The sequence below is a fragment of the Peribacillus huizhouensis genome (assembly GCF_014138605.1).
Taxonomy (GTDB): Bacteria; Bacillota; Bacilli; order Bacillales; family DSM-1321; genus Peribacillus; species Peribacillus huizhouensis.
Genome location: NZ_JACJHX010000011.1, coordinates 1 through 57,671 on the forward strand (window position 1 = coordinate 1; position 57,671 = coordinate 57,671).

The window sequence follows — 57,671 nt, forward strand, 5'->3', positions numbered from 1 at the left end:
TCCCAATCATTCGCTCGACTTGCATGTATTAGGCACGCCGCCAGCGTTCGTCCTGAGCCAGGATCAAACTCTCCAAAAAGTGTTTGACTTGCTCATTGTTTTTATAGTGTGTACTCACTTAAATTAAAACGTTGACGTTTCTGCTTTGTTTAGTTTTCAAAGAACTATTATTTAAGACAGAATAAAATCTTACCATCTTAACATTCATTTTGTCAATCACTTTTTTAAAAATAATTCACTACAATCTCACGTTGTCTTCTGTGGTATTGTCGCTCAAAATGAAGTTGTCTAATTTACTAGAAGCTAGAAGCTCTTAGCAACAAAATCTATAGTACTATTTCTGCTTATTGAAGTCAACAACTATTTTTAAAAAATATTAAGTTATTAATAACGCAAAAAATGTAGTTACTAAACTTCGGAATGATACCTCTTTATCAGGCACTTACTTTTAACACAAAGTGAAAACAAAGTGTCAATCCCTTATTAGACACATGCGTCGACTCCCCTTTGATTCTATATTCTGTTTGGGCACTGTTTGATGGTAGCAACTTCATTTAAGCGTTGGCAAATAGCTTGCCATCTGGCGAGTTACCATGAAATATGTTCATCTAATCAAGATAGTAATATAGATATTATTAACATTACACACAATCACATATGTATAACCCAATAAGACGAATTATATAAAAAAGAACTTCACAAAAAGGTTACCCCTATAGAAGTAGTCATCAAATCAGACAACTTTAGGGATAACCTCAATCATTTATTTATCAAACTTTAACTTAGCTAATGCATCTGCAAGCGCTGTGTTAATAGGTTCCTCTTTTTTATTCTGTTGTTTAAGGTACTTCGAAACGTCATGTTTCGTAGCTTTATGGTTGTTATTTTTCCCTTTTCTTTTTGTAAATGAAGACAGTTTTTCATGATATCCGCATTTGCAGACGAAAGTTTGCGCTTCTCCTTGACCACGCATTTCCATTTTCTTATGACATTGAGGACATCTAGCGTTCGTTGCACGTGATACACCTTTTCGGTGGCCACATTCGCGATCTTGACAGACAAGCATTTTTCCTTTTTTTCCATTCACTTCTAATAAAAGCTTGCCACAATCCGGGCATTTACTACCTGTGATATTATCATGCTTAAATTTCTTATCGCTGCTTTTGATTTCTTGGACAATTTTTTTGGCATAATCTCTCATATCACCAATAAAAGCCTGCTTTGACAGTTTCCCTTTGGCAATGGCTGTCAACTTTTGTTCCCATTGTGCTGTTAACGCCGGGGAACGTAGCTCTTGTGGTGCTAAATTCAGTAGTTGCTTGCCTTTGGATGTAACATAGAGACCTTTTCCTTTTTTCTCAATTAAAAAAGAATTAAACAGTTTTTCAATAATATCCGCTCTTGTAGCAACGGTTCCGATTCCGCCTGTCTCCCCGATTGTCTTGATCAAATCTTTGCTTTCTCCTGACATAAAACGTGCAGGGTTCTCCATTGCTGAAAGAAGTGTCGCTTCATTGAATGGTTCCGGCGGTTTTGTTTCTCCCTGCGTTTGTTTAATAGAAGAAATAGAGAGAGTTTCCCCCTTCTTAATGGATGGCAGCAATTGTTCAGCAAGACCATCGCCCGCTTCCTCATCTTCAAAGTGAGAATCGTATACATCTTTCCACCCGGATTTTAAGACTACTTTTCCTTTAGCCACAAAGTTTTCTCCGCCAATATTCACTTTGATCGTTGTTTGCTCATATTCAAACGGTGGCATTAGGACCGCTAGAAACCTTTTGACAACTAAATCATAGATTTTTGATTCCTTATCGCTTAATTTACCCGGAAGCGGTGTTTGCTCGGTAGGAATGATGGCATGGTGATCAGAAACTTTACTATCATCCACAAAGGATTTATTAGCTTTAATCGGGCTACGCATGATTTTAGCCGCAATTGGGGCGTAAGGTTTGATGCTAACTGCTTGAAGCCGTTCCTTTAACGTATCCACTAAATCTGATGATAAAAAACGCGAATCCGTTCTTGGGTAGGTCAAGACTTTATGACTTTCGTATAATCTTTGCATGATCGACAGTGTCTCTTTTGCTGAGTAACCAAACTTTTTATTCGCATCTCTTTGCAGTTCTGTTAAATCATATAGCTGTGGAGCAAATGATTTTTTATGTGTTTTGTTTACTTCCACCACTTCTGCACTTTTATTTTTCACCACAGCAAGTACATGATCTGCCTTCGCTTTATCAAAGGTGCGAATATCATGGGTCTTACTGTCCTGCCAAACGAGGCGGAGCTTTGGTTCAGCCGTTACAGCCACTCCATAAAATGGCTTTGGCTGAAACTTTTTAATTTCCTCTTCGCGAGCACTAATCATCGCCACGGTCGGCGTCTGCACACGTCCACATGATAATTGGGCATTATGCTTTGTCGTTAATGCCCGGGTCGCATTCATGCCGACAATCCAGTCCGCTTCAGCACGGGCAACAGCCGATGCATATAGATTTTCATACTCCTTCCCATCGCGCAGCTTGTTAAATCCATCTTTAATCGCTTTATCTGTTACAGATGAGATCCAAAGACGCTTAACAGGCTTTTTTACATTAGCTTTTTCTAGAATCCAGCGAGCAACGAGTTCACCCTCACGACCAGCATCAGTTGCAATAACAACATTCTTAACGTCAGGACGGTTCAGTTGAGTTTTGACAATTTGAAATTGTTTACCAGTTTGTTTAATAACAACCAACTTTAAAGTAGACGGGAGCATAGGTAAATCTTCAAGCTTCCACGCTTTGTATTTTTCATCATAGGCTTCAGGATCAGCATGAGTCACTAAATGACCGAGCGCCCATGTCACAATATATTGATCACCTTCAAAGAATCCATTCCCTTTTTTGTGCGCATTTAAGACCTTCGCTATATCTCTTCCGACTGATGGCTTTTCGGCCAACACGACAGTTTTACTCATAAATAACATCCTTTCAAAATTCCATAATAAGAAACGTCCTTGAGGGTCTGCTCCCGACCCGACGATGAAAAGGTTCAGGTTCTCAAACTGTGTCACCTTATGAAGATGGTGGTGCGGAGCTGATTTTGCGGAGCCCCGCCCCTTTTCCACAGAAAAAGCGCAAATTCCCTTAGAAACCCCATACGCTTTCTTATTTTCCATTAAAGCTCATTACGTCTATTATCGCATAAAATAGCTTGAAGGGCGAAACATCGATTTCCTGGGAAATTTGTCGATAACGCATTGTCCTCGAATTCCCATTCAATTCTTCTTGGTGAAGCATAGCAATCTATTAAGGATTTTAGTATGATAAAAAATAGAGTTTTTACTTTTCATTGGAGGTTCCAAAAGAAATGAGTTTACTTTCTATAGATAAATTAGGCCATTCATTCGGTGATCGCACGCTATTCAAGGACGTATCATTTCGATTAATGGCTGGTGAACATATTGGGTTAGTAGGTGCAAACGGCGTCGGAAAATCGACTATGATGAACATCATCACTGGACAGTTGATCCATGACACTGGACGTGTGGAGTGGACACCTGGTACAGAATACGGCTATTTAGATCAACATACCGTTCTTACAAAAGGCAGAACTATGCGCGATGTGTTGCGCGATGCGTATCTTCCTTTATTCGAACAGGAAAAACTATTAAATGAAGTAACAGAAAAAATGGGAACGGCTACGCCCGAGGAATTGGAAGACCTACTCGAACAAATGGGCAAAATTCAAGATAAGCTCGAAGCTGGCGGTTTTTATAATCTAGATATCAAGATTGAAGATGCCGCTCGCGGACTTGGCTTAGATGCAATTGGTCTCGATCGTGACGTTGCTTCCTTAAGCGGAGGTCAACGAACAAAAGTTTTATTAGCTAAACTTTTACTTGAACAACCTGAGGTCCTTTTACTTGATGAGCCAACCAACTACCTTGATGTAGAGCATATTCGCTGGTTAAGCAATTACTTAAAAGAATATCCGCATGCTTTCCTTTTAATTTCCCATGACACCGAATTCATGAACGGTGTAGTGGACGTAATTTTCCATCTAGAATTTTCTAAGTTAACTCGTTATACAGCTACTTATGAAAAATTCCTTGAACTTGCTGAAATTAATAAGAATCAGCATATCAATGCCTATGAAAAACAACAAGATTTTATTAAAAAGCAAGAAGACTTCATCGCAAAAAATAAAGCTCGTTACTCGACATCTGGCCGTGCGAAAAGCCGGCAAAAACAGCTTGAACGAATTGAACGAATTGACCGTCCTGAAACAGCTATGAAACCAACTTTTGATTTCAAGGAATCACGCGGTAGCAGTCGCTTCGTCTTCGAAGGGGAGAATCTCGAAATCGGCTATGACCATCCATTACTTCCAAAACTAACAATGACGGTTGAGCGCGGCGAAAAAATTGCAGTTGTCGGCATGAATGGTGTTGGTAAATCAACTTTATTAAAAACGATTCTCGGCAAAATTGAACCACTTAGCGGAAAACGTATTCTCGGGGACTTCCTATTCCCTTCTTATTTCGAACAAGAAGTGAAAGCCGGAAACACAACGCCAATTGATGAAATTTGGAATGCCTTCCCAGGCTTAGAGCAAGCACAAGTGCGCGGCATTCTAGCACGTGTCGGTTTGAAAAATGAACATATCACCCGTCCTATGAATCAACTAAGTGGTGGAGAACAATCAAAAGTACGCATTTGCAAATTAATGATGAACGAAAGTAATTGGTTAATTTTTGATGAGCCGACAAACCACCTTGATGTTGTAGCTAAGGAAGAATTAAAACGAGCTATGATGGCATATAAAGGTACCATCGTTCTCGTCTGCCACGAACCTGATTTTTATGAAGACTGGGTAACAAAAGTTTGGAACGTTGAAGACTGGATCGATAAAAACGAAGCGCAAGCTTAATGTTTATGCAAAAGACGCTATCCTATAAGTAAGGGTCAGACCCAGCAACTACGACACACAGTTTATAGTGTAAGTAACACTTTAAACTGTGCGGTGAGTGCTAGGTCTGACCCTTTTAATCTAACCTGTGGAATTGGATACAAACAACGAGGCTCTCCTGTAATTTTAAATAGAGTGAGTCCTCATTACGATTATCTAACGGTCTCTGTTGTTTTCAATTGAGCCCCTAAAAACTTCGCCAATTCAAGCATGCCATACTTTCCAGCTGCTTTCTCAGCATCTGAATTGTAATTAGTGTTCGTATTCACATCATATGTAAATATCTCACCTTTTTCATTACGGATAAATTCGATACCAGCAACAGTAATTTGATTCGCCTTCAAAAATTGTTCATATTGTTCAATGATCGGCTCATCAAAACCTTCTACAATTTGGAATTTAGGTTTTTCCTCAACCACTTCACCTACCGGACAGAATAGGTCGCCAATTGCACAAGCATCCGCTGGACAAAGTTCAAATCCTTCAGAAGTGTCTACTCGAACCGCATAGACAAATTTGCCGCCAACAAACTCACAACGTGTAATATATGCTTCTGGAGATTTAATATATTCTTGAATCAAGGTAATGCCATCTACTGGTTCTTCAAATGTCGGGCCATCTAAATATTGCTTTAACCCTTCTATAGAATGGAATAATTGAACACCAAGCCCTTTTCCTGCACGATTATGCTTAGTAATAAATGAAGCACTACCTAGCTTTTCAGCTGCCTTTAGAATGTTATCACTACCAATTGCCGCAATCGTTTTTGGAACAGTTATCCCTTGTTTTCTTAAAGCAGTATACTGATTAATTTTACTTAACTCTAAACGTAATGCACGCGTGCCATTAAATACTGTTCGATCATGTTCTTCTAACCATGATAAGACACCTTCCGTTAATTCCGGAGCATACCGGTGGCCTCTTGTATGAGATGATGCGCTCATCCGGCTATAAAACACTCCTTCCGGCGGAGCTTCTGTCAAGTCCACGAGTCCTTGATCGAGATGCCACTCCTCATATGGCAATTGGAGTTCCTCCAGTCGATTTGTTAAATGGGCGGTCCACTCGCTGTTTTCATGAATAACGTAAATTTTACTCATTTTATCTCCTCCTAAATTCATCTATATCCTTATACTTGAACTTTAGTTCGTTTTTCTTCTACGAGCGGCATTACTTGTTTAGCAAATCGCTCCATTTCTTCAAGCTGAGGAGAGAATTGCAACAATAACAAATCAACGCCCACTGCTTCAAACGCAAGAATTTGATCAGCAATTTGATCAGGTGTCCCAATTAGATTCGGACGCAACCCACGATTCGAAACAGAGTAGTCAAATAACTTAACCTGTTGTTCCAATTGCGACTTACTTACAAAGTCGTTGTATCCAGCATATGAACTTGATTCTTTTACATCCGTAATTCGGGCTAGCTCTTCCTGAGCTTGTTCTTCTGTATCTCGACACACAACGTAAGCAGCCATTCCAAAGGTAGAAAATGGTGATTTTCCTGCTGCTTCTCGTTGCTGCTTCATTCCTTGAATCTTGACAGCAACTTCCTCAACTGTTCCACCGTGCATGACATAAGCATCACATTGATTGACAATAGTCTCTTTGCCACGTACGCTTTCTCCACCTGCATAAAGAATTGGATTCGGGCGCTGTACAGGTTTCGGATGCAAATGGGCATTAGCAATCGAATAATATTTCCCGTCATACGAAAACGTATCTTCTGTCCACAATCCTTTAAGCACTTCAATAAATTCCTCTGTACGCTCATAGCGTTCATCATGGGCTGTAAAAACTCCCCCATACTGACGAGCCTCTTCCTCCCACCACGCAGAAACAACATTCAATGTAAAACGTCCATTTGAGATTTGATCAATATTCGCCGCCATTTTTGCCGTTACTGCCGGATTATGAAAACCAGGACGAACAGCTGTCATAATTTCAATTTTTTCTGTCACAGCGGCAAGGGCAGCTGCCGTTGACCAAGCTTCAAGCGAATCACTTTCCGGGCCTTTAATATCATTTAAGTTAAGTTCAGCGACAAGGGTAGTATCATAGCCCCACTTTTCTGCAGCTTGCGTTACTTTTTTTGCATACTCAAAAGTTGGAGGCATCTTCTCATCTTCTACATTTCGTAGCCATCCGCCGAATATCGGCAACCAATAACCATATTTCATTTCACTATCTCCTCTATGATTAAATTATGGCCCTTCTTCGATAAGACAAAAAAACTTCTCCGATAAGAAGAAGTTTGCGTTTGCATTCCACCTTATCTGCCAGAGCCATTACTCCGCTGGAATTAGCACCGTACTGACAATTGTCAACGGTTGCCGGGCTTCAAAGGGCCAGTCCCTCCACCTCTCTTGATAAGAACATATTAAATTGTAATAATAGTTGGAATAATCTTATATTAAAACTCCAGCGTTAGTCAAGACAAATGTTTTCAAATTTTGACAAACAAAAGAGCACCTATATGAACAGGTGCTCTTTTCGCTAACATTTTTTTCAAAACATATCTAAAAAAGATGCAAAAGTTTTACCAATACACTATTACGCTCTACTGATCTATCCACCATACAAAAGATCAGCTCACCCTAGACTTTAAATGTTTTAATGTTTTTCCACGACAAGAGTATATGTTTTCGGCAACCCGATATCATGCATCTTATGATTTGGCTCTTCTTCAAGTACCTTTATAATGAGCCCAGATTTACCAACTGCAGTGACAAGTTCTCCTATTGTCCATTTTCGCTGTGCGACTTGTAATAGTTTTTCTTGTATCCCATCCGGCATATGTTTGGAAAATGCGACATTATTCAATTCAATCTGAGGATCGAAATAATTGCCCGTTATTTTATGCTTCTTTCCAGATGAAGTAATTAGTTTGGTAGATATCGGGTGAAATTCATGCAAAATAAAGCGACCACCTGGCTTTAAGAGCGTTTGAACAAGCTCCATTAACGGTGCTAAATCAATTAGATAATGTAAAACACCAAGCTCCATCAGTACTAGATCATAATCAGCATCACCCATAGCCAATGATAGAACATCAGAAATAATATAATCCACCGACACATGCGCAGCTTCAGCCAACTCCTTAGCAAAGGTTGCATTTTCCCGTGAGAAATCAACTACCTTAACCTCAGCCCCGAGAGCAGCCATTGCCACAGCCTTCACCCCATTCGAGCCCATCAGATGCATCACTTTCTTCTCACAAAGATTACCCATATACCGGTAAAACGGCTGAAGACGCCATTTCGGATTATGAAGGATTTTCGATGCGAGCTGTTCAGGCTCTCCGTAACGATTCACTAAGGCGACATAATTATTCTGATTCCACGCTGCTTCATTTTCTTCAGTTAAACCTTGCTGGATCGCCGCTAAATAGTCATGAATATGCTCAGAGTACATTGCCATTTTCTCATCATAAAAATAACTATAAAGGGATTGGCACCAAATTTCTATTCCTCTAACAGCTACCGAAATTCGATACGGGTCGGTTTTTATCGTAGTATTAAAACAACAAGCCACTGTAATGAGCTGATCGTCCACACTAAATTGAAATGACGCTCGCTCTGGCGTCTTTATAAGGTGAGATGGTGAATAATCCCCAAATAACTGATAAGCTTCATTAAACAAATCCCATTGTACGTCGACCGTAATTTCGACTGGTTCTTTTATTGCTACGCCTTGAATTAATAAAGCCACTTCATAAGTAAATTGATAGGGAATATTCTCACCGTCTAATAAACGACCTACTCCAATTACAGTTTGTATGTTTCCTGATTTCATAAATCCTCCAAACTTCCGATAAAATTAAACTTCTATCAGAGTGATATCTTTCATCTTTCGTTGCTCATTAGTTAACCAAACATTCTTTTACAGAGAAAACGTTCATGAGCGTCTGCTCTAAGGCTCTACGATGGAAAAGGTTCAAATTCTAGAATTGTATAACCTAACGAAGGTGGTGGTGCAAAGCTGATCCTGCGAAGCCCCGCCCCTTTTCCACAGAGAAAAAAGAGGCCCAACTTATGATAATCTGATTAGTGTATTTCCTCATGTCACCTAAACAGATTCTCTTTTAGTTGTAGCCTAAAAAGCAGACTTCTATAAGCAGGTACTTAACGCCTGACTCCTTTTGTCTTACTCCACCAAAGAATGCTTAAATGCATAAATAACTGCCTGTGTACGGTCTTGAACATCAAGCTTACTTAAAATGCTACTCACATGCACTTTGGCTGTTTTTAAAGCAATAAATAGTTCATCTGCAATTTCCTGATTTGTTTTTCCCTGTGCCATTAAAAGTAGGATTTCCATTTCTCGATTGGTCAATGATTCATGGGCAGCTGATTCTGGTTTCTTCCTCATCTTCGCCATCATTTTACCGGTAACTTCTGGTTCAAGCACAGTTTGACCATGAAATGTAGAACGCACAGCGTTAGCGATTTCACTCGCTTTTGAAGTTTTCAGCATATAACTTGTTGCTCCCGCTTCTAAAGCAGGATATACTTTCTCATCATCCAAAAAGCTCGTCACGATAATAATTTTCGCCTCTGGCCATTGTTCAATAATTAATCTGGTTGCTTCAATTCCGTCCATTTCCTTCATAACCAGGTCCATCAAGATGATATCAGGTCGCAATTCAAGCGCCATTTTCACACCCGCTGCTCCATCATCCGCTTCGCCAATTACTTGAATATCTGACTGCGCCGACAAATAGGCTGAAACACCAATTCGAACCATTTCATGATCATCTACAAAAATAACATTAATCACCTTGCTCACCTCCCGCACTTAGCATCGGTATTTTCACTTCAAGTCTTGTTCCTTTATTTAAAAGGCTAATGATCTTTAGTGTTCCACCTACTTCAACCGCCCGTTCATACATATTGTTCATGCCATATGAGCCAGCTTTATTCGTTTCTACGTCAAAACCAACCCCATCATCAACAATCCGCAAAATTAACAAACCATCTCGTTCGATCAATAAAACTTCCAGCGAATTCGCCTTTGCATGGCGTAATGTATTAGAAACAGACTCTTGAAGAATTCGAAAAAGATGGTCTTCTATCCCTTTCTTTAATGGAATAGGCTCAAGCTTCCACTTTACCTTCATAGGGACTTTTTGTGATAATTCCACAAGCAATTCCTCGATCCCTTCTTGTAAAGATTTATTATGAAGAGGTACAGGCCGCAAATGTAACAACAACGCCCTCATCTCAAGTTGTGATTGATGAATCATACCCTCAACCATCTTAAGCTGTTTAGCACTACTAGTATCTTCATCACCGGTTGACTCAGTAATTGCCGACATAAGCATCGAAGTGGCGAAAAGTTGTTGGCTGACAGAATCATGTAGTTCCCGCGCTAATCGATTTCTTTCTCTTACAACCATCTCCTGAATTCTTTTCTCTTGATCTTCTGCTTTATCATTTGCCAACTTCTGTGATAATTTAATTTGTTCAGAGACTTGATGATGTACCTGGACAATTTGTTTCGATATCGTCGTTAATTCCAAAACAGAGTAGTTTTCATTGCTGGATGGTGGTCGTCCTTGTTCTACGAGATAGAGTTCATCACTAATCTCTTTTAGCTGCCTCTTCCAAGACAAACCTGCTACGATGCCACATCCAATTCCAATTAGAACAATCAAGCTAATGTAAAACAAGATAAATGGCAGATCCATCACTTTTGTTTCCCACAACAGCCCCCAGTTGTTCAACGGAAATGAAAAAAAGAGACCACCTGTTAACACAAGGCCAATCAAAAATGCTAAACCCATAGAAGCTGCAATTTGCCGCGTTACGATATTCATACTCGCTTCACCTCGATATCGCCCACTACAACTGAAGTGATGAGATGAATTCTTTGATCCGCCGCATCAAACTCTTTCGTTTGATAAGAAAGAATTTGATTGTATACCTTCGTTTCTTGTTTTTGAAAAATGGCTGCTCTTCCCGCAATGACAGAATGATGAATCCTGACTTCAGTATCATATGGGATAAGTACTTGCAAATTACCTACAAAGCTTTGAATGGAAATAACCACTTCACCTTTCGGGAGAATGGTGTGACTTAAATCAATAACCGTATCGCCAATCCCGCGTTGTATATTAATATTGTTCCATTCATACACATCATCTGTTGTCTTCTGATGGCCCATCAGTTTATTTTCAAACAAATACTCTTTTTTCAATAATGGCTCTGACTCTATCTGTTCCTTTTTTTGTTCTGGCTCTATTAAATATGGTTTAACCCACTCTGGATTTTTCTTCGACTGAAAGTAAACAAGCAAAATATAAACGAAAATAGCAAAAACGAAAAACTTAAAAATCATCATATTTAACACAATAATGATCGAACTGACAATCCCAATTAAATATAAGATTTTCCCTAAAGACCGTGGCGATAATTTTCTACCGATATACAGACAACCAATTGATAAAGCAAGCGAGTAGATAAGCCCTCCATCAAAGAAGACAATTTCAGATATAAGAAGGATGATACCAATGAGAAATAGCCAGCCTAAGTATTCTGTTTTCAGTTGTTTAAACATAGGGAACTCCTCCGTTAGCTGTCTCGTTCAATTCTATTAATTTGCTGTCATCCGCCACCTATATAGGAGATGAAGGTTTTTCAACAATTTAAGATAGAACGAATGAGGGAGTCTCATAAAGGTCTAACCTCACTCTCTAAATCAGTACATAGTGTTTCATACATGTATCTTATACTGTCTTTAGAAGTTATCGGGTCTGACTCTTCACTTGGGACACCCTCATTTAGAATACCATGAGTTTTATATGAAGGAAAAGGGGACATAGTTTTGTTCACTTAAAGCGTGCAATTAATTAAAGTTACATTACCTATTCCTTCTCTATATTTGATGGTATTAAATATTTTTATGATATCGATTGTGTATCTTTATTTTTCAGATCCTTTTCCAACTGAATAATCTTTGCGTCAATTGTGTTGCGGTGATAGGATGAGTTAATCCCGTGTTCAAGCCGGTCCAAATAGCTTTCCATTTCTTCAAATTTAGCAATCGGCTTATTCGAATAAACAGTCGTATCTAAAACTGTATTAATACGGTGATGTGCACGTGCTATGTTTTCACGCCCCATTAACTCCATTCGTTTTATGCTCATATCTTTTAGTTTATGCTTCATTTCACGATACTTTTGTTCAAGCTCGCTTAATTGCTTTTCATTTTCTTGAAGTGCCTCTTTAAGGCGTACAGCCCGCTCTGCATATTGTTGACTTTCTATATCCGCAAAGTTTTGCAACTCACTTTCTCCTGCTTGCTCAGCAATCCCCGCTTGATGCTTTCGTTTTTCCGCAAGATCAGTCGCTTCTTGAAGCTCTTTTTGAAATTCATTTTTTAATAGATATTGGCGTTCTACCATTTTACGTACTTTTTCAGTTTCAGCCTCACATTGGCGTAGGTACTGATTTAATAAAGCAATCGGGTTCTTTTCTTCTTTTTTATCTAACATTTCATGAAAATCTGCAGAAATTGTTTGCTTAATTCTTGAGAATAAGTTAGTCATATAAATTCCTCCTAATAGTCGGGCGGTTCTCGACCACCTTGTTATTCATAGGTAAGCTAGGCAAGTTGAACGTATTTCACTTTTTACCTTTGCGAATGATGTCATACCTATTTATCTTATTTGTTTAAATCTGCCCATTGCTTTTCAAAATTTGTAAATGGATCATTACTTTCTTCGATGATCGTTTCTTTTGATTTATTCCATTTGCGGTACACAACATAGAGAATATATGCTGCAATAAGTCCTAACACTGAAGGGAAACTTGAGATAGCAAAGCTCAAGGCAATTAACAGGACGATCACCCAAGCAATTTTTGCAACTACCGATTCTGTGCTTAGTAATTGTTTGAAACTGTAATACAGAATCCCTAAAGAGATGACTAAACCGATAAGTGGTCCAACATTTGCGAGCAAAATAAGCGCTGCAATTGCCCCCACTATAAATAATCCGAACTTTTTCATTTCGTTTTCCTCCTTTCGTCATTTCGTATTTCTAGCATATCTAGTTTTGACATTTCCCATAACGAGCTAGAGGTATATTTTCAAGTACGTCTTAAGGCGTATATTTTCTAGACAAGCCAAAAAAGCTTGTCATAATAGCAAAGGGTCCGATCCCGTAGCTCTTACACACAATATTAAATGCACATGTTATGCACTATATACTGTATAAAGAGGTCAAGATCAGACCCTGATAACATTATCTTTACTACCTAGATCGTCGATTACTTCCTCTTGATGAAGAAGAACGAGTAGAAGCTGTTGAATCTCGATAACTTCCACCCGCACTCTGACGTTTTCTTCCGCTTTCTTTCTTCTGCCCCTTACTCTCTATTCCATGACGCTTGTTGTAATCCTGACGCGCATTATTCCCCTGAGGACGCTTTTTCTTACGCGGAGCTTCTGCTGTTTCATTCACTTTAATTCCATCAAATCTTCTTCGCTCCAATTTTAATTGAATCCCTTTTTCTATCTCCAACAGTTCTTCCTCGTCTTTTGCAGCAACAAAGGTAACTGCTAATCCATGTTCACCAGCGCGCCCCGTACGTCCAATCCGATGAATATAACTTTCTGTATCTTCTGGAATATCATAATTAAACACATGAGTAACCCCTTCAACATCCAGACCCCGTGCTGCTACATCTGTTGCTACTAATACTTGAATCGCCGCATCACGAAAGCTCTTCATTACCCGTTCTCTCTTCGCTTGAGATAAATCTCCATGTAGTTCATCCACGCTATATCCTGCATTTTTCAAAGCATCATACAATTTAGACACTCTACGTTTTGTTCTACAAAAAATGATCGCCAAGAATGGACGTTCTTCATCAATCATTTTAAACAACGTCGCTTGTTTGGCACGATCTGTTGTTTCAATTACAACTTGGCGAATCTCTTTTACAGTTACACCTTCACTTTTAACTGATATTGTGACAGGACTGTTCATAAAACGTTTCGCTAGCTGTTTTACCTGTTCAGGCATGGTTGCTGAGAACAATAAGGTTTGTCTTTCAATTGGAAGATGTTCAATAATTTCTTCTACCTCTGGCAAGAAACCAATATGAAGCATTTGATCCGCTTCATCCAACACAAGCTTGTCAACCTGCGAAAGATCAATCGTTCCACGTCTCATATGATCAAGGAGCCTCCCTGGAGTCGCAACAACAACAGAAATACCCCGTTCAAGCTTTTTCATTTGACGTTCCACATCTTGCCCCCCGTACACAGCCAAAACATTTAACCCGTCAATATGGTCCGCGAACTTCTGAAGTTCTGCAGTAATCTGCAGGGCAAGCTCTCTTGTTGGTGTTACAATAAGCGATTGAATATGTCGAACTTGAACATCCACCGTTTCAATAATAGGAAGCAAAAACGCCAATGTTTTTCCTGTTCCCGTTTGTGCCTTTGCTATAACATCCTTTTTTGCAATAATTTCAGGAATTGCACGTTCTTGAATCGATGTCGGTTCATAAATTCCATTCTGATTCAACATCTGTTCAACTGTTAAACGAATCCCAAGTTCCGTAAATTTCATTTTATTCCAGCCTACTCTCCGTACATTTTTTAGTTAAAATACTTATGCCAGTATACCATTTCTTAAAGTCGCTATAGTGTTATGAAAACATAACTATTATTTTAAGGAAATTAGCAGCGTTTCATCTTCCATCTATTTTAGCTTAGAAAATGACATATTTTTCGAGGTATGTTTCCTATGAGCACTTTAAATAGTGTTCCCCCTTCTTGATTTGATTAAAACGAACAAGATCTTTTCATTTTCCCGCATTAACGATAGTAAAACCCCACCTCAAGACTTAGAAGAATCGAAGAAAATTTGGTGGGGATAACTACCTGTAAAAGCCCGATTGGTGAGATACAGTGAAATTTACCGCCGTGATCTTCAGCGGTTTAGTTGAGGCCCACAGGATGCGAGTCACTAAAGACGAAGCCATGAGGACGCGTCGTACTTAGTCTGAGTTCGTTGAATAGGGTTCGTACTGTCGATTGATCGAAGCGAAAGCGAAGATCTTAGCGACAGTAGAACGGGACTAACAAATTCGATTGTTGCATTCTATAATCTCAAAACAAAAAGATCTGCCTCATCTACTATTCTCAGTTCAACTACTAGCGAATAACTGAATAGAAAGGATGAGGTCAGACCTTAGGGCATCTTCACTACTTATTCATTTGTGCAAGAAAATCACCTAATAAATCATCTAGATCCTCTTCTTGCTCACTTTCTTCAATAGATTCTGTTTCTTGATCCATTTGCCCCCAATCGAAGTCATCTAAATCAAGAACAGGATCTTTTAATTGATCCTGAATATCTTCTTCATCACTCTGCTCCAGTTCTGCTGAAGCAACTGATTCTTCTTGTAAATACAAGGCATCATCAATATCAAGTGCATTGCTATTCAAAGATGCAAGCAGAGCAGTTGCCCGGAGCGGGTCTGTTAATAGCTGGTAAACAATACTCCCGAGCAAGGCTTCAGAGTGTGCGTGCTTCAACCAATCCCGTTGTGATTTACTTAATTTATGAGGCAAGGGAATCGCAATCATTTCTTGATCTTGAAAGGTTGTACGTCCTACGCTTTCCATTACATATTCTGCAATAGTGCTGGAAAAATTACGTTTTTCCGTCTCCTTTAGTTTTCGCAATTGCCTTAACGTGTGATCTGGAGCATCAGAAGGAATTCGAAAGGTAATGGCTTGTCCCCTTTGAATACTTGGAGTAGTTTTTTTCATTCATTACACCTATTTAGCGGATCCGGTTTTTTGCTCTTCCTTTTTCGCTTCTATTTTTGAGTTTTTTCTAACAAAATCCGTTATTAATTTGTAATACGCATTCGACATCATCCAGATACTTTCTTTCTCATCTTCAAAGAAATCAATGTTGTAGCCATCTAAATGATTATTCAATGCCTTTAAATAATCCTTCAATACGATGGAACCACCGCCTATAAAATAGCAAATTTCTGTTTGCGAATTTTTTTGCCAAACATTACGTAAATGACGGTATTGTTTTTTTGCAAGTTCACCAAGAATTCGATCCGTAATATCATGAACACTTGTTCTAGACCCACGAACCATAATGTGATTACGATCGTTTTTCTTAGTAATGATTTCTACTACATCACGTCTACTATCAAGTTCAACACCGTGCTTTTTGCGAATTTCCTCACGAATGGCTTCCAACGCTTCTGCTACACCAAGATTAAAGCCTTGCGCTTTATCATCATCAACTTTACGATTTTTAATTACAGCGATATCTGTAGATAATCCACCAATATCCTGAATTAATATTTGTTTGTCAATTAAGTCACGATTAATAACGTTTGAATTGTTATCCATCACAAGGTTAATATACGCCGCAAACCCTTCTGGATACACCTTCACTTCATCAAACTTAATATTTACTTTCAATCCTTGATATTTAGGGGTTATTAAAAACTCTACTTGATGGACAGAGCCTAATAGTTTAGACCGGTACCCTACATCTCGTCCTTCTTTTACTTCACGAAGCGGTAATCCTGTTCCAAGAGTATAGTTCGCATCGATTACATTATTTGTTTTTTTGAAAGCAGCTGCTTGTTTTTCATTAACTGCATCAAGTGCTAAGGTAGCAAACAACATAACCAGTGTTTGATCTTCCTCCGATTTGCTACTCCCAGGATCTAATTCAAAAGGATTATCACTTTTTGTTGCCAAATTCCCAACTCGATAAATCGCATTATTTTCCAAAAGAGCAGGGGAGTGAACACGAATATGGATTCCTTCAATAGGGTCTTGTTGATCAAGATCCTCAATTCCAATTACAGGACGGTCCTCAACATCACGAGCGATAACATTCGGAATATATAGTTCCGAATCCATCTTTCCAAATATAGCTTTGATTGCATCATTTCCTACATCGACTGCAGCAATTCTTGACGTACTCATTTAATCAATCCCTTCTACTCACTTTGAGTATGTAATGTGGATATTACTTCTATTTAAGAATATGAAAGTTTAAGAGATTGGTCAATAATCCAATAGACGCAGATGTAACAATATTTTTGTACACATTTTCGTATACAACACATCTAAACATGTACACATCGCTTTAAATCAACATGTGTACATGTTTGTATACTTGTAAACGTTATTCGTGTACAATGTTTACATTTTTGTGTACAAGTAAACGAAATTGTAAACATTAATTCTTATTACCTGAATTTAGGTAATATATTACCCTATGGGATAAACAGTCATCCTCTATCACTTATCGCTGTTTTACTTTCTTCCTAATCATCTCATCCTTTTAAAAAGTAACGTGTATAACCGAATAAATCTGGGTATGGTAATAACTGGGCATCTTTAAATATGACTACTCGTTCTACTCTACACTTATTTATTTAGACTATTAGGAGGCACCATTCCATGCCAAACCAAAATAAACATTATCAAAATTTACCACAATACCCGGAACCTTATTGGCGGGACCATCTTTCCTTCCCAAATTTCCCAAAGCTAACTCAAGATATAGAAACTGATGTTGCTATAGTTGGCGGAGGAATTACCGGAATCACTAGTGCTTACCTCCTTGCAAAAAGAGGAATACGGACAGTACTTATCGAGGCCGGTTCTCTTTTGACTGGCACGACAGGACATACCACTGCGAAGATCACTGCACAACACGGCTTAATTTATGATCAACTCATTACTGATCATGGTGAAGAAAAAGCAAAATTATATTATCAAGCGAATATAGAAGCGATGGACTTTATTCAGAAAACAGCTGATACACATCGTATTGATTGTGATCTAACGAAAGAAGATGCCTACGTTTACGCTGAAACAGATGAATATGCTAAGCAAATTGAAAGTGAAATGAAAGCATATGAAAGACTTGGAATTCCTGGTGAATATACCGATACCATTCCTTTTTCCATTCCGTGTAAAGCGGCAATTGTTATGAAAAATCAATATCAGTTCCATCCATTGAAATATCTAACCGGTTTACTCCCTCATATAACAAGCGCCCATGGGGCAATTTTTGAACATACGACAGCAATGAAAGTCAAGGATGGGGAAAAACCAGTAATTATTACAGACAATGGGGCAACAATAACATGTAATTATGTGATAACAGCTTCCCATTTCCCATTCAATGACGAAATGGGACTCTATTTTGCAAGAATGCATGCAGAACGCTCTTATGTATTAGCTGTTAAAACGAAGAATGAGTTCCCTGGTGGAATGTATATTAGTGCAGACAATCCAACGAGAACATTTCGTTATACCGATTTAAATGGAGAAAAACTCGTTCTTATAGGGGGCGAAACGCATAAAACGGGACAAGGGATTTCCATGATCGAGCATTACGAAATGGTCCATGACTTTGCAGAAAAACATTTTGGAATTAACGATATTCCTTATCGCTGGTCAGCACAAGACTATGTAACTCCTGATAAATTACCATATATCGGCCCGATAACGGCCAATCATCCAAACGTACTGGTAGCAACAGGTTATGCTAAATGGGGAATGACAAAAGGAACAATTGCAGCAAAAATTATGACAGATGCGATCGTAAACGAAGAAAATCGCTACTCAGAGCTCTTTAGCCCTTCACGTTCGCATTTTAAAGGTGCAGCGAATATTGTAAAAGACAATCTTGATGTTGCAAAACACTTAATTCAAGGAAAGTTTGCGATGGTGTCTATAATGCCAGAGGATTTAAAGAATGACGAAGGAGCCATAGTAAAGGTTAATGGAGACAAAGCAGGATGTTACCGTGACATGGATGGAACTCTACATATAGTAGACTCCACCTGTACCCATATGGGCTGTGAAGTAGAATGGAACAGTGGCGAGCGAACATGGGACTGCCCTTGCCATGGTTCTCGATACTCGATAACCGGGGAGGTTCTGGAAGGACCAGCCGTTGAGCCATTAAAACAAATTACACTAGACTAGCCCTCAGTTTAAGAACATGAAGAGGGTGTCACAAGGGGCAGACCTCGCACTCTAAATCAGTTTGTAGTGTTCCGAACACTGTATTTAGCTGTTGCGTAGTCTGACTCTTTTCTTTTGGCCCCCTCTTTAATTCTTTAATAAAGGCATGTTCACCTGACGTTTATCGTATCTTAATAGATAGAAATCGCTCAGAAAGGATGTGTTCTTTTACATGAATTACGAGTCCTTCCCTCCATTTCAAGGTGAAGCCAATTATCATTCACGTGAGTGTCCTAACAAATTAACCGTTAACGGTGAAGCAACCATTCAAGCTTCTCCAAATCAGGCGATTATTACATTAGGTGTAATCACAGAAAATAAGGACCCTATCTTGGCGCAACAGCAAAATGCTACAGCAATGGCCAAAATTCTTACAGGATTAGGTAAACTCGGCATTCCAGATGACCAAATTAAAACGAAGGAATATCGTATGGATCCCCAATATGAATATCTGGATGGTAAAGAGATTTTCAAAAATTACAAAGTACATCATATGATTGAAATTCTAACAAAAAATATTGATCGAGTTGGCAACATCGTTGACACATCCATCAAAAATGGAGCCAACTCTGTTTCAAATATTCGTTTTTCATTATCCAATCATGATATGTATTATCATCAAGCGCTTGAACTTGCCTTCCAAAATGCCAAACAAAAAGCATTAGCATTAGCGAAGGCTGCTAATATTACTTTGCAACAAATTCCCGAAACCATTGAAGAAATCCCAACTGGATTACTGCCAGTTCTATATCAAACTAGCTTCGTAGCAAAGGCTGCCTCTACACAAATTCAACCTGGTGAATTAGAAATTAAAGCGAGTGTAAAAGTCATTTATACGTTTCACTAACCTTTAAAATACAACCGTTTTATTATGATGAACGATAATTCGATCCTCGAGATGCCATCTAACAGCACGTGCCAATACCCTTCTCTCGATGGAACGGCCGATTTTCTTCAGATCATCCGTATGATCCCGATGATCAACTCGATCCGTATCTTGCTCAATAATCGGCCCTTCATCGAGGTCATTGGTCACATAATGGGAAGTTGCTCCAATTAATTTTACCCCACGGTCATAGGCCCGCTCATACGGTCTTGCTCCGATAAATGCTGGTAAAAAGGAATGATGAATATTAATAATCCGATTTGGGTGAGCCGAGACAAAATCAGGAGTCAGAATTTGCATATATCTTGCCAAGACAATCAAATCCACTTCATATTCTTCGAGAAGTTTTAGTTGCTTTGCCTCTACCTCTTTACGAATGTCTCTATTAGCAGGTAAATAATAAAACGGAATGTGAAGAGATTCAACGATTTCACGAGCATCTTCGTGATTACTAATAACAAGTGCAATATCTGCTAGTAAATCCCCACTTTGCCATTCCCAAAGCAATTCCAGCAAACAATGAGGCTCTTTTGAAACAAATATTGCAATTTTCTTAAGATCACTTACATTCGTATATTTCCACTTCATCGAAAACTTGGATGCTATCGGTTCAAAAGCTTCCGCCATCGCCTTCGCCCTCTTCTCTAACTCAGGACATTCAAATTCAATTCTTGTAAAAAATGTCCCCCCATTAGGGTCCATTGAATATTGACTTAATTCGACGATATTCGCATCAAATTCTTGTAAAAAGGTAGATACAGCTGCAACAATGCCTGGCTGATCAGGACATTTTATCATTAGTCGACCAGTATTTTTATGAGTTTCCTTAAATGCAGGAAGGTGATCCTGAGCAAATGGTGTCATAATTATTCCAACTTTCTTTACTAGATTTGCTCTATTATACTTCATTCCTGTATTTGAACAAAGTGAATAATCATAGAAAAAGCCACCATTTCCCATGAAGGATCAATCATGTAGCAAGCTACACTCGCCTAATCACAATGGTGGAGGTGAAGAACCAGATTACGGGGTCCTTTCTTAATAAGGTAAGTATATCTGCAAAGGCTATATTAGTAAGTCGCGAAGCCCCTTCCCCATATGATATGTTAGAGTTGACCATTCCCCATTTTTATTCATTTTCTAGTATTTTTTACAAATATATTTGATAAAATTAGTGAGTCAATAGAATGAACAAGTTCTTTATATACTTAAACTACTTTATCATCCACTAATCTTCTAAGATCTATTTTCATCTAGGGTAATCCATGCTTATTTGGAAAAGATATGAATAAGGAGTGGGTAGACGACCGATAATGGATGCATGCCTAATTTTACAATGGGCATAATCCATGGAAAAAAAACTGTATTTATGGTATATATGGAGATAAAATTAAATGTAAATTATACGAGTTTATATTTGAAAGAGGTCGAAACTAATTGGAACATAATTCTTCGAATTTTATAAGAAATATTATTAAAGAAGATTTAGAAACAGGAAAGCATGATCACATCATCACTCGCTTTCCACCTGAACCTAATGGATATTTACACATTGGACATGCTAAATCAATCATTTTAAACTTTAGTGTAGCCGATGAATTTGGCGGAAAGACCAATCTGCGTTTCGATGATACGAATCCACTGAAGGAAGATATAGAGTACGTGAATTCTATCAAAGAAGATGTAAAATGGCTTGGCTACGACTGGGATAACCTGTTCTTTGCATCCAATTACTTCGATGAAATGTACGACCGTGCTGTTTTATTAATCAAGAAAGGCTTAGCCTATATTGATGATTTAAATGCTGATGAAATTCGTGAATATCGAGGTACGTTAACGGAGCCTGGCAAAAACAGTCCATATCGTGACCGTTCTATTGAAGACAATCTAGAACTTTTTGAAAAAATGCGCAATGGTGAATTTGCAAACGGTGAAAAAGTTCTACGTGCAAAAATTGATATGACTTCTCCAAATATCAACCTTCGTGACCCTGTCATTTATCGAATTGCACATGCTACCCACCATAATACAGGTGATAAATGGTGTATTTATCCGATGTACGCTTTCGCTCACCCACTTGAGGATGCGATTGAAGATGTGACACATTCCCTTTGTACACTTGAATTTGAAGACCAACGTCCACTTTATAATTGGGTTGTTGAGCAATGTGAAATGAAAAGCGTCCCTCAACAATATGAGTTTGGTCGTTTAAATCTGACAAATACCGTTATGAGTAAACGTAAACTGAAGCAACTTGTCGATGAAGGCGTTGTGGACGGATGGGATGATCCTCGTATGCCAACCATCTCAGGGTTAAGAAGACGTGGGTACACACCTGAAGCCATTCGTGCTTTCTGTCAAGAAATCGGTGTATCAAAAGCATACGGTACTATTGATAGCCAAGTTCTTGATCATTTTGTTCGTGAAGATTTGAAGCTAAAAGCACCTCGGACAATGGGAATCTTAAAACCACTTAAAGTGGTGATTACCAATTACCCAGAAGGCCAAGTAGAGTGGCTTGAAGCAGAAATTAATCCGGAAAATCCTGAAATGGGCACGAGACAAATTCCATTCTCACGTGAAATTTATGTGGAGCAAGACGACTTCATGGAAAATCCACCGAAGAAATACTTCCGTCTTTTCCCGGGCAATGAAGTTCGCTTAAAACATGCTTATTTCATTAAATGTGAGGAAGTAATTAAGGACGAAGATGGCAATGTAATTGAGCTACGTTGCACATATGATCCGGAAACGAAAAGTGGGTCTGGATTTACTGGTCGTAAAGTGAAAGGAACATTGCACTGGGTAGATGCTACTCATGCAGTACCTGCAGAGTTCCGTAATTATCAACCTTTAATTCTTGATGAAGAGCCAAGTGAAGATGAAGAAGAAAAATCTTTCCTCGAGCTTATTAATCCTGATTCCCTTGAGATTCTACAAGGATTTGTAGAGCCCAATATGAAAGATATTCAACCGCAAGATAAGTTCCAATTCTTCCGTCACGGCTATTACAATGTAGATCCGAAGCATACATCAGACGGACAATTAGTTCTGAATCAAATCGTTGAATTAAAAAGCTCGTTTAAACTATAAGAGTAAGAGGCTGTCTGAAACAGATTTGTACTCACATCTTCTATACAGTTTATTTATGATATTATCGCCATATTATAAACTGTATAGAGTAAATGTGGGTGCTAATCTTTTCGAGACCGCCTCTTTTCTCTTTTATATGAGCATGCAATTTTTATCTTTTTATTCTACTGACTTCAATTCCAGCATGCACCAGCGATTCAGAAATATACTTAGCTATTTCAACCGCATGCTCGCTATCTCCGTGAATGCAAACCGTATCTGCGCGGATCGATAATTCTGTTCCTTGGATTGTTTTTACTTTATGTTCTCGAACCATCTTCAACACTTGAGCAGCAGCAAGCTTTGAATCTGTAATTGTTGCATTAGCTTCTTTTCTAGAAGTTAATGTGCCATCTTGTTGATACGTTCGATCAGAAAAAACTTCCGATGCTGTATGTAAGCCGATTTTCTCTCCTGACTTGATTAGTTCACTACCAGCTAATCCGAATAAAATCAGTTCTGGGTCTACTTGATATATGGCTTCTGCGATTGCATTGGCCATTTCTTTGTTTTTCGCTGCCATATTATAAAGAGCTCCATGCGGTTTTACATGTGCAAGGTTGCCCCCTTCTGCTTTGACAAAGGCAGATAATGCACCAATTTGATACAAAACAAGATCGTTTATCTCTTTAGGAGTCATGCTAATGTCCCTTCTTCCAAAACCGACTAAGTCTTGAAAGCCTGGGTGAGCACCAATTCCAACATTTTTCTCTAACGCAAGCTTCACCGTTTTCCTCATTGTAGAAGGATCGCCTGCGTGAAAACCACAAGCAATATTTGCAGAACTAACGTAATTTAGGATTTCCTCATCTCTTCCCATCCTATATGCACCAAAGCTTTCGCCCAGATCACAGTTTAAATCAACTTTAAGCATTCTATCCCTCCTATCTGTGTAAAAGCGAGATACCCAATCTTAATTGTTTAATCTGCTCTTCTCTTTCTAAATATTTCAATTGAGACTCTTCGACCGAAATTAGTCTAAATTGCAACTTATCTCCTGGTTTTGCTTGTGCAATGACTGGCAAATCGACCGACGAGATTTGGGCAATTTTCGGATAGCCACCTGTCGTTTGCCGATCAGCCATTAAGACAATTGGGTTTCCTTCAGCTGGTACTTGGATCGTTCCAAAGCTAACCGCCTCCGACACCATTTCTTTATCTGTAGATAAAGCGAGGTGGCACCCATTTAGTCGGTAGCCCATCCGATCAGATTGTGAGGACACCATAAACTCTTCTCGAAAAAAGGCCTGTTTGCTTTCTTCCGTAAACCAGTGATATTGACGACCTACAATCACCCTAATTGGCTTTTTATCGATATAGCATGCTGTGATCATCGGATCGACCTTCCACGTAGCCTCGATATAATCTCGTTCCCCTATCTCATTAGATAATTGCTGAAAAATCCGTTTACTGCATGAAGTCATTCGCTCCATATTAAGGACATCGCCTGCTTTTAACGGACGACCGAGAAATCCTCCTATTCCTGCTCTTATATAAGTAGAATCACTACCCATCACTGTTGTAACTTGATAACTACCAGCCACAGCTAGATATGCGCGGCAACCCGTTTTACATGGTCCAAATGAAAGCTTGCTACCCTTTCTAACTAAAATAGGGCGCCAGAGATCAACCGGAACACCATTAATTTTCGGAGATAAATTCCCTCCTGCAAGTGAAATAAGGGTGTTTTCAGTAAATTCAATAACTGGACCTATTAGTGTAATTTCAAGGGCTGATTTGTTTTCTTCATTCCCAACTAGAAGATTGGCTATTCTATGTGCCAACTGATCCATAGCTCCGCTTGCAATGACTCCATACTTCTGCAAACCATATCTTCCTAAATCCTGAACAGTTGTAAGTAGGCCAGGTTTAATGATTTTTATCATCCCTATCCTCCCAATCGATGTATTCCTGATACGTAATTTCTTTAAATGTAACTAAATCCCCCGCTTGTAATAAACTAGGCGGATTATTGAAAGGACGGAACAATTGAATCGGTGACCGGCCAATTATTTGCCAGCCTCCGGGAGTTTCGATAGAGTAAATACCTGTTTGATTCCCTGCTATCCCAACTGAACCTGCAGGAATTGTTAAGCGGGGCGTTTCCTTCCTTGGTGCAGCAATTTTTTCAGACATGCCGCCCATATATGGAAAACCAGGCGCGAAGCCAATCATATGTACGTTGTATGTAGTTGTTTTATGAATTCTAACAACTTCTTCAATGCTAAGTCCGTTATGGCTAGCTACAAAATCTAGATCAGGGCCTAATTCTCCTCCATAGCAGACTGGAATTTCTACCACTCTTGGATCTTGAGTTTCTTCCAATAATAATCCAGCCATACCCTCTCGCAGTTTCTCACACGCTTTATCATATGGATAATGACCATCCTTAACAAGTTCATGATGCCCCATATCATATAACACCGTCACAGTCGTAAATGCCGGAATATACTCAATCATCCACTCAAATCGATTTTGATCAAGAAAAGAAGCAACTGCACGGACTTTCTTCTGTATATCTAGAGAAATTGTAGTCCCCAGTTCAATCATAATTCCATTGTCTCCAAATGGGTGTAATTGATAGTCCATATTCCACCTCCAGCTTAAATTGTACTATTTTCTAATTATATAAATCCACTTTCCCTTTTTTATAAAAAAATAGCCGTTCGCTACAGAATGACTACTCACTTACTTTTATTGCATGCTTTATTCTGCCCGTACTCATTATTTCAAATGAAATAATAGAAGCAAATCCCCATATCCTTCTTCTTCCATATTTTCTTTTCGGATAAATCGTAAAGCAGCAGAATTAATACAATAGCGTAGTCCCTTTGGACCAGGACCATCTTCAAAAACATGGCCTAAATGTGAGTCGGCTTCTTTACTACGCACTTCTGTTCTTGTCATACGATGGCTTAGATCAACACTTTCCTTCACATATCCGGAAAGTATTGGCTTAGTAAAACTCGGCCAACCACAGCCACTGTCAAATTGATTACTCGAACTGAATAAAGGCTCTCCTGAAACAATATCTACGTAAATACCTTCCTGCTTATTATCCCAATATTGGTTTTCAAAAGGTGGCTCCGTGCCATTTTCTTGAGTCACAAAGTACTGCATAGCAGATAATCGTTCTTTCAGTTCCGATTTATCCTTTGGCCAATGTTCCTTTAGAAAAGAATCACGACCACTTCCTTGTCGATATAAAGCATATCGAAATGCATTTTTTTTGTAAAAATCCTGATGGTATTCTTCTGCTTTATAGAAAGTTCCAGCCTTCCGGATTGCAGTAATAATTGGTTTTTGAAACCGACCACATTCCGCTAATTGCACTTTAGATTTCTCAGCTTCACTCTTTTGATGCTCATTATGATAAAATATGACAGACTGATACGCTGTTCCTCGATCAGAAAACTGCCCGACCGCATCCGTTGGATCAATCTGCTGCCAATATAAGTCTAATAATTTTGTATAAGATACTTTTACAGGGTCATACGTAATCTGAACTGCTTCTACATGCCCAGAAGTACCTACCTTCACTTGTTTATACGTAGGATTTGGTTCATGTCCACCTGTATAACCGGAAACAACCTGATGAATTCCCTCCATTTCATCAAAAGGAGATACCATACACCAAAAACAGCCACCAGCAAACGTTGCTAATTGTACTTCCCTTCTCTCCAAATCATTCATCCGCTTCTTCACTCCTTTTACAATCTAAACCTTCATCATCGGGGATATTAACAGCTGTTAAACAAAGAAAAAGTACTATACAAGAACATCTCAAAAAAGGGTCCGGACCACGCAACTCTCCAGACAGTATAAGTGGATTTCATACTTTATACTATATGGAGGGTTCGAGATCAGACCCTTTAGACAACTTTATCTTTTTTGATTATAGGATAAAGCTTACGATTACTGATGTTAATACACTAACTAATGTTGCGCCGTATAATAACTTCAAGCCAAAGCGGGCAACAGCGTTTCCTTGTTTTTCATGAAGGCCTTTAACGGCACCAGAAATGATGCCAATTGAAGAAAAGTTTGCAAATGAAACAACGAATACAGAAATGATTCCGATTGTTCTTTCACTTAAGCTAGATGCTACATCACTTAAAGAAAGCATAGCTACGAATTCGTTCGTAACCAATTTTGTAGCCATGATGCCGCCTGCCGTTACTGATTCTGAGACAGGAACACCCATTAGAATGGCAAATGGCGCAAAGACGTATCCAACAATACCTTGGAATGAAATGCCAAATATTAAATCAAACAAGCTATTCAGACCTGCCATTAAGGCAACAAAGCCAATTAACATGGCAGCAACAATAATTGCGACCTTGAAGCCATCAATAATGTATTCTCCTAGCATTTCAAAAAAGCTTTGCTTTTCCGCTTGAACGTCGAGAATGTCTTCTTCTTCTGTTACTGTGTACGGATTAATAATGGAAGCAATAATGAATCCACCAAATAAGTTAATGACAATCGCCGTTACGACATATTTCGGGTCGATCATCGTCATATAAGCCCCAACAATTCCCATAGAGACCGTAGACATCGCTGAGGCACATAATGTGTAAAGACGATGAGGCGGCAACTGCCCAAGCTGCTTTTTCACGGTAATGAATACTTCAGATTGTCCAACAAGTGCAGACGCTACAGCATTGTAAGACTCTAGTTTCCCCATGCCATTCACTTTGCTAAGTGCCCAACCAATCCATTTCATTATAAAAGGCAGGACTTTAATATGCTGTAAAATTCCAATCAATGCAGAAATAAATATAATTGGAAGTAGAACATTTAGGAAGAAAGGAAATGAACCTTCATTTGCAATTCCACCAAAAACAAACACAACCCCTTCATTCGCAAATTCTAACAACTTCGTAAATCCAGTTGCGACTGCTTGAATGACATTGAGACCAATTTTAGTGTTCAATAATACATAGGCTAGGATTAACTGGATAATAATCATCATCATAATTGGTTTGACTTTTACTTGTTTACGATTGTTACTTGCAACCCAGGCAAGACCAAGAACAACAATTAAGCCTACGATCGAAATTAAATAATTCATTTGTCGCCTCCACTAGCAGTTTTTTAAGGTTGAACGTCTGACTACGAATCTTACCTATAAGTTTTTTCTACAACTTATATCATGCCCAAATACACAGCACATTTCCCCTAAACGAAAACGTATTCAAAAGGGATGTCAATCCAATTTATCCCTGTACATTGTTCAATTGATAAGATCATTAAGCAAAATTGATTATAGCAAAAACATATTAAGCTAACAAGATATACAAGGTAAAGACTCCTTCTAAAGACATAAATTAGCGCTATTTTATTTAGTTCTATTATAGTAATTCCCTTCTTCCTCATACTTATTAGTAAAATAATAATATGATTACGAACTGTTTTATATTATATTAATATAATGAAAATTCTAAAAATGAAAGGAGATGCCACAAAAAAATATGATATTTCACTCTATAAACCGTTTATCCAAATGGCTGTTTTCGTATCCTTTGTTGCTTTAAATAATATGTACACTACTTTCCTGGGTTGATTTCCATTACAGGAACCCGCTTTTCCCACTGGAGTCTCACGCCTTCCACACCAATCCACATAGTACCAAATTCAACAACAAGGTTTAACATAGCCATTCTTTTAAATTGGCTCCCTATTTTGCAAATATTAATAGCCCTTATAAATACCCCTTAGCGTTATGGCACTTCTGTCCAGTAATAAGCGAAAAGCATTAGAGGTTTAATTATGTACTTCCCTTATTTAGTTAAAAATAACCTTGAAATAGATACAGTTCGTCCACGCAAACTTGATTAGCCTAAAGGCAAGCATTCTAAGCAGACAGTGGTTCCGCCTATCGGATGAATTGTGAGTTGGTTTGCATTGATTTCCACTAGATAAATTAAGTTATTCGCTCCGTATAGTATGTTAAATAACAAGGCTGTTTTCACATACTTTGTTGCTTTTCAATCATTTTTACACTAATAACCCGGGTTGATTTCCGTTGCAGGTACTCGCTTTCCGCGGGCGGTCTCAGAAGCCTCCTCAGTGCTTTGCACTTGCGGGGTCTCCCTCAACACGCTTTTCCCGCAGGAGTCCCAAAGCAAACAGACCCCGCAACAACTAAATACAGTATAAGATAAGTGTAGGAAACACTACATACTGATTTAGAGTGCGAGGTCAGACATTTCCTCTTTATGTACTTATAAAACTTTACTTAAAAATGATTGCGTCCTTATATGCTGCGGATTACTAAATATCTCTTCTGGAACGTTTTCTTCCACCACATAGCCACCGTCCATGAACATTACTCTATCGCCTACTTCACGGGCAAATCCCATCTCATGTGTGACAACGACCATCGTCATTCCTTCTTTGGCAAGTTGTTTCATGACATCAAGTACATCGCCTACCATCTCAGGATCCAAGGCTGATGTTGGTTCATCAAATAACATAATTTTGGGATCCATCGCAAGCGCCCTTGCTATCGCTACCCGCTGCTTTTGTCCCCCAGAAAGTTGGGCTGGATAGCTATCTGCCTTTTCTCTCAAGCCTACTTTATCCAGTAGCTCGTACGCCCTTTGTTTCGCTGCCTCTTTATTAGTTAACCGAACCTTCATGGGCGCCAGTACGATATTTTCTAGCACCGTTTTATGCGGAAATAAGTTAAACTGTTGAAACACCATGCCTACTTCCTCACGTACTTTATTGATATTCACAGTTTTACTTGAAATGATATGACCATTCACAATGACTTCGCCATCAGTGATTTCTTCAAGTCGATTCAAGCACCGTAAAAATGTACTTTTCCCTGAACCAGATGGGCCGATTACACAGACAACCTCGGTTTCTTGAATTTCGGTACTGATGTCCTTCAATACTTCAAGATTTCCAAATGATTTCTTTAAATTTTTTACTTGAATAATGCTCATCGTAATTCAAATCTCCTTTCCAGGAAATTAGCCAACAGCGTTAATGCGTATATAATAATAAAATAGATAATTCCCACAGTTAGCCAAATTTTAAAGGACTCATAAGTTGCCGCCTGTTGAATTTGACCACGCTGTGTTAAATCGGCAATGCCAATGATCGATAAAAGCGAGGTATCTTTTAAACTAATGATCGATTGATTCGTAAATGTAGGTAACATTCGGCGAAATGCTTGCGGGAGAACGACATATCTCATCGTTTGCGAACCTGTTAGCCCAAGAGACCTTGCTGCTTCCGTTTGACCACTATCAATCGATTGAATGCCCGCTCTGATGATTTCAGCAAAATAAGCTCCGGCATTTATGGCAACCGTTACGATCCCAGCAGTTGTTTTATCCATTGAAATCCATGGGATCGTATTTAGTCCAAAATAAATAAAGAATAATTGTACAATAAATGGCGTTCCACGTATGGCATTAATATAAGTTTTAGCAATCCAGTTCAATAGCTTTATTGGTGCTAAGCGTAGCAATGCCACGATCAGCCCAATAATAAATCCTAGAATAAGGGCAATTACAAAAATATATAGTGTAACCACCAACCCGTCCATTAAATAGGGCAAAGCATTCCTAATTACATCCATAACGGACTCTCCTTCCCAAAAAAGGGCACGAGCAATTTCGCGCCCCAACTACTATATTTACCTCCATTATTCATTCAGATATTTATTAATAATCTCATCGTATTTGCCACTAGCTTTTAGATTAGCTAATCCTTTATTCATTTTCTTTAATAACTCGTCGTTTTTTCCTTTCAAAACAGCAATGCCGTATTCATCCCCATTTAAACGATCCCCGACGATTTCTAGGTCGAGAGTACTTTGGGCAATTGCATAGGCGATAACGGGGTAGTCTTCAATTAATACATCTGAATTTCCGTTTGCCACATCTTGGAACATTGCTGGGCTGTCATTAAATTGAACCAATTCAAATCCTATTTCTTCTGCTTTTTCTGTTGCGAATTTGGCTCCTGTCGTTCCCTTTTTTGCAGCTACTTTTTTACCAGCAAGATCTTCAATGGAAGTAATACCCGTTTCACCTTGCTTCACTACCAATGTCAAACCGGCTTGAAAATATGGATCTGTGAAATCAACAATTTTCTTTCGGTCATCTGTTATACTCATTCCGGCAATGGCCACATCAAGCTGACCTGCTTGCATCGCAGGAATAATCCCACCGAAATCCATCGGTTTGAAATCAATTTTGAAATTTTGATCTTCAGCAATAGCCTTAATGAGATCAATATCGATCCCTGTATATTCTCCGTTTTTATCTTCATATTCGAAGGGTGGATATGTAGTATCAATTCCTACTCTATATACTTTATCTTGAGTCTCTCCTTCTCCAGCATTACTAGCATCTTTCGTGCCACACGCAGCCAATACTAGAACCATTACAAGTAACAAGCTAACGAGCATATTTTTTTTCATCAGACCATCCTCCTAAATCCTAATTTTTTCTAATACTTATGTAGCTCTTCGTACAGTATCCTATGTCCTAATACCCCTTCCCTAATCATATAAAACTATGATTATTTTTATTCACAATTGTTTGAATAATCTAATAATTATTTCCAATTATAATCCAAACTTTATATAAAGTACATGTTTAAACATATTCGCAAGGAGGGGCATATGAACATGCATAAGATTTACATGGCAACAAGGAAATAAAGTGAAACTTCAATCAGTAGGGTTTTACTGCCTGTTAATGCGGGAGAAATCATGATCGGAGATTAAAGCTGAGGTTATTTCAAGATCTGAAGAAGGATAAGATTCAGAAGATTAATAGTCTAGCTCGTTCAATTAGTCTTCCATTTATCACCCGTCCATTCGCCAATTCCTCAAGAAAAGGCTCGAAGGGGTCAGATTTCCCTCTATAAATATAGAGGGAAATCTGACCCCTTCGAGACCTACTGTACTTTATACCTACTAATTAAACAGTCTTTAGACATAAATAAATAACTTGGTCCTGTGTGTTTTTTTATAGATACATCAGTGCCTGATAAAATACTAATTGGTAAAAAACTGGCCCATTTAAACCATTTATAAAATGGGTTAGCAATAGGAACAACTTCAAAACCAAGACGATTTACACCTTTGTCCAACGAAGTAATGCCAATAATGCCTTTGATTTGATCTGCTTGATGGTGCTTTTGAATATAAGTCACCAAGTCAGGTAATGATTTTCTGACAGCATGAAAAATGAACCGGCCCCTGCTAAAATCACTTTTCGTTTGTCCTAGTTCTTTTAATAGAACGGCATTATGTAGATGAATTTTGACCAATGTATCGTTTTTGTTGATCAGTGTTCCATCGGATAGTACAACATTCCTACCTTTGTAACGCGTGAGCTTAACGCGTAAAAAATTTTTCTCTGCCTTTCCATTATAGATGTAAGTCAAATTTGAAAGATGGTAATATATTGGATCGATCATATTCCATGCCACGATTATATAACTTTTCATTTCCTCTCATAAACCTCGCTTCTTTCACGAATGACTACTCTGTCTCTAAGTTATCCTTCCAAAAAAGAGCGATTTCATTCAAGCTTTATGTGAAACTTTCACCATCCGTGCGGTAGAACCGCTTGTAAATCTGGGGTAAAGTGGAACTTCAATCAGTGGGGGTTACCGCCTATTAATATGGGATAAAAAAAGAAGAGGTTTCTCACCCCTTCATAGTCAATCTTTAGTTTTTCGTAACAATAATATTACCGCTTTCTGTTGCTAACATGACCGAATAGAGGCCACTGCCAAGCTTCGCAGTTGCTTGTTGTTTTTCTTCCGATTCGTTTACTAGAGCGGCAACTTTCCAGCCTAGATTCCCTTTGATTTCTCCGTACTTTGTGGAGGCATCCAGTGTAATTGGCTGCTCTTGTGAAATATTCCAAACAATATCTCCACCAAATGATTCGATAATCGAGCTTCCTGTAAGAACACTATCTGTCAGCATTATGTCTCCACCATGAGCCTGTGCGTATAATACACCGGTATAAGCATTGGTCGTAATGTCACCGTTAAATGTTTTCAGCGTTGCAGATGCATGGATATTATCAATCCTGATAGATCCCTTTCCAATACTTACTCTCACCGCAGCCTGTTTTGGTACAGATATATGAAGCTTCCCTGTTATTCTTGTCAAATCATTTAGTTCAAGCTCAGAATCTAACCAATCAAGATACACTTTATTTCCAATTTGTTTCATCGAAAATTGCTCGTCTACTTTACTCTTTAGCTGTTTATCAGTTTTTACGTTTGCGTTCACCTTTCCTTCTATCGTAACTTTCTGTTCATCTGTTCCAGTTATAATTACATCTTCATTTGGTAGAGATATGACCACTTCCTGGATCGTCGATGATGACGTAAGCTCTTCCTGTATACTGTAGGAATTAGTTTGGAAACTGAAACCTAGCTCAGCCATGGCTTTATTTCCAAAACTAAAGACTAAAGATGTCCCGCCTATTAGCATTAATAAAAGAATACTAAGCCAATGTATACCGAGTTTTTGATCTTTTCTAAAAAAGTGCAGAACGAGAATTTCAACGCCAAGAAAAATACATATAACTGGCCATGAGTAGATTAGGATTTTTGCAAAAGGAATGGATAAGAAGGATTGCAGAAGCCATAGCAACCCAATGACGATTAAAAGAATGCCAGCTGTAATCGAACCGATCCTCCAATTCCTCATTGCGCTTCCTCTTTCCTACCGCGAAGAAGTTTAAACCCAAATCCAACTAAAATAGATGCTAAGACGACTTGTTGCAAGAAATTATAAGGAATATATTGCATAATTTCATTTGGTAGCCAGTTCATAAACATTTGCATGAAACTAATTAGCCCGACTACTATGAGAATCCAACCAACTATGTTCTTCTTTCCTTGGAGAACATCCCATTGAAGTAGCATTTCATCGTTTCTTTCTCCAGTCTCAATAATCATCCGATAATGATTTAATGCATCATAATATGCATAAAAAACAAGCACTGGTAGGAATATGGCCAGACCGCCGAATAATTGAGCAGTAATAAACACTCCACCGAAAAATAACAACATTAATTGCAGGCCTCTATTCATCAAACCTAGATAAAATTGCCCAAGTCCCGGTAAGAATGACAGGATATATATCCATTTCTTTGGCTGTTTCATTTGTTTTCTCCTCCAGTTTTCGATTGTATTTTCAAGTTAATTTTATTAAGAGAACTCATTCCTTTTTCTAAAGAATAATTAGCTTGCTCTACTGTTACTGACGAAATCCCTATCACATGATCTGATGTTTCAATGATATAATCAACAACCTTCGCTTGAGAAAATAGGATTGTCGCTGCTGCTGCAAGGATAAAATGTAAATAGGTACTGCGTTTGTTTTTTTGTGTCGATGCTAGTTTTTCTGTTTTCTCAATCTTGCCCATAACTTCAGCTGATATATCAATGGATAGTTGCCTAGATGGCTCATGCCATTCATTAGTCAATTCTTCAAGTAAGGCAAACTCTTCCTGACACTGACTACAACCGATTAAATGATTTTCTAGATTCGCTATTTCGTAGCCGGAGAGTTCGTTCTGTATATACGCGATAAGTTGTTCTGCTGTAATGTGACTCATCTCAGTTCCTCTCCCTTCCCTTGTCTCTTCATGATAAGCTTGGCTCGGTATAATCTAGATTCTACGGTTTTGACCGCAACATTTAGTGTAGAGGCAATTTGCCGATAAGATTGCTGCTGAAAATAATAAAGATGGACAACTTCCTTATACGGATCTGGGAGTTTTTCCATATAGGCACGTGCAAGCTCTTTGGTTTCCTTATCAAGAAGCAGATTTTCCGGTGTAGACTCAAAAGGAATCTCCAAAAGACCTCCCTCTCCTTCATAGGTTACTTGTCGGATCATCTTGCGCCGATAATCAAGTGCCTTACTCATCGCAATCTTGTAGATCCATGTAGAAAGACTAGAATCCCCTTTGAATTGAGAAAGAGAACGATACAGCTGAAGAAATACTTCCTGAGTGATATCTTCAGCATCTTTGGTATTCTTACTTACTTTATATGCAGCCGCAAACACCCTAGCCTGATAACGAGATATCAACTCACGAAATTGATCCTTTTCTCCAGCCACGATTCGCTTCACCAGCTGTTCATCCTTCTCCACCTGCATCACCTCTTTTCTCTCTACTTATTTAGACGTACAATAATGTAAATCCCCTGCAAGATTTTAAAAAAATTTTAAAGAACAAAAAAGGACCGAAAAATTCAGTCCTTTTTTAATAGGCTATCTTAAAACTCATTATTGATTTTTGGCACTATATTTTGATTGGAACGAAAGGCGTAAGACTCCTGCGGGAAAAGCTAGTCCACAGGCGCACAGCGACGAGGAGGCTCCCGGCCCGCCCGCGGAAAGCGAACGCCTTACTTTCCAACAGGCAAGTTTAACAGAACCTTTTAACTATTTATTGATTTAATCCTTTTCAAGTGCAGTTGTTTCCTTCCTTCTTCTTATAACTTTTTGGTATAACTGATGGATTACTTCAGAAAAGAGTAAGCCCATCGCAATGGCTCCTGAAAGCATGACCACTTTGGCTGCAAGTTGAATGGCTGTATTATAATCATTTTCAACGAAATGGCGCATAGCGTTATACGATATCCCTCCTGGTACAAGCGGAATAATCCCTGCAACACTAAATATAATAACCGGCATTTTGTACAATTTGGCCAAGAACTGACTGATAATAGCCACAACTAATGATGCCACGAGTGTAGCCACAATACTACTAACATCCCGGACATAGAGAATATAATAGACAGACCATCCTGCCATTCCGATGAAGCCGCATTTCACTAATGTTTCCTTTGGTGCGTTAAAAATAATTCCAAATGCTGCTGACGCAATAAAACTGGTAATAAACTGTATAATCATTTATTTACGTCTCCCTCGCATTATTACAAAAATATAAAGGCAACCGCAATCCCTGACCCTATTGCTGATGCAGTCAAAAATGCTTCCGCTCCTTTAGCAATTCCCGATACGAGATGCCCGGTAATTAAATCCCTCACTGCATTTGTAATAAGGAGACCAGGTACAAGCGGCATAACTGCTCCGATAATAATTTTATCTACATATGTACCCCAATTATACGAAACGGCAATAAACGCAAAGGCACCAATGATTAAAGAAGCAATAAATTCAGCAAAAAATTTAATCTCTAGTAGTTTGTGTAGATAAACAAGAGTTGAAAAGCCTAGACCACCAGCCAAACACGCTACCAAAAAGTCCGTCCACAGCCCCTGATACATGATCATAAAGCAGCCGCTTGCAATAAACGCAGCAAAAATCTGAAGCCATATCGGAAAAGCAAGATTTGAAGTCTCAATTTCCTTTAACTTTACTAACGCTTCTTTCGCTGTTAGTTCACCACTGCTTATTTGCCGGGAAATACTATTCACCTTCGTTACTTTATGCAGATCCGTGGAGCGTTCTGAAATTCGAATCAACTTTGTCGGATCATTCCCATCCATCGAAAAAATAATACCCGTAGGAGTCACAAATGAATGAGACGAGTGGATTCCATAGGAAGCAGCAATTCGAGTCATCGTATCCTCAATCCGGTACGTTTCTGCACCGCTACTGAGCATAATCTTTCCTGCCAATAAACAGACTTCAATAATCTCGTAAGTGGGCGTTGTCCGTATTTCCATCGACATCTCTCCAAAACTTAGTTTCCTTAATAGTATCGTTATTTCCATAAAAATCAACTGTATAGGGAATAAATAACAGATAAGCTAATTTGATAATTGTATTTTTCATCAAGTGGTGATATTTCAAAAATCATTTATAACGACACTACTTCTCAATCCACTTTTCACAAATAAACTGACTTCGTTGTGTAAATAGGCTTAAATTTCAGTAACCACTTTCTTTGCGAGATATTTCATCAGTATATAGACCTCTTCATTACCTTTAATCCCTTTTCCACATTTCGAACATTTTGGTTTAATTTTAAACCTGTCTATTCCCCCATCTATCTGATTTCTATTCGTTAGATCGTTCTCTCATAAAAGTAAAGTGAACAGCTGCGGTAGTACCGGATATCTCCTGAGTAAAAGACGAAAATCACTTTCCAAATTAGTTTTAAAAAATTTTCTGCTTTCAAGCTTAATTGTTTTGTATTATATTTAACCACCATTTCCCCTCCTATCCTTTTTAAGAAAATTCTGGTGGGAAGATTCATTAATAAATGGATTCGATGAAAAAAGCATGGCAAGATAACCATGCTTTTCGTATCAGCTATTCTGTTTGTATAAACCGATCAACCACCTCATTAAACCTTTCTGTTTCTTCTATAAATGGACAGTGGCAGCTGTTTTCAAAGATTTCGAGTTGTGAACCTGATATTTTTCCCTTCAGATATTCACCAGCTGCTACAGGAATAACCTTTTCTTCTCGACCGAAGCAAAGCAGCGTAGGTATCGTGATACTTGGCAAGAACTCGCGGTAATCCACTATTGACTGGTCAAATAGAATTGCACTCGCAATAGATTCAGGCATCTTCGTTACTTCTTCAAGCATCCAGGCTGCCTCATCCGGTTTCAATTCATCTTTAAACATGGATGTTAGAAATCCTGTCAAAAACTTAGAACGGTTCGTCTGGATTTCCGTCATGAAGGCACTTAATGTCGCAATATCGAAAGCTCCAATTTCAAAGTCGGGCCATTTAAAGTCTGAAGCAAGCTCATCGACTATGATGGTTGAATGAATATTTTCTGACCCAAACTGCTTTATATAATCCCATACGACGAAAGCACCCATCGACCAGCCAACGAGCACAACACCCTTTAAATCCAATTTTTCAATAAATGTATGCAAATCCTTGGCATAAGTCGCTACTGTATTTCCATGGTGTACATGAGTAGAACGTCCATGACTTCGAAAGTCTAGTAGAATAGAGCGGTAATTCTCTGCAAAAAACGATTGCTGCTTTTCAAAGAAGCGACTGCTCATCCAAACACCATGCAGGAAAATCACAGGTCTTCCTGTCCCCTTTTCTTCATAATATAAGTCAATTCCTTGCTCAATCGTTACATAAGCCATCGTACCCCTCCCATTCCTAATAATATTAAACAGTTTTTCTACAGCCCTTCAAAAAATAGATTGAAAAGCTGTATTTTACATATGATAATAAACTCTATGTATCGTTATCATTTTTCATGAAAGAAGGATTAAATATTTTGAAAAACTTTTTTTCCAATTATAAATCATCGCTGATGTTACTTATAGCAATCATAATTGGTGGTTTCGCTGGCATTGTTTTCGGAACAAAGACATCTGTTGTACAACCGTTAGGTGACCTGTTTCTTAATTTAATGTTTATGATGATTGTTCCTCTCGTATTCTTTAGTATAGCTGCAGCCATCGCCAATATGGGTGGTATGCAGCGTCTTGGTAAGATTATGGGGAGTATTTTCATTGTCTTCCTTGGGACTGCCATTATTTCTGCTTTTCTCGCTTTTGCGGGAACAAGTATTATAAACCCATTAGAAGGCACGGATACTTCTGCCATTAGAGGTTTAATGGATCAAGTGGAAAAACCAGAAACTTCATTAGAAGATATCTCTGTGCTCGAGCAACTTGTGAATACCTTTACCGTTTCCGATTTTTCTTTATTATTATCACGAAGTAATATGCTTCAACTTATAGTTTTCTCTGTTCTTTTCGGCCTGGCTACAGCATTGGCCGGTGAAGTGGCCAAGCCAGTAGCTGCATTTCTAACAGGCGGAACAGCAGTTATGATGAAAATGGTCAAGATTGTCATGTATTATGCTCCCATTGGGCTTGGTGCCTATTTTGCGGCGGTGATCGGTCAACTCGGACCACAGATACTTGAAGGATATGCCAGAGGATTTATTCTTTATCTCGTATTAACTCTCGTATACTATTTTGGATTCTTCACGTTATACGCTTATCTTGCAGGGCGCAGTGAAGGTGTTAAGATTTTCTGGAAAAATGCATTTACGCCATCGATTACGGCCATCGCTACTTGTTCAAGTGCTGCCAGCATTCCTGCAAATCTTGAATCTACTCGTAAGATGGGAGTACCAAAGGATATTGCTGAAACGGTAATTCCGCTTGGTGCAAACATGCATAAGGACGGCTCTGTTTTTGGCGGTGTATTGAAAATTGTCTTCTTGTTTACTTTGTTTGGCAAAGACATGACAAGCCCGTCTAACATCTTAAGTATTATTGCAGTCTCTTTCTTAGTCGGAGCGGTAATGGGGGCCATCCCTGGAGGTGGCTTGATTGGGGAAATGTTGATTCTTAGCATTTTTGACTTCCCACCAAGTGTTCTGCCAATTATCGCCGTAATTAGTACGATTATTGATGCTCCTGCAACCCTTTTGAACTCAACAGGCAACACAGTATGTGCCATGATGGTCACACGACTTGTTGAAGGGAAGAATTGGTTGAAGAAGTCTTTTTCACCAAGTGAAACCGTATAATGTTATGAAAAGAGGATGTCCCAAGTAAGGTCATCCTCTTTTCTTCTTAATAAATTTTGTATGAAGAACATGGGTCCGGGGCTTCGCAACTTACTAACCTAGCCAATCTACATGGCAGAAAAACGTACTTTCATTTCAAAATCCTGCTCCAAACCGCCACCATTGTGATTAGGAGCGTGTAGCGTGCTTCATGATATAACCTTCATAATAAATAGTAGCGATTTAACGCCATATTAGTTTTGTATGTGTTCCATGTGAAACGAAGATGTTCCAAAAGAAAGAGCCTGGCCTTTTACTCTAAACAACATTTATTGTGTTATCTACTCATATTATTAATAATATATTGTAGGAATCTGATTGGTCATCACCAATTGTGATCACTTCAGCTTTCTAATGAAAACAACCTTCAAATAATTTCCTTCTTTAAATTCCTTAATTGTTTTAAAATCATCCGGCAACGAGAATTGCTCTTCTATTTTATATGTAGATCCACTTTCTTTAAATGCTGCATCAATGTAGCCTTTAAATTTTTTCATATCAAAGGAGCTGCTGTTCGTTGAAGCGACAATGATTCCATCATCCTCTGTGATGGCAATCGTGTCCTTTAGCAAATTTTTATAATCCTTGGCTGCACTAAAGGTAAATTTCTTTGATTTAGCAAAGCTTGGTGGGTCGAGAATCACCAAATCAAACATTAACTTCTTCTTGATTGCATATTTAAAATAATGGAACACATCCATTACAACAATATTCTGTTCTTTAGGGTCAATACCATTTATACTAAATTGCTCGCTCGTTTTCGGAAGGCTGCGATTGGCAAGGTCAACACTTGTTGTTTTAATCGCTCCACCCAATGCTGCAAAAACAGAAAAAGCTCCTGTATAAGAAAACATATTCAGCACCGTTTTTCCTTTTGAATATGTATCACGAATAGTCTTTCTGACTTCTCGTTGATCAAGGAATACTCCAACCATCGCTCCATCATTTAAATACACAGCAAAATTCACACCATTTTCCTTAACAATTAGCGGAAATTCCGGTGGTTCTCCCATGACGAAATCATCTTCATCCATATACTGTCCCTTCGTATCAAAGCGTTTCTTTTGATACACTGATTTAACCACAACACTATTAATCAATGCCTTTAGCACAAACTCTTTAAATGCATAAATTCCCGCACTATACCAGTTGAGGACGAAATGACCATCATAATAGTCAATGATTATGCCACCAATGCCATCGCCTTCTCCATTAAAAACTCTAAAAGCAGTCGTATCGGGATCTTCAAAGAAAGATTTTCTTAATGCAATCGCCTTTTGCAGCTTTTTATCAAAAAAGGACTGATTTACTTCTTCCGATTCGCTATTAGTAAGAATCCAGCCAATTCCTTTGTTTTGAATACCATAATACCCTTTACCTAAGAATTTCCCTTTCTCATCCGTTACTCTGATGATCTTTCCCTCTTCTTTCAGGTCTTGACTATTTATTACAGCATCTTTTTCAATTAACGGATAACCTTTAACCAACTTATTGATGAAATTGTTTTTTATTTTTATATTCATTTGAAACATCCTTTAAAATAGTTTTCACGCTTATTTCTATCATCTCATGCTTTGTAGGAAAAATGCAAAGGGGGCCATGTGTTTACAACCACGACTTATTAGAATGCAACAATGTGGAGATTAAAATTGGCCTTCTTAGTCCTTTGAAAAAAGGGCAGAGTGAGGCGTTTTTATCAATTATTCAATAGGTCATTTCATTCTTTCATCTCAAAAAGACATGATTATTATCTATTATTCAGATTGTTAAGGTTAACCGTAAGAGATAAAATGTATTCAAAGCAAAAGCAAACTATTTAAGGAGTGATACATCATGGTGGTTCAAGAACCATTACAAGGTCAATTACAAGCAGCAGAAGAGTATGTAAACAACGTATATGAGCTTGTTAAACAACGCAATCCGCATGAATCTGAATTTCATCAAGCCGTTAAAGAAATCTTCCTCTCTCTTACTACAGTATTCGCAAAATACCCACAATATATTGAACATAACATACTTGAAAGAATGGTAGAACCTGAGCGAATGATTACTTTTAGAGTACCATGGGTTGATGATAAGGGAAAAGTTCAAGTAAATCGCGGCTTCCGTGTTCAATTTAATAGTGCAATCGGTCCATACAAAGGCGGACTTAGGTTTCACCCGACTGTGAACGCAAGCATTATTAAATTCCTTGGATTTGAGCAAATTCTGAAAAACTCCCTTACAGGTCAAGCAATTGGCGGTGGCAAAGGCGGATCTGACTTTGATCCGAAAGGAAAATCAGATCTTGAAGTCATGCGTTTTACACAAAGCTTCATGACAGAGCTTTATCGCCATATCGGTCCTGATATTGATGTTCCAGCAGGGGACATTGGTGTTGGAGCGAGAGAAATCGGCTACTTATTCGGTCAATACAAACGCATTCGCGGCAGTTATGAAGCTGGAGTTCTTACTGGTAAAGGCATCAGCTATGGCGGTAGCCTTGCTAGAACTGAAGCAACTGGATATGGTGCCGTTTACTTTGTACAAGAAATGCTAAAAAGCAAAGGCTTGAGCTTCGAAGGTAGTACAGTAACCGTATCAGGTTCAGGAAATGTATCGATTTATGCGATTGAAAAAGCGACTGAGCTTGGAGCAAAAGTTGTTGCGTGCAGTGATTCGAATGGATATATTTACGATGAAAAAGGCATTGATTTAGCTACTGTTAAACAACTGAAAGAAGTCGAAAGAAAACGACTTAGCGTATATACAGACATTCATCCGCATGCAATGTATTTTGAAGGTAGCAAAGGTATCTGGACGGTTCCTTGTGATATCGCATTACCGTGTGCTACTCAAAACGAATTGGATGAATTTGATGCGGAAATCCTTATTTCGAATCAAGTAAAAGCAATCGGTGAGGGAGCAAATATGCCTTCTACATTAGAGGCGATTGATCTTTTCCACAAAAATGACGTTCTCTTTGCTCCAGCAAAAGCTGCAAACGCTGGTGGAGTAGCTGTATCTTCTTTAGAAATGGCACAGAATAGTTCACGCATTGCTTGGACATTTGAAGAAGTTGATGCAAAACTGCAAACGATTATGAAAAACATTTATGAAAATAGCTTAAACGCATCAGAGGAATTCGGTGAACCAGGAAACCTAGTTCTTGGATCAAACATCGCTGGCTTTATTAAAGTTGCGGACAATATGATTGCACAAGGTGTCATCTAATTCGAATCCATTATGTTACAAAAAGGGTGTCCCATTAGAAAATGGTGACACCCTCTTTCTTTATTTAAAGCGCAACTTGTTTAAAAAATTCCATGTAAAACCTATCTTTAACCATCTATTTTTTCTGTTATAAATAACAAAACTAGATTGATAACAATAAAAGAAGCGCATCGATTCATTTATTCATGTCGAAATAAAATTGAGATCAATAATATTTCCTTGTTTGCTATTTTATCAGCCAATCTCCTCATATTTCAGCCGTTTCAATAAATAACGGAAATTCCCCTTCTTTTATAGTTCACATCGTATTTATTTTCACGGTCACTTTAAATAAATCTCCATCAATTTCAAGATTCAAATCTCCGCCATGCATATCCATAATGGACTTGGCAATGGCAAGCCCTAGACCTGATCCCTCTGTATGACGCGACGTATCTCCTCGTTTAAATCGGTCAAACATTTCATCGACACTGTCACCAAGCTCATACTTTGTCACATTTTTAAACGTAATTACGGCTTGACTGTTCATTTTTTCAACCGATATATAGACTCTTGTTTGTTCCATCGAATACTTCAGAATATTGCCGATCAGATTATCAAATACCCGCCATATCTTTTGCCCATCAACAACGGCATAGACGGGATAATCTGGGCAATTGACACGGAATTGCAACGTTGAATTTTGGATGTTCTCGTCATACTCAGCAAGCGTTTGCTGTAGAAGCTGGACAATATCTGCCTGTTCCTTGACAAGATTAATACTCCCACTTGCCATTTTTGAAGCTTCAAAAAGATCTTCAATCAATCCTTGCAATCTCTTGGATTTGCGATTGACGATTTCAATATAAGCATTCCGATCTTCATCTGCTAGATTTGGATTCTTCAACAACTCAGAATAAGTGATGATTGACGTAAGCGGTGTACGTAAATCATGACTAACATTTGTAATTAACTCTGTCTTTAATCGTTCACTTTTAGCCTGTTCAGACTTCGAAGATTTAACACCTTGTTTCATACTATTAATATCTCGAGCTAATCCAGCTAACACCGATTTCCCCTTCATCTCTATATCAACGTTCATATTTCCATTTACAAGCTCATTCGTATGCTTAATGATCCTATTAAAATAACCGGTGCGATTGAATATATACAATACGGTCGGCAGCCCAATAAATAGTAACCCTAGGACATAACCGAAAATAAGTGTAGGTTCCCAAATTACAGCAGAAAAGGCGAAACCACAAGTGTAAATAATAAATAGTATAATCGTGATCCGAACACCAACACTTGTATATAGAAACGACTGCTGCAGTGATTGAAACAAACGGGATAGAACGGATCGCTCCCATTCAACTTTTAGATGACCACTGCCCTTTTTATAAACATGGATTAATTCGACTGCTTGGAACGTGATTAACATCATTATCATTATCGTAAGGAAAAAAAGTCCAAGTACATCTATTACCCAATCTACCGGATTACCATCCCCATAATTACCCAGGCCGCCATAGCTGCCAGGTTCCAGATTAGTAGCCAAAGTCGGTACAGCTATTGTCAGCATAATTCCGAAAATAACCATCCTGAGATCGATTGGAATCCGCTCATAATGGGTAATCCACTTAACTTCAACCATCCGCTGAAAAGGTCTTATTTTTTGATAAAAATACAAGCATAAAAAAATAGCCAAAACGGTAAGTCCAAGAATTGAATAAAAGTAAACTTTATCAATTTGATAATTTTTGTAATCTAGTATCACTGGATTGTTTTCTGGAGCAGATTTTGAAACGCCTATTTTTCCTTCAAATCGATTATTTGTTCTGTTTATTGTAATGCCTTCTAATTCCGAATTATAACTTCCTAGCTTTAGATAGCCATATTTACCGGACGGAAATGTCCGTACATACCACATACTTTTATTTGTAAAAATAGTATCAAGATGGTCACCTTCATCCATATTCACATTGGTGAACACTTTACCCGTTGATGTGTCTTTCAGATAATACTTAAACACATCCTTATATTCATTCAATTCATTATGATAGTTATCCTGAAGTTCTTGAAAGGAACGATCGATCTGCTGCTCTTTTTCCTTCCGGATCTTGGCTTCTACATACTCATCACTATTAAAGTTTTTCGTGATGTCTGCTATTTTTCTATCACGTTCTTTCGTATAGGCTTCAGCTGATTCCTTATTTCCAGCTAGATTCGCGTCCGAAATGCGACTCTCGTATTGATCTTTTATATTTTGAATCTGTTCAGATAATCCGCCATATCGATAACGGTGTTCTTCAATTTCCTCAGGTGTAACAACCAGTTTTTTTTTCACATCTTCTGCTGTTACGCCATTTAATTCAAGCAAATTAATAGTATCCACAAACTGACTGAAATGATTTTCAAAGAAGTCTGTTTCATAGTAATCCTTGTTTATATATTGGCTGCTATGATCGCCAATAAAAAAGACCCCTTTTAAACCACACGTAAATAAAACCAACCAAATTATTAATAGATAATTACTTTTCCATTTTATACCCAATTCCCCATACCACCTTTAAATACCTTGGATTTTTCGGATCAATTTCAATTTTTTCACGGATTTTCCGAATATGTACGGCAACTGTATTTTCCGCATTATAGCTCGGTTCTTTCCAAACACGTTCATAAATGTCTTGAATCGAGAAAACTCGGCCGGGGTGATTCATAAGTAGTTCAACAATTCTGTATTCAATCGGAGTTAACTTTACTGCCTCTCCATTGACCTCAACAATCTTCGCTTCCGGGTCCAGAGTCAGTCCGTTCAAATTGAGGATCTTATTGCTATCTTCATACGTCCCAAGTGTCACATACCTACGAAGCTGTGAATTAACGCGAGCTATTAACTCAAGCGGATTAAAAGGCTTTGTCACATAATCGTCTGCACCAACCTGAAGCCCCAATACTTTATCGGTGTCTTCACTTTTTGCACTTAAAATAATAATCGGGATATTCTTTTGTTCACGAATTTTGAAAGTCGCGGCAATCCCATCCATTCTAGGCATCATCACATCTAGGATAATAAGATGAATCGGATGCTCATCCAACTTTTCTATGGCCTCAATACCATCACAAGCTTGAACGACTGTAATGCCCTCATATTTCAAATATATTTCGATCGCATCGCGAATTTCTTTTTCATCATCTACTACCAATACAGAAAAGGGTTTTGTCATTTTTTTCACACTCCTTTCTTTACTATATCAGAGTTAGTTTGAATTAATTTACATTCTAAGGGGTAAATCTTAACATTTACTTACTAGAATTCTTAAGAATTTCTTAAGGTTTTCAGTAACAGCTATCTAGGGTACAATTTAAGGTAACTTGGTTCATGCAAAACCTATATGGCGTTAAAACGCCACCATCTACCATGAAGGATCAATCGTGTAGAACGAAGTGTCGAGACGGGGGATAATAATGAATCGGAATCATACAATGATGCAGTTTTTTGAATGGCATGTTGAGGCAGACGGTACACATTGGAAACGGCTAACTGAAGCCGCTCCAAAATTGAAGGAATGTGGCATAGACTGTATATGGATTCCTCCAATTACAAAAGGACAATCTGTTAAAGATAACGGTTATGGAGTATACGATGTTTACGACCTTGGCGAATTTAACCAAAGAGGAACGGTACGAACTAAATATGGCACGAAAGATGAATTGCACGAGGCAATCGCTACCTGCCATGATCACAAAATCAGTGTCTATGTCGATCTGGTCATGAATCATAAAGCAGGAGCAGATGAAACGGAAGTATTCGAGGTAATTGAAGTCGACCCATTCAATCGAAAAGATGAGATTTCCGAGCCATTTGAAATTGAAGGCTTTACAAAATTCACTTTTCCGAATCGTGGCGGTCAATACTCTACCTTCACTTGGAGCTATGAACATTTTAATGGTACCGATTACGATGCCAGAACTGGCAAGAGAGGCATCTACCGCATTTTACATAAAAAATGGAATGACAAAGTAGCTGATGAATTTGGAAACTACGATTATTTAATGTTTGCGAATATTGATTATGAGCACCCCGATGTTGTCCAAGAGATGATCTCATGGGGAAAATGGCTGATCGATTCTGTTGGATGTGATGGGTTTAGATTAGATGCCATTAAACATATTAACTACGACTTTATTCGCGACTTTTCGAATACCATGCTTGAACATACTAAGGAAAATTTTTATTTTGTCGGGGAGTTCTGGAATCCTGATTTGGAAGCTTGCCGCTCCTATCTTGACCATACCGAATACAAGATTGATCTCTTTGATGTGGCTCTTCATTATAAACTTTGCGAAGCTTCCAAAGCTCGGGGCAAATATAATCTCCAAACGATATTTGACGATACTCTCGTCCAATCCCATCCAATGAATGTCGTAACTTTTGTTGATAATCATGATTCACAACCTAACGAATCATTAGAATCATGGGTAGAAGATTGGTTCAAACAAGCTGCCTATGCAATGATTTTGCTTCGAAAAGATGGCTATCCTTGCGTTTTTTATGGCGATTATTATGGAATTGGGGGGCCTGAGCCCATCCCAGGAAAACAAGCAGACATCGATCCTCTTCTCTTTGCCCGTTATCATAAAGCATATGGCGATCAAGAAGATTACTTCGATCATAAGAATGTCATTGGCTGGGTTCGCCGTGGCGTTCGAGAAATTGAACATTCTGGCTGTGCTGTTATTGTTTCTAATGGTGATAGTGGTAAAAAAAGAATGTTCGTTGGTGAAGACCGTGCTGGTGAAGAATGGGTGGATCTGACAAATAATCGGCAGGATAGGATCACGATTGCAGATGACGGCTTTGCTGAATTCCCTGTTACTGGCGGAAGTGTCTCGGTTTGGGCGTTGGCTGAAGTGAGCAAAAAGGAGTAGAACTGATACTCTACAGTCATTTTGGGTATGAGTAAAAGGGGTCTTGTAAGGGTCAGACCCTTACGAGACCCCCTTCTTTCTCTCTAAAAAGAACCTTTCTTAGCATCTGCAATCTTACGCCAGTTTTCCAGTTTTGGATGATCATGCCCCATGAGCTTATAATAGCTGTATGCTAGCTGTTCTGATTCAATCATAATTGATTCAATGCCATTTTCCATATAGCCGTCAATGAATGGTTTTGCCTTATCAGTTAACTGGTGCGCTAGTGCTTCAATGAGAAAAGCTGCATCCTCTTCATACTCTAATGCATTAAATGCTTGCATCAGTTTTTGTACAGCCAAATCTGATTTAATCGTCCCAAGTATGGACGTTCCGTAAATAATGGCATCAGGATTCGTAATATAAAACGAAACCTCATTCACCACTTGATCGCTTTGAAAGCTGATCAGTACATCCGCTGTCACTTCCAATAATACATCATCTTCTCTCGTCAATAGGCCTGCGAGTAATGGTAGATACTCATTCTTTCTGAGTACTCCTATTAAATAGACCGTAAAGATCCCTGCAAAATTGAAATAGTCCTCATTCAAATTTTCATTTAATAAATGAGCAAGCTCCGCATCTGTAATCCAACCCTTTTTTGCGAGCACATCTGCTGTATGTTTCGTCTGTTGAAAAAGGGCTTCATTATATTCCTCGGAATGGTCTAATGCATCAAGTAACCGGCTATACTCCATCCATACTTGGCGCTCATCTCCATACAGGAGAATGTCATATAATCGAATGACATCCTCAGGTAAGAAAGCTGATAATTCTCCTTTGTACTTCATCGCTAACTCTGGCTTCACTACCGCAAATAACTGCTGATACATATGTAGCTGTTCTGGAGTTGCAGCTTTTGCTCCTTCTAATAGAATCCTTACTGCTTCTTCGTTCATTGGATGCTTTTTTAAATCCTCAAGCATAGAAATAGAATGAGTATCAACCATCCATTTAATCAGCTTTACCGTCCACTCTTCTGGAATATTTGGAAAATCACGCAATGCTTGTAAGACGAATTGCTTGATATGAATATCTTCGCTTAATAGGTGAGGTTGAATTTTTTCTAAGAAATGCAATAGTTCTGCTCCCTTCAATTGTAAATCGTACTACAGTTATAACATAGGAAGTGTAGAAATCCCATCACTGAACAATATCATTCATTTTTTTCTGAAGAACACCCGTTATAGAATAATCTTCGGTAACGTACTACCATTCATTCTCGTTCTGAAACTTTTTAAGTAAATACTGTCTCATGAACCCCCTATGTGAACATGCAATCTAATCGTGATAAGATAATACTACATATCTAAAAGGAGCTGAACTAAAATGAACAAAGAAATCATTGAGCGCTTTACTTCTTATGTAAAAGTGGATACTCAATCCAATGAAGAAAGTCTATCTTGTCCGTCAACGCCTGGTCAACTGAAGCTGGGTCATATGCTTGTTGATGAGCTAAAAGAAATTGGAATGACAGAAGTGTCGATGGATGCCAATGGATATGTGATGGCAACTTTGCCTGCGAATTCATCGAAGAACATACCAACAATCGGCTTTTTAGCCCATCTTGATACAGCAACAGATTTCACAGGGAAAAATGTCTTGCCAAAGCTCGTTGAAAATTATGATGGAAATGATATTCTCTTAAACGAAACCCTACATATCATCCTATCACCAAGAGATTTCCCTTCATTATCGAACTATAAAGGTCACACCCTCATTACAACAGACGGCTCGACACTTCTTGGCGCTGATAATAAAGCGGGAATTGCCGAAATTATGACAGCCATGCGTTATTTAATTCAACATCCTGAAATTAAGCATGGGAAAATCCGTGTTGCCTTCACACCTGATGAAGAAATTGGACGCGGCCCTCATAAATTTGACGTCACAGCTTTTAATGCGAAATACGCGTATACAGTAGATGGTGGTCCACTTGGTGAATTGGAATATGAAAGCTTTAACGCAGCTGGTGCCAAAATTACCATTAAAGGTACGAATATCCACCCTGGTACAGCAAAGGGGAAAATGATCAATTCGATGAAAATTGCTATGGAGTTACAAAGCAAGCTGCCTGCTGAACAAACACCTGAGCTTACGGAAAATTACGAGGGCTTTTATCACTTACTTTCATTCCAAGGAGATGTTGAACAAACGAAGCTCGTTTATATTATACGTGACTTTGATAAAGTTGAATTCCAAGCGAAGAAAACGAAACTTGAAAACATCGTAAACGAATTAAAAGAAAAATACGGTGATAACAGCATTGTTCTCGAAATGACGGATCAATATTACAACATGAGAGAAAAAATTGAACCTGTCAAAGAAATTGTAGATATTGCTTATGAAGCAATGAAAAAATTAGATATCGAACCGAAAATCTCACCGATTCGAGGTGGGACAGATGGGTCTCAGTTATCCTATATGGGATTGCCTACACCGAATATCTTTACAGGCGGCGAGAACTTCCATGGAAAATATGAATTTATTTCAGTGGACAATATGATCAAAGCCGTAAACGTAATTGTTGGAATTGCTGAGTTATTTGAAAAGAAAGCGTAACAAGATAAAGAGGGTGCCCCAAAGGGTCTGACCACGCTCGCTATACACCAAGTTCATAAGTAGTACTTACACTTAATTTGAACGGTATACCGCGGGGGCTGACCCTTTCTTTATGGAACCTTCCTTAGTTTTTTAGTCTTCATACACGACCTCTGAGTGGAACTGAAATTCCTGAAGATCAATGGTACCATCTATCCTGAATTCAACCCCTTCACTTTGTAGGGAAAGCTTTTGAATCTGAAAATGCTCATCATCTTTTATACCTATCAAGCCTTTCGAATTAACGACTCGATACCATGGCAGACGATGTTTTTCGCTCATAGAGTGAAGGATTCTGACAACCTGCCGCGCCCCTCGTGGACTACCAGCTAATTTAGCAATTTGGCCATAGGTCATCACATTACCTTCTGGAATATTTTGAATAATCGAGATAACTTTTTCAGTAAATGGTTTCATGTTCTTCCTTTCATTATTACTCTGATTAATCATAGATTTATATGAAAGAGTGTGGAACTTCTCCTTCGCTTTATTGGGAATAATTTTTCATACTACTATAGTATACTAGCTCTTATTAGATAACAGCCTCGTTTAAGAAGTTAATTGATATGCTTATTATTAATTATCATCTTTAGTGTGTGTAAAAAATCCCTTATAATGAGGTGGAAAAGGTGAATTTATTTCCATAATCATACTCGTGTTTGAATAATAATAAAGGAAGGATGACAATGTTCAATTTAGCACCATTAATGCTTGAAAAAGTCGGAATTATTGTTATTGTTGCTTTTCTATTCGCACAAATGAAATCGTTTCGCCAAATTGTACAAAATGAGCATAAAACAAATGAGAAAGTCATGCTCATTTTGCTATTCGGGGCATTCGGAGTCATCAGCAACTACACAGGCATTGAAATTCATCATAACACCATCGCGAAAGCTGAATGGCTTTCAGAAATAGACCCAGAAAGTGCCCTGGCCAATACTAGGGTGATGGGTGTCGTCATTGGTGGGTTGCTCGGTGGTCCTACCGTTGGTATTGGAGCAGGTCTAATTGCAGGTATCCACCGGTATACACTTGGAGGATTCACAGCATTTTCTTGTGCACTCTCTACGATCTTGGCTGGAATTGCTGCTGGATATTTTGGCAGAAAGCGAAAGCAAAATGGGAAAAAAATAACATCTACTTTTGCCGTCTTAATTGGAATGACAGTAGAAACTGGACAAATGTTGATTATTTTACTAAGCGCTAAGCCGTTTGAGCATGCATTAAGTCTTGTTCAAATTATTGGCTTTCCCATGATTGTCGTCAATGGATTCGGTACATTGCTGTTTATGTTCATTATTCAATCGATGATGCGTGATGAAGAACGTGCACGTGCAAACCAAACTAACCAGGCCTTTCATATTGCCGATCAAACTTTGCCATTCTTTCGACAAGGTTTAAACATTCGATCCTGCAAGGAAATATCAAAAATTATGCTGAAATTGACAGATGCCGATGCTGTTGCGATAACAGATGAATATCAAGTCCTTGCCCATGTTGGGGAAGGTTCAGACCATCATATACCCAAGTCGCAACTTGCTACAGGTTTAACCAAACGAGTCCTTGGAAGCGGCACCATTTCTGTTGCAAGATCAAGAGAAGATATCTTCTGCTTTCATAATCATTGTTCGTTACAAGCTGCCATCGTCTTACCTTTAAAGGTGCAAAATAAAACCGTAGGTACTTTAAAAATGTACTTCACCCAACCAGATAAGTTAGACAAGGTGCAACAGCAGTTAGCAGAAGGTTTAGCTAACTTATTCTCAACACAATTAGAACTTGCTGAGGCAGAGAGACAAATGAAACTGTTGAAAGATGCAGAGATTAAAGCTTTACAAGCACAAATTCACCCGCATTTTTTATTTAACAGTCTGAATACAATTTCCATATTATGCCGAACAGATGTAAGTAAGGCTCGAAAATTACTTCTTGATCTAAGTTCATTTTTTCGGGGCAATTTACATGGGGCGAGGCAGATGCTCATTCCCTTAGACAAGGAATTAGAAAATGTTAAAGCATACTTGTCATTAGAGCAAACTAGGTTCCCAGACAAGTACAACATTGAACTTCAACTAGAACCTGGACTAGAAAAAATACTTATCCCGCCATTTACATTGCAGCCTATCGTTGAGAACTCCATTCATTATGGCTTTAAGAAAAGCAAGGATGAAGGTAACATCACCATTCAAATTTTCACTAAAAATAATACGATGCGAATTGTTGTCGCAGATAACGGAAATGGAATTCCAGCAGAAAAGATTAAATTACTCGGTAAACAGATTATGCAGTCAAAAAAAGGGACAGGCACTGCCATTTTTAATATAAGTCAGCGGCTAAATGGCATCTATAATGGTCAAGCTAGTTTAGCTATAAACAGTGAAGTAAATGTTGGGACAACCATTACGATTTCCATCCCTCTTGATAGTAAAGGAGTTTTTGATCAAAATGTTGAAAGCCTATATAGTTGATGATGAACCATTAGCAAGAGATGAATTGAAATATCTACTTATTCGAAGCAAACAAGTCGAAATCTTAGGTGAAAGTGATTGTCTCGAAGATGCAATTGTAGATATTCCTAAGTTAAAACCAGATCTAGTATTCTTAGATATTGAACTTGCTGAAGATAACGGCTTACAGCTAGCCAGGCATATTCTCACCCTAGATCCATTACCAGCCATTGTCTTTGCAACAGCCTATGACGAATATGCACTACAAGCCTTTGAATTGAACGCATTAGACTATTTATTAAAACCATTCGATGAAAATCGGATTCAAAAAACATTGGAGAAAATCCAGCATATGCAAAGAATAGGTGAAAAGGAAAACAACTCTCACCTTACATTGAAAAAAGATCATAATGGGAAAATTGCTGTCCTGATTGATGAAAGATTTGTTTTATTAACATGTGATGACATTGTTTTCATAGAGTCATCTGAAGGAAAATCCATTATCCAAACGACGGAACAAACATACAAAGTCAACGAGGCATTGGTCGTTCTCGAAAAAAAGCTAATCGGAGGCAAATTTATCCGAGTTCATCGCAGTTTCATCGTGAATATAGACCATATTATCGAAATTGAGCCATGGTTTAATTCTACCTATAATTTAATTATGAAAGACAGTTCGAAAGTTCCTGTGAGCCGTACCTATGTAAAGGAATTGAAGCATCTTCTTGGTTTCTGAATATTTTGTAGCTCACCTTTCCATTTCTGCAACTCAACTTTCTATTTTTGTATTTCAAATTGAAAGGCTCTTATTTTTGTTTTTATTTAGTATGATGGGATTAGAGCATTAAGGAATGGGGGAACAGAAAAATGAATGCGATTACAATTGTTATTGGTTCTATCTGCATACTCTTAATTGTATACCGTTTATATGGTACATTCATGGCGGCCAAGGTTTTGAAGCTTGATGATTCAAAGCCGACACCTGCTCATAAATTAAAAGATGGGCAAGATTATGTACCTACTAATAAATGGGTTACGTTTGGACACCATTTTGCAGCGATTGCTGCAGCGGGACCGTTAGTTGGACCAATATTAGCAGCTCAATTCGGTTATTTACCAGGATTGCTTTGGCTTCTAATTGGGGCAGTAGTCGGTGGAGCTGTCCACGATATGGTTGTTCTCTTTGCTTCGATGCGAAGAGATGGAAAATCATTATCAGAAGTAGCAAAAGAAGAGCTTGGGCCTGTTGCGGGTTTCTGTACTGGCTTAGCAATGTTATTCATCATTACCATTACTATGGCAGGACTTTCATTAGTAGTTTTGAGCGCATTAGAAAGAAACCCATGGGGTACATTCGCTGTCGGAATAACGATTCCGATTGCAATGGGGGTTGGCTTGTATCATAAAAAAACAGGTAACTTAAAGGTTGCGACGATTGTAGGTTTTGGTCTCATTATGGCTGCTATCGTCTTTGGGCCAAATATTCAAGGCACGGCATTTGGCGATTTGTTAACATTTGAAAAAAGCACACTTGCTCTTATTCTACCAATCTATGCATTCTTTGCAGCCGCTTTACCAGTCTGGTTATTGCTAGCACCACGCGATTATTTAAGTACATTTATGAAGATTGGTGTATTCGCAGCATTAATCCTTGGCGTATTCTATGTAAATCCCGCTGTTCAATTCCCAGCATTTACGGAATTTATTAATGGCGGTGGGCCAATTATCGCAGGACCTGTTTGGCCATTCATCTCCATTACGATTGCTTGTGGAGCAATCTCAGGCTTCCATGCATTCGTTGGTTCTGGTACAACACCGAAAATGATCAATCGTTGGAGTGACATTAAAGGTGTTGCTTTTGGGGCTATGCTTGTTGAATGCTTAGTTGCGATTATGGCTTTAATTGCTGCAGTTTCCCTGCAACCAGGAGATTATTTCGCAATCAACTCAACACCAGAGAAATATGCAACACTAGGAATGGAAACGGTTAACCTTGATAAACTGAGTGAAGAAGTTGGGATGGATCTCGAAGGAAGAACAGGCGGAGCCGTTACACTCGCAGTCGGGATGACATACATCTTCACGGAAATTCCAATTTTCGAGAAAATGGCATCCTACTTTTATCAGTTTGTTATTCTATTCGAGGCTGTCTTTATTTTAACGGCTATCGACTCAGGAACTCGAGTTTCACGTTATTTGATCCAAGATTTCCTTGGAGACTTCATTAAACCGTTAAAACGGACAGATTCACTTCCTGCTAATATTTTTGCAAGTGCGCTAGCATGCTTTATCTGGGGATATCTCCTTTTCTCCGGTGACATTAGTTCCATCTGGGCGTTATTCGGAGTATCGAACCAATTAATGGCTGCTATCGGGCTTATTGTCGGTGCAACAGTAGTTCTTAAAATCGCTGACAAGCGTTGGTATATGTTAACATGTCTGGTTCCACTGGCTTACTTGTATGTAACAGTTAACGTCGCAGGGTACTGGATGATTACAAATGTATACTTAAACACAGAAAACGCTGGATACAGTGTGTTAAATGGAATCCTTTCTATCATTATGCTAATTCTAGGTCTTGTAATCATTATTGCTTCCATTAACAAATGGACTCAACTATGGAAAATTCCACAAACCGTATTAGTAGAACGGTCAAAAACGGAAGCTTCCTAATAATATAAGTAGGGGATTTCCCTTTTGGGACATCCCCTACTATATTCTACATTCACTTTGTTTCCAGCACAAAAGTAGTTAATGCTGGAACTGTAATTTCATTGGATTGGATTTTTGCAATTGTCTTTGTTCCAGCTTTTTGTCCATTTACAAGCAGAGAGAATTTCCCATTATTCGGCAATCTCAGATTGATGGCCTGCATGTTTGCGTTATGAACGACAGTTAGTACGGTTTTTGATTTTTTTTCCGGACTTGTTAAAGTATAAGCAATTACATTTTTCGGTGCTTCCAAGAAAGTCAAATGTTGATGAATTTCCTCCGCTGTTCCAAGGCGAAATGCAGGATATTTTCCCCTTAAATGAATAAGACCTTTCATATATTCAACTTCTTGATGGTATTCCGCTCTCCGCTCCCAATCAAGTTGATTGATTATGTCTGGCGACTTATAGCTATTATAATCTCCGCCTTTTGTACGCATAAATTCCTGACCAGCATGAATAAACGGAATTCCTTGCGAAGTGAGAATAATTGATGATGCTAGCTTATGCATTTGTTTCCGTTCCTCTTCTGTAGCATCAGGATTCGTTAACGCAAGCTTATCCCAAAGTGTGTGGTTGTCATGGGATTCTACATACGTTACAACTTGACCCGGATCAAGATAGCTGTCCATACTTTTGGCAACAATACCTTTTTTAATCGTTTCTTCAAGCCCCGATTTTCCATTTACAAAACCTACATCACGCTCTTCAAAGACACTTCCCTTTAAACCATCACGAATCTGATCATTAAAATGAGCAATTCGAGGCATCGCAGCTGCATTCTTTTGGTTTGCTTTCTTCTCGGCAGCTAGTGGAGTGTTTAAGTCCCAGCCCTCACCAATTACAATGATGCTTGGGTCAATTTTATCCAAAGCCAAACGCACTTCATTCATCGTTTCAACATCGTGTATGCCCATTAAATCAAAACGAAAGCCGTCAAGATGATATTCCTTTGCCCAGTAAGTAACTGAATCGACAATGAATTTGCGCATCATTTTTCGTTCAGAGGCGGTATCATTGCCAACACCAGATCCATTTGCTAATGTTCCGTCTTCGTTATAACGGAAATAATATCCTGGCACTAATCGGTGGAAATTCGATTCACTAACAGAATACACATGGTTATACACAACATCCATAACAACACGAAGATTCTGCTTATGAAGCGCTTGAATCATTTGTTTCACTTCCGTGATTCGCATCTTTGGATTATATGGATTTGTTGAATAAGAACCCTCTGGTGCATTATAATTCTTCGGGTCATAGCCCCAATTATATTGCGGCACATCCAGCTTTGTTTCATCAACAGTTTCATAATCGTACATAGGAATAAATTGAACATGAGTAACGCCCAAGTCTTTAATATGACTAAGACCCGTTTTCACACCTTTTGGACCCTTTGTGCCCAGTTCGGCAACTCCTAAATATTTCCCTTTTTGCTTAATCCCGCTTTCTTCTTGGATCGATAAATCACGAATATGAAGCTCATAAAAAATAGCGTCCTCTGCTTTTTTCAAAGCTGGTTTCTTAGTTGACCAATTCTTTGGATTTGTACTTGTTAAATCCACAACCACGCCTTTTTCACCATTTACGGTAACGGCACGTGCATACGGATCGACTGCTTCTGACCACTTGTCACCAATCCTCACTTTATACGTATAAACCAACCCATCCTGGTTTCCTTGCATTTCAAATTTCCATGTTCCCTTTTCCGCCTGTTTCATGGTTATTTCTTTTCCCGTTTGGTCGTCCCATTTATTATATATAACAAGCTTAGCCTCGCTTGCAGTAGGTGCCCAAAGCCGAAAAGCAGTCATGTTTTTGGCGTACACACTCCCTAAATCATTCCCATCGTAATAAAAGAGGCGATCAAATTCTTCTGAACGAATCACTGTACCCATCTCTACAGTCGAAGTTCCGAAGTGTTGCTTCGATACTTTATACGTTTTTTTCAAATCAAGATTTTCTTCTGTTATTATTTTTATTTTGTTTGTCGTTGTTTCACTTTGATTATGGGCTTGAATTTCCTTAATTTGTACTCCTTCAAAAGTGATTCCAGCAAATTTCCCATCACTTAATGAAAATGGAAAATTAGTTTCTAACGTAATTTCATTCATTTTATCTATTATTGCACTGACGATTTTTGGCGTACGGTCTATTTGTGATGAGTTATAATACACCAGTTCAACCCCTCGTGTAA

At 38.4% G+C, this 57,671-nt stretch carries 45 protein-coding genes, 1 rRNA gene, 1 pseudogene and 1 riboswitch (1 of these 48 running past the window's edge); of the genes and pseudogenes, 11 read left to right on the forward strand and 36 right to left on the reverse strand.

Features of this window, described 5'->3' with window-relative positions; genetic code table 11:
• Positions 1-79: ribosomal RNA gene (locus tag HNP81_RS15785) — 16S ribosomal RNA — on the reverse strand; the annotation flags it as partial.
• Positions 80-763: 684 nt separating this feature from the next.
• Positions 764-2,959, reverse strand: a complete 2,196-nt coding sequence (locus HNP81_RS15790) for a DNA topoisomerase III (RefSeq protein ID WP_182503234.1) — start codon at positions 2,957-2,959, stop codon at positions 764-766.
• Between the two features lie 392 nt (positions 2,960-3,351).
• Here HNP81_RS15790 and HNP81_RS15795 point away from each other — a divergent pair, with 392 nt between their 5' ends.
• Entirely contained in the window at positions 3,352-4,914 is a 1,563-nt protein-coding gene (locus tag HNP81_RS15795) for an ABC-F family ATP-binding cassette domain-containing protein (RefSeq protein WP_028393889.1), read from the forward strand.
• 191 nt (positions 4,915-5,105) lie between these two features.
• On the opposite strand, the gene HNP81_RS15800 is transcribed toward HNP81_RS15795, so the two are convergent.
• From HNP81_RS15800 to HNP81_RS15850, 11 genes are all read right to left on the reverse strand, one after another.
• A complete protein-coding gene (locus tag HNP81_RS15800; protein WP_182503235.1) occupies positions 5,106-6,053 on the reverse strand; it encodes an ATP-grasp domain-containing protein in 948 nt (315 codons plus the stop codon).
• 29 nt (positions 6,054-6,082) lie between these two features.
• The gene (locus HNP81_RS15805) at positions 6,083-7,132 is read right to left on the reverse strand and encodes an LLM class flavin-dependent oxidoreductase (RefSeq protein ID WP_182503236.1); all 1,050 of its coding nucleotides are present in this window, start codon (positions 7,130-7,132) and stop codon (positions 6,083-6,085) included.
• A gap of 89 nt (positions 7,133-7,221) precedes the next feature.
• Positions 7,222-7,328: riboswitch (SAM riboswitch) on the reverse strand.
• A 237-nt stretch (positions 7,329-7,565) separates the two neighbouring features.
• Complete coding sequence (locus HNP81_RS15810; protein WP_246399386.1) at positions 7,566-8,747, reverse strand: class I SAM-dependent methyltransferase; 1,182 nt, start codon at positions 8,745-8,747, stop codon at positions 7,566-7,568.
• Between the two features lie 351 nt (positions 8,748-9,098).
• Positions 9,099-9,731, reverse strand: coding sequence for a response regulator (locus tag HNP81_RS15815; RefSeq protein WP_182503237.1), 633 nt, complete (start codon positions 9,729-9,731; stop codon positions 9,099-9,101).
• The gene (locus HNP81_RS15820; protein ID WP_182503238.1) at positions 9,724-10,770 is read right to left on the reverse strand and encodes a sensor histidine kinase; all 1,047 of its coding nucleotides are present in this window, start codon (positions 10,768-10,770) and stop codon (positions 9,724-9,726) included. Before HNP81_RS15820 ends, HNP81_RS15815 begins: the two co-directional genes overlap by 8 nt.
• Positions 10,767-11,510 carry a cell wall-active antibiotics response protein LiaF gene (liaF, locus tag HNP81_RS15825; protein ID WP_028393883.1) on the reverse strand — a complete coding sequence of 248 codons (744 nt, stop codon included), beginning with the start codon at positions 11,508-11,510 and terminating at the stop codon, positions 10,767-10,769. The genes HNP81_RS15820 and liaF overlap by 4 nt, the downstream gene beginning before the upstream one ends.
• 343 nt (positions 11,511-11,853) lie before the next feature.
• Positions 11,854-12,501 carry a PspA/IM30 family protein gene (locus HNP81_RS15830; RefSeq protein ID WP_182503239.1) on the reverse strand — a complete coding sequence of 216 codons (648 nt, stop codon included), beginning with the start codon at positions 12,499-12,501 and terminating at the stop codon, positions 11,854-11,856.
• Between the two features lie 116 nt (positions 12,502-12,617).
• Positions 12,618-12,962 carry a lmo0954 family membrane protein gene (locus HNP81_RS15835; RefSeq protein WP_028393881.1) on the reverse strand — a complete coding sequence of 115 codons (345 nt, stop codon included), beginning with the start codon at positions 12,960-12,962 and terminating at the stop codon, positions 12,618-12,620.
• A gap of 244 nt (positions 12,963-13,206) precedes the next feature.
• Positions 13,207-14,532 carry a DEAD/DEAH box helicase gene (locus HNP81_RS15840; protein ID WP_182503240.1) on the reverse strand — a complete coding sequence of 442 codons (1,326 nt, stop codon included), beginning with the start codon at positions 14,530-14,532 and terminating at the stop codon, positions 13,207-13,209.
• Positions 14,533-15,170: 638 nt separating this feature from the next.
• Positions 15,171-15,740, reverse strand: coding sequence for a hypothetical protein (locus tag HNP81_RS15845; RefSeq protein WP_182503241.1), 570 nt, complete (start codon positions 15,738-15,740; stop codon positions 15,171-15,173).
• Between the two features lie 9 nt (positions 15,741-15,749).
• Complete coding sequence (locus HNP81_RS15850; RefSeq protein WP_028393879.1) at positions 15,750-16,934, reverse strand: ParM/StbA family protein; 1,185 nt, start codon at positions 16,932-16,934, stop codon at positions 15,750-15,752.
• 480 nt (positions 16,935-17,414) lie between these two features.
• On the opposite strand from HNP81_RS15850, the gene HNP81_RS15855 reads away from it, so the two are divergent.
• Together HNP81_RS15855 and HNP81_RS15860 are read left to right on the forward strand one after the other, a co-directional pair.
• On the forward strand, positions 17,415-18,953 hold the full coding sequence (locus HNP81_RS15855) for an FAD-dependent oxidoreductase (RefSeq protein ID WP_182503242.1): 1,539 nt from the start codon (positions 17,415-17,417) through the stop codon (positions 18,951-18,953).
• A 211-nt stretch (positions 18,954-19,164) separates the two neighbouring features.
• A complete protein-coding gene (locus tag HNP81_RS15860) occupies positions 19,165-19,839 on the forward strand; it encodes an SIMPL domain-containing protein (RefSeq protein WP_182503243.1) in 675 nt (224 codons plus the stop codon).
• A gap of 3 nt (positions 19,840-19,842) precedes the next feature.
• On the opposite strand, the gene purU is transcribed toward HNP81_RS15860, so the two are convergent.
• Positions 19,843-20,742 (reverse strand): formyltetrahydrofolate deformylase, encoded by a 900-nt coding sequence (gene purU / locus HNP81_RS15865; RefSeq protein WP_182503244.1) that lies wholly within the window; start codon positions 20,740-20,742, stop codon positions 19,843-19,845.
• A gap of 573 nt (positions 20,743-21,315) precedes the next feature.
• Between purU and HNP81_RS15870 the strand changes: the two genes are divergently transcribed.
• Positions 21,316-22,971 (forward strand): glutamine--tRNA ligase/YqeY domain fusion protein, encoded by a 1,656-nt coding sequence (locus HNP81_RS15870; RefSeq protein WP_182503245.1) that lies wholly within the window; start codon positions 21,316-21,318, stop codon positions 22,969-22,971.
• Between the two features lie 151 nt (positions 22,972-23,122).
• Here HNP81_RS15870 and HNP81_RS15875 read toward each other — a convergent pair whose 3' ends face one another.
• The 16 genes from HNP81_RS15875 to HNP81_RS15950 form a co-directional block, all read right to left on the reverse strand.
• Positions 23,123-23,884 carry a 5-oxoprolinase subunit PxpA gene (locus HNP81_RS15875; RefSeq protein WP_182503246.1) on the reverse strand — a complete coding sequence of 254 codons (762 nt, stop codon included), beginning with the start codon at positions 23,882-23,884 and terminating at the stop codon, positions 23,123-23,125.
• A 10-nt stretch (positions 23,885-23,894) separates the two neighbouring features.
• Positions 23,895-24,896 carry a 5-oxoprolinase subunit C family protein gene (locus HNP81_RS15880; protein WP_182503247.1) on the reverse strand — a complete coding sequence of 334 codons (1,002 nt, stop codon included), beginning with the start codon at positions 24,894-24,896 and terminating at the stop codon, positions 23,895-23,897.
• Entirely contained in the window at positions 24,880-25,599 is a 720-nt protein-coding gene (gene pxpB, locus HNP81_RS15885) for a 5-oxoprolinase subunit PxpB (protein ID WP_028393873.1), read from the reverse strand. The genes HNP81_RS15880 and pxpB overlap by 17 nt, the downstream gene beginning before the upstream one ends.
• A 135-nt stretch (positions 25,600-25,734) precedes the next feature.
• On the reverse strand, positions 25,735-26,703 hold the full coding sequence (gene msrB, locus HNP81_RS15890) for a peptide-methionine (R)-S-oxide reductase MsrB (protein ID WP_182503248.1): 969 nt from the start codon (positions 26,701-26,703) through the stop codon (positions 25,735-25,737).
• 202 nt (positions 26,704-26,905) lie between these two features.
• On the reverse strand, positions 26,906-28,084 hold the full coding sequence (locus tag HNP81_RS15895) for a NupC/NupG family nucleoside CNT transporter (protein ID WP_182503249.1): 1,179 nt from the start codon (positions 28,082-28,084) through the stop codon (positions 26,906-26,908).
• Between the two features lie 1,153 nt (positions 28,085-29,237).
• Positions 29,238-29,966 carry an amino acid ABC transporter ATP-binding protein gene (locus tag HNP81_RS15900; protein ID WP_028393870.1) on the reverse strand — a complete coding sequence of 243 codons (729 nt, stop codon included), beginning with the start codon at positions 29,964-29,966 and terminating at the stop codon, positions 29,238-29,240.
• Positions 29,963-30,607: an amino acid ABC transporter permease gene (locus tag HNP81_RS15905; protein ID WP_182503250.1), complete on the reverse strand. Its 645-nt coding sequence runs from the start codon at positions 30,605-30,607 to the stop codon at positions 29,963-29,965. The genes HNP81_RS15900 and HNP81_RS15905 overlap by 4 nt, the downstream gene beginning before the upstream one ends.
• A 66-nt stretch (positions 30,608-30,673) precedes the next feature.
• Positions 30,674-31,453, reverse strand: a complete 780-nt coding sequence (locus tag HNP81_RS15910; protein WP_182503251.1) for a transporter substrate-binding domain-containing protein — start codon at positions 31,451-31,453, stop codon at positions 30,674-30,676.
• 482 nt (positions 31,454-31,935) lie between these two features.
• Positions 31,936-32,490 carry a YkoP family protein gene (locus HNP81_RS15915; RefSeq protein WP_028393867.1) on the reverse strand — a complete coding sequence of 185 codons (555 nt, stop codon included), beginning with the start codon at positions 32,488-32,490 and terminating at the stop codon, positions 31,936-31,938.
• Positions 32,491-32,713: 223 nt separating this feature from the next.
• Entirely contained in the window at positions 32,714-33,712 is a 999-nt protein-coding gene (locus HNP81_RS15920; RefSeq protein WP_182503252.1) for a DUF4097 family beta strand repeat-containing protein, read from the reverse strand.
• The gene (locus HNP81_RS15925; RefSeq protein WP_028393865.1) at positions 33,709-34,170 is read right to left on the reverse strand and encodes a hypothetical protein; all 462 of its coding nucleotides are present in this window, start codon (positions 34,168-34,170) and stop codon (positions 33,709-33,711) included. Before HNP81_RS15925 ends, HNP81_RS15920 begins: the two co-directional genes overlap by 4 nt.
• Positions 34,167-34,625 (reverse strand): anti-sigma factor family protein, encoded by a 459-nt coding sequence (locus HNP81_RS15930; protein ID WP_182503253.1) that lies wholly within the window; start codon positions 34,623-34,625, stop codon positions 34,167-34,169. Before HNP81_RS15930 ends, HNP81_RS15925 begins: the two co-directional genes overlap by 4 nt.
• On the reverse strand, positions 34,622-35,167 hold the full coding sequence (locus HNP81_RS15935) for an RNA polymerase sigma factor (protein ID WP_182503254.1): 546 nt from the start codon (positions 35,165-35,167) through the stop codon (positions 34,622-34,624). Before HNP81_RS15935 ends, HNP81_RS15930 begins: the two co-directional genes overlap by 4 nt.
• Positions 35,168-35,473: 306 nt before the next feature.
• Positions 35,474-35,932, reverse strand: coding sequence for a threonine/serine exporter family protein (locus HNP81_RS15940; RefSeq protein WP_028393862.1), 459 nt, complete (start codon positions 35,930-35,932; stop codon positions 35,474-35,476).
• A gap of 23 nt (positions 35,933-35,955) precedes the next feature.
• A complete protein-coding gene (locus HNP81_RS15945; protein ID WP_182503255.1) occupies positions 35,956-36,711 on the reverse strand; it encodes a threonine/serine exporter family protein in 756 nt (251 codons plus the stop codon).
• Positions 36,712-37,300: 589 nt separating this feature from the next.
• Positions 37,301-38,104 (reverse strand): alpha/beta fold hydrolase, encoded by an 804-nt coding sequence (locus HNP81_RS15950; RefSeq protein ID WP_182503256.1) that lies wholly within the window; start codon positions 38,102-38,104, stop codon positions 37,301-37,303.
• A 137-nt stretch (positions 38,105-38,241) separates the two neighbouring features.
• Between HNP81_RS15950 and HNP81_RS15955 the strand changes: the two genes are divergently transcribed.
• Entirely contained in the window at positions 38,242-39,510 is a 1,269-nt protein-coding gene (locus HNP81_RS15955; RefSeq protein ID WP_182503257.1) for a dicarboxylate/amino acid:cation symporter, read from the forward strand.
• A 377-nt stretch (positions 39,511-39,887) separates the two neighbouring features.
• Here the strand turns inward: HNP81_RS15955 and HNP81_RS15960 are convergent, their stop codons facing one another.
• Entirely contained in the window at positions 39,888-41,081 is a 1,194-nt protein-coding gene (locus tag HNP81_RS15960; protein WP_182503258.1) for a class I SAM-dependent rRNA methyltransferase, read from the reverse strand.
• Between the two features lie 301 nt (positions 41,082-41,382).
• Here HNP81_RS15960 and gdhA point away from each other — a divergent pair, with 301 nt between their 5' ends.
• The gene (gene gdhA / locus HNP81_RS15965; protein ID WP_182503259.1) at positions 41,383-42,762 is read left to right on the forward strand and encodes an NADP-specific glutamate dehydrogenase; all 1,380 of its coding nucleotides are present in this window, start codon (positions 41,383-41,385) and stop codon (positions 42,760-42,762) included.
• Positions 42,763-43,060: 298 nt separating this feature from the next.
• Here the strand turns inward: gdhA and HNP81_RS15970 are convergent, their stop codons facing one another.
• The gene (locus tag HNP81_RS15970; protein WP_182503260.1) at positions 43,061-45,295 is read right to left on the reverse strand and encodes a HAMP domain-containing sensor histidine kinase; all 2,235 of its coding nucleotides are present in this window, start codon (positions 45,293-45,295) and stop codon (positions 43,061-43,063) included.
• On the reverse strand, positions 45,273-45,968 hold the full coding sequence (locus HNP81_RS15975) for a response regulator transcription factor (RefSeq protein WP_182503261.1): 696 nt from the start codon (positions 45,966-45,968) through the stop codon (positions 45,273-45,275). Before HNP81_RS15975 ends, HNP81_RS15970 begins: the two co-directional genes overlap by 23 nt.
• 241 nt (positions 45,969-46,209) lie before the next feature.
• Here HNP81_RS15975 and HNP81_RS15980 point away from each other — a divergent pair, with 241 nt between their 5' ends.
• Positions 46,210-47,673, forward strand: a complete 1,464-nt coding sequence (locus HNP81_RS15980) for an alpha-amylase (protein ID WP_182503262.1) — start codon at positions 46,210-46,212, stop codon at positions 47,671-47,673.
• A gap of 83 nt (positions 47,674-47,756) precedes the next feature.
• On the opposite strand, the gene HNP81_RS15985 is transcribed toward HNP81_RS15980, so the two are convergent.
• Positions 47,757-48,791 (reverse strand): zinc chelation protein SecC, encoded by a 1,035-nt coding sequence (locus tag HNP81_RS15985; protein WP_182503263.1) that lies wholly within the window; start codon positions 48,789-48,791, stop codon positions 47,757-47,759.
• A 250-nt stretch (positions 48,792-49,041) separates the two neighbouring features.
• On the opposite strand from HNP81_RS15985, the gene pepT reads away from it, so the two are divergent.
• Complete coding sequence (gene pepT / locus HNP81_RS15990; protein ID WP_182503264.1) at positions 49,042-50,274, forward strand: peptidase T; 1,233 nt, start codon at positions 49,042-49,044, stop codon at positions 50,272-50,274.
• A 132-nt stretch (positions 50,275-50,406) separates the two neighbouring features.
• Here the strand turns inward: pepT and HNP81_RS15995 are convergent, their stop codons facing one another.
• Complete coding sequence (locus HNP81_RS15995) at positions 50,407-50,730, reverse strand: MGMT family protein (RefSeq protein ID WP_182503265.1); 324 nt, start codon at positions 50,728-50,730, stop codon at positions 50,407-50,409.
• 269 nt (positions 50,731-50,999) lie between these two features.
• Here HNP81_RS15995 and HNP81_RS16000 point away from each other — a divergent pair, with 269 nt between their 5' ends.
• The 3 genes from HNP81_RS16000 to HNP81_RS16010 all read left to right on the forward strand — a co-directional run bounded on the left by HNP81_RS16000 (position 51,000) and on the right by HNP81_RS16010 (position 55,433).
• A complete protein-coding gene (locus tag HNP81_RS16000; RefSeq protein ID WP_182503266.1) occupies positions 51,000-52,781 on the forward strand; it encodes a sensor histidine kinase in 1,782 nt (593 codons plus the stop codon).
• Positions 52,759-53,496, forward strand: a complete 738-nt coding sequence (locus HNP81_RS16005) for a LytR/AlgR family response regulator transcription factor (RefSeq protein ID WP_182503267.1) — start codon at positions 52,759-52,761, stop codon at positions 53,494-53,496. Before HNP81_RS16000 ends, HNP81_RS16005 begins: the two co-directional genes overlap by 23 nt.
• Positions 53,497-53,627: 131 nt before the next feature.
• On the forward strand, positions 53,628-55,433 hold the full coding sequence (locus tag HNP81_RS16010) for a carbon starvation CstA family protein (RefSeq protein WP_028393849.1): 1,806 nt from the start codon (positions 53,628-53,630) through the stop codon (positions 55,431-55,433).
• A 52-nt stretch (positions 55,434-55,485) separates the two neighbouring features.
• On the opposite strand, the pseudogene pulA reads toward HNP81_RS16010, so the two are convergent.
• A pseudogene (gene pulA, locus HNP81_RS16015) lies at positions 55,486-57,671 on the reverse strand (type I pullulanase); its annotated part runs 22 nt beyond the window's last position; the annotation flags it as partial.

Excerpts from the sequence above, each read along its gene's own strand:
- HNP81_RS15790 (WP_182503234.1), bottom strand. The coding sequence starts at position 2,959 with ATGAGTAAAACTGTCGTGTTGGCCGAAAAGCCATCAGTCGGAAGAGAT.
- HNP81_RS15795 (WP_028393889.1), top strand. The coding sequence starts at position 3,352 with ATGAGTTTACTTTCTATAGATAAATTAGGCCATTCATTCGGTGATCGC.
- HNP81_RS15800 (WP_182503235.1), bottom strand. The coding sequence starts at position 6,053 with ATGAGTAAAATTTACGTTATTCATGAAAACAGCGAGTGGACCGCCCAT.
- HNP81_RS15805 (WP_182503236.1), bottom strand. The coding sequence starts at position 7,132 with ATGAAATATGGTTATTGGTTGCCGATATTCGGCGGATGGCTACGAAAT.
- HNP81_RS15810 (WP_246399386.1), bottom strand. The coding sequence starts at position 8,747 with ATGAAATCAGGAAACATACAAACTGTAATTGGAGTAGGTCGTTTATTA.
- HNP81_RS15820 (WP_182503238.1), bottom strand. The coding sequence starts at position 10,770 with ATGAATATCGTAACGCGGCAAATTGCAGCTTCTATGGGTTTAGCATTT.
- liaF (WP_028393883.1), bottom strand. The coding sequence starts at position 11,510 with ATGTTTAAACAACTGAAAACAGAATACTTAGGCTGGCTATTTCTCATT.
- HNP81_RS15830 (WP_182503239.1), bottom strand. The coding sequence starts at position 12,501 with ATGACTAACTTATTCTCAAGAATTAAGCAAACAATTTCTGCAGATTTT.
- HNP81_RS15835 (WP_028393881.1), bottom strand. The coding sequence starts at position 12,962 with ATGAAAAAGTTCGGATTATTTATAGTGGGGGCAATTGCAGCGCTTATT.
- HNP81_RS15840 (WP_182503240.1), bottom strand. The coding sequence starts at position 14,532 with ATGAAATTTACGGAACTTGGGATTCGTTTAACAGTTGAACAGATGTTG.
- HNP81_RS15845 (WP_182503241.1), bottom strand. The coding sequence starts at position 15,740 with ATGAAAAAAACTACTCCAAGTATTCAAAGGGGACAAGCCATTACCTTT.
- HNP81_RS15850 (WP_028393879.1), bottom strand. The coding sequence starts at position 16,934 with ATGAGTACGTCAAGAATTGCTGCAGTCGATGTAGGAAATGATGCAATC.
- HNP81_RS15855 (WP_182503242.1), top strand. The coding sequence starts at position 17,415 with ATGCCAAACCAAAATAAACATTATCAAAATTTACCACAATACCCGGAA.
- HNP81_RS15860 (WP_182503243.1), top strand. The coding sequence starts at position 19,165 with ATGAATTACGAGTCCTTCCCTCCATTTCAAGGTGAAGCCAATTATCAT.
- purU (WP_182503244.1), bottom strand. The coding sequence starts at position 20,742 with ATGACACCATTTGCTCAGGATCACCTTCCTGCATTTAAGGAAACTCAT.
- HNP81_RS15875 (WP_182503246.1), bottom strand. The coding sequence starts at position 23,884 with ATGCTTAAAGTTGATTTAAACTGTGATCTGGGCGAAAGCTTTGGTGCA.
- HNP81_RS15880 (WP_182503247.1), bottom strand. The coding sequence starts at position 24,896 with ATGATAAAAATCATTAAACCTGGCCTACTTACAACTGTTCAGGATTTA.
- pxpB (WP_028393873.1), bottom strand. The coding sequence starts at position 25,599 with ATGGACTATCAATTACACCCATTTGGAGACAATGGAATTATGATTGAA.
- msrB (WP_182503248.1), bottom strand. The coding sequence starts at position 26,703 with ATGAATGATTTGGAGAGAAGGGAAGTACAATTAGCAACGTTTGCTGGT.
- HNP81_RS15895 (WP_182503249.1), bottom strand. The coding sequence starts at position 28,084 with ATGAATTATTTAATTTCGATCGTAGGCTTAATTGTTGTTCTTGGTCTT.
- HNP81_RS15900 (WP_028393870.1), bottom strand. The coding sequence starts at position 29,966 with ATGAGCATTATTCAAGTAAAAAATTTAAAGAAATCATTTGGAAATCTT.
- HNP81_RS15905 (WP_182503250.1), bottom strand. The coding sequence starts at position 30,607 with ATGGATGTAATTAGGAATGCTTTGCCCTATTTAATGGACGGGTTGGTG.
- HNP81_RS15910 (WP_182503251.1), bottom strand. The coding sequence starts at position 31,453 with ATGAAAAAAAATATGCTCGTTAGCTTGTTACTTGTAATGGTTCTAGTA.
- HNP81_RS15915 (WP_028393867.1), bottom strand. The coding sequence starts at position 32,490 with ATGAAAAGTTATATAATCGTGGCATGGAATATGATCGATCCAATATAT.
- HNP81_RS15920 (WP_182503252.1), bottom strand. The coding sequence starts at position 33,712 with ATGAGGAATTGGAGGATCGGTTCGATTACAGCTGGCATTCTTTTAATC.
- HNP81_RS15925 (WP_028393865.1), bottom strand. The coding sequence starts at position 34,170 with ATGAAACAGCCAAAGAAATGGATATATATCCTGTCATTCTTACCGGGA.
- HNP81_RS15930 (WP_182503253.1), bottom strand. The coding sequence starts at position 34,625 with ATGAGTCACATTACAGCAGAACAACTTATCGCGTATATACAGAACGAA.
- HNP81_RS15940 (WP_028393862.1), bottom strand. The coding sequence starts at position 35,932 with ATGATTATACAGTTTATTACCAGTTTTATTGCGTCAGCAGCATTTGGA.
- HNP81_RS15945 (WP_182503255.1), bottom strand. The coding sequence starts at position 36,711 with ATGGAAATACGGACAACGCCCACTTACGAGATTATTGAAGTCTGTTTA.
- HNP81_RS15950 (WP_182503256.1), bottom strand. The coding sequence starts at position 38,104 with ATGGCTTATGTAACGATTGAGCAAGGAATTGACTTATATTATGAAGAA.
- HNP81_RS15960 (WP_182503258.1), bottom strand. The coding sequence starts at position 41,081 with ATGTTTCAAATGAATATAAAAATAAAAAACAATTTCATCAATAAGTTG.
- gdhA (WP_182503259.1), top strand. The coding sequence starts at position 41,383 with ATGGTGGTTCAAGAACCATTACAAGGTCAATTACAAGCAGCAGAAGAG.
- HNP81_RS15975 (WP_182503261.1), bottom strand. The coding sequence starts at position 45,968 with ATGACAAAACCCTTTTCTGTATTGGTAGTAGATGATGAAAAAGAAATT.
- HNP81_RS15980 (WP_182503262.1), top strand. The coding sequence starts at position 46,210 with ATGAATCGGAATCATACAATGATGCAGTTTTTTGAATGGCATGTTGAG.
- pepT (WP_182503264.1), top strand. The coding sequence starts at position 49,042 with ATGAACAAAGAAATCATTGAGCGCTTTACTTCTTATGTAAAAGTGGAT.
- HNP81_RS15995 (WP_182503265.1), bottom strand. The coding sequence starts at position 50,730 with ATGAAACCATTTACTGAAAAAGTTATCTCGATTATTCAAAATATTCCA.
- HNP81_RS16000 (WP_182503266.1), top strand. The coding sequence starts at position 51,000 with ATGTTCAATTTAGCACCATTAATGCTTGAAAAAGTCGGAATTATTGTT.
- HNP81_RS16005 (WP_182503267.1), top strand. The coding sequence starts at position 52,759 with ATGTTGAAAGCCTATATAGTTGATGATGAACCATTAGCAAGAGATGAA.
- HNP81_RS16010 (WP_028393849.1), top strand. The coding sequence starts at position 53,628 with ATGAATGCGATTACAATTGTTATTGGTTCTATCTGCATACTCTTAATT.